Origin of the sequence: Pseudomonas sp. PARCl1 (assembly GCF_947311875.1) — a bacterium.
GTDB classification, from domain to species: Bacteria; Pseudomonadota; Gammaproteobacteria; order Pseudomonadales; family Pseudomonadaceae; genus Aquipseudomonas; species Aquipseudomonas juntendi.
This window is the reverse complement of sequence record NZ_CAMZMX010000029.1, coordinates 1-57671: the sequence shown is the minus strand read 5'-3', so window position 1 is coordinate 57671 and position 57671 is coordinate 1. Positions and strand designations below refer to the sequence as shown.

The 57671-nt window shown below is 65.7% G+C and carries 46 protein-coding genes (1 of these 46 running past the window's edge); 18 read left to right on the top strand and 28 right to left on the bottom strand.

Going from position 1 to position 57671, the window contains the following annotated elements:
• Positions 1-526, top strand: partial view of a VWA domain-containing protein gene (locus tag QME24_RS16145; RefSeq protein ID WP_054904769.1) — the 3' portion only. It extends 53 nt beyond the left edge of the window; only the last 526 of its 579 coding nucleotides appear in the window; the start codon falls outside the window, past its left edge; the stop codon is at positions 524-526.
• Between the two features lie 106 nt (positions 527-632).
• Here QME24_RS16145 and QME24_RS16140 read toward each other — a convergent pair whose 3' ends face one another.
• Positions 633-899 carry a hypothetical protein gene (locus tag QME24_RS16140; RefSeq protein ID WP_009686703.1) on the bottom strand — a complete coding sequence of 89 codons (267 nt, stop codon included), beginning with the start codon at positions 897-899 and terminating at the stop codon, positions 633-635.
• 341 nt (positions 900-1240) lie between these two features.
• On the opposite strand from QME24_RS16140, the gene QME24_RS16135 reads away from it, so the two are divergent.
• Positions 1241-2566, top strand: coding sequence for a sigma-54 dependent transcriptional regulator (locus tag QME24_RS16135; RefSeq protein WP_054913470.1), 1326 nt, complete (start codon positions 1241-1243; stop codon positions 2564-2566).
• Between the two features lie 47 nt (positions 2567-2613).
• Here QME24_RS16135 and QME24_RS16130 read toward each other — a convergent pair whose 3' ends face one another.
• Positions 2614-4614 (bottom strand): U32 family peptidase, encoded by a 2001-nt coding sequence (locus QME24_RS16130; protein ID WP_054904759.1) that lies wholly within the window; start codon positions 4612-4614, stop codon positions 2614-2616.
• A 123-nt stretch (positions 4615-4737) separates the two neighbouring features.
• Positions 4738-5118 (bottom strand): RidA family protein, encoded by a 381-nt coding sequence (locus tag QME24_RS16125; protein WP_054913469.1) that lies wholly within the window; start codon positions 5116-5118, stop codon positions 4738-4740.
• Between the two features lie 136 nt (positions 5119-5254).
• Between QME24_RS16125 and QME24_RS16120 the strand changes: the two genes are divergently transcribed.
• Positions 5255-5947, top strand: coding sequence for a tRNA (adenine(22)-N(1))-methyltransferase TrmK (locus QME24_RS16120; protein ID WP_054904768.1), 693 nt, complete (start codon positions 5255-5257; stop codon positions 5945-5947).
• A gap of 1 nt (position 5948) precedes the next feature.
• Here the strand turns inward: QME24_RS16120 and QME24_RS16115 are convergent, their stop codons facing one another.
• Positions 5949-6209 (bottom strand): DUF2790 domain-containing protein, encoded by a 261-nt coding sequence (locus QME24_RS16115; RefSeq protein WP_054904757.1) that lies wholly within the window; start codon positions 6207-6209, stop codon positions 5949-5951.
• 124 nt (positions 6210-6333) lie between these two features.
• Here QME24_RS16115 and QME24_RS16110 point away from each other — a divergent pair, with 124 nt between their 5' ends.
• Positions 6334-7266, top strand: coding sequence for a LysR family transcriptional regulator (locus tag QME24_RS16110; protein WP_029887230.1), 933 nt, complete (start codon positions 6334-6336; stop codon positions 7264-7266).
• 39 nt (positions 7267-7305) lie between these two features.
• On the opposite strand, the gene QME24_RS16105 is transcribed toward QME24_RS16110, so the two are convergent.
• Both QME24_RS16105 and QME24_RS16100 read right to left on the bottom strand, forming a co-directional pair.
• Positions 7306-8457 (bottom strand): acyl-CoA dehydrogenase family protein, encoded by a 1152-nt coding sequence (locus QME24_RS16105; RefSeq protein WP_192440141.1) that lies wholly within the window; start codon positions 8455-8457, stop codon positions 7306-7308.
• Positions 8458-8473: 16 nt separating this feature from the next.
• Entirely contained in the window at positions 8474-9544 is a 1071-nt protein-coding gene (locus QME24_RS16100) for an enoyl-CoA hydratase/isomerase family protein (RefSeq protein ID WP_192440140.1), read from the bottom strand.
• Between the two features lie 329 nt (positions 9545-9873).
• On the opposite strand from QME24_RS16100, the gene mdcA reads away from it, so the two are divergent.
• The 9 genes from mdcA to madM all read left to right on the top strand — a co-directional run bounded on the left by mdcA (position 9874) and on the right by madM (position 17216).
• On the top strand, positions 9874-11535 hold the full coding sequence (gene mdcA, locus QME24_RS16095; protein WP_280091109.1) for a malonate decarboxylase subunit alpha: 1662 nt from the start codon (positions 9874-9876) through the stop codon (positions 11533-11535).
• Positions 11535-12440, top strand: a complete 906-nt coding sequence (locus tag QME24_RS16090; protein WP_280091110.1) for a triphosphoribosyl-dephospho-CoA synthase — start codon at positions 11535-11537, stop codon at positions 12438-12440. The genes mdcA and QME24_RS16090 overlap by 1 nt, the downstream gene beginning before the upstream one ends.
• 1 nt (position 12441) lies before the next feature.
• Positions 12442-12741: a malonate decarboxylase subunit delta gene (locus tag QME24_RS16085; RefSeq protein ID WP_009686716.1), complete on the top strand. Its 300-nt coding sequence runs from the start codon at positions 12442-12444 to the stop codon at positions 12739-12741.
• Positions 12734-13582: a biotin-independent malonate decarboxylase subunit beta gene (locus tag QME24_RS16080; RefSeq protein ID WP_064314480.1), complete on the top strand. Its 849-nt coding sequence runs from the start codon at positions 12734-12736 to the stop codon at positions 13580-13582. Before QME24_RS16085 ends, QME24_RS16080 begins: the two co-directional genes overlap by 8 nt.
• Positions 13579-14370 carry a biotin-independent malonate decarboxylase subunit gamma gene (gene mdcE / locus QME24_RS16075; RefSeq protein WP_280091111.1) on the top strand — a complete coding sequence of 264 codons (792 nt, stop codon included), beginning with the start codon at positions 13579-13581 and terminating at the stop codon, positions 14368-14370. Before QME24_RS16080 ends, mdcE begins: the two co-directional genes overlap by 4 nt.
• A gap of 1 nt (position 14371) precedes the next feature.
• Entirely contained in the window at positions 14372-14986 is a 615-nt protein-coding gene (locus tag QME24_RS16070; RefSeq protein WP_280091112.1) for a malonate decarboxylase holo-ACP synthase, read from the top strand.
• Positions 14983-15903, top strand: a complete 921-nt coding sequence (gene mdcH / locus QME24_RS16065) for a malonate decarboxylase subunit epsilon (protein WP_192440135.1) — start codon at positions 14983-14985, stop codon at positions 15901-15903. The genes QME24_RS16070 and mdcH overlap by 4 nt, the downstream gene beginning before the upstream one ends.
• A 123-nt stretch (positions 15904-16026) precedes the next feature.
• A complete protein-coding gene (gene madL, locus QME24_RS16060) occupies positions 16027-16449 on the top strand; it encodes a malonate transporter subunit MadL (RefSeq protein WP_009686721.1) in 423 nt (140 codons plus the stop codon).
• 2 nt (positions 16450-16451) lie between these two features.
• Positions 16452-17216, top strand: coding sequence for a malonate transporter subunit MadM (gene madM / locus QME24_RS16055; protein WP_009686722.1), 765 nt, complete (start codon positions 16452-16454; stop codon positions 17214-17216).
• Positions 17217-17245: 29 nt separating this feature from the next.
• Here madM and QME24_RS16050 read toward each other — a convergent pair whose 3' ends face one another.
• The 21 genes from QME24_RS16050 to QME24_RS15945 all read right to left on the bottom strand — a co-directional run bounded on the left by QME24_RS16050 (position 17246) and on the right by QME24_RS15945 (position 49052).
• Entirely contained in the window at positions 17246-18541 is a 1296-nt protein-coding gene (locus QME24_RS16050; protein ID WP_009686723.1) for an MFS transporter, read from the bottom strand.
• A gap of 326 nt (positions 18542-18867) precedes the next feature.
• On the bottom strand, positions 18868-20001 hold the full coding sequence (locus QME24_RS16045) for an HlyD family secretion protein (RefSeq protein ID WP_235767746.1): 1134 nt from the start codon (positions 19999-20001) through the stop codon (positions 18868-18870).
• Positions 19998-21647 carry an MFS transporter gene (locus QME24_RS16040; protein ID WP_280091114.1) on the bottom strand — a complete coding sequence of 550 codons (1650 nt, stop codon included), beginning with the start codon at positions 21645-21647 and terminating at the stop codon, positions 19998-20000. Before QME24_RS16040 ends, QME24_RS16045 begins: the two co-directional genes overlap by 4 nt.
• 213 nt (positions 21648-21860) lie before the next feature.
• Entirely contained in the window at positions 21861-24263 is a 2403-nt protein-coding gene (locus tag QME24_RS16035) for a TonB-dependent receptor (RefSeq protein ID WP_280091115.1), read from the bottom strand.
• Between the two features lie 112 nt (positions 24264-24375).
• Complete coding sequence (locus QME24_RS16030; protein WP_280091116.1) at positions 24376-25341, bottom strand: FecR domain-containing protein; 966 nt, start codon at positions 25339-25341, stop codon at positions 24376-24378.
• Positions 25338-25847: a sigma-70 family RNA polymerase sigma factor gene (locus tag QME24_RS16025; RefSeq protein ID WP_009686728.1), complete on the bottom strand. Its 510-nt coding sequence runs from the start codon at positions 25845-25847 to the stop codon at positions 25338-25340. Before QME24_RS16025 ends, QME24_RS16030 begins: the two co-directional genes overlap by 4 nt.
• 100 nt (positions 25848-25947) lie before the next feature.
• Positions 25948-28464 carry an excinuclease ABC subunit UvrA gene (locus QME24_RS16020; protein WP_232892732.1) on the bottom strand — a complete coding sequence of 839 codons (2517 nt, stop codon included), beginning with the start codon at positions 28462-28464 and terminating at the stop codon, positions 25948-25950.
• Between the two features lie 57 nt (positions 28465-28521).
• A complete protein-coding gene (tssA, locus tag QME24_RS16015) occupies positions 28522-29619 on the bottom strand; it encodes a type VI secretion system protein TssA (RefSeq protein WP_054904743.1) in 1098 nt (365 codons plus the stop codon).
• Between the two features lie 94 nt (positions 29620-29713).
• Positions 29714-30232: a type VI secretion system tube protein Hcp gene (locus QME24_RS16010; protein WP_029887856.1), complete on the bottom strand. Its 519-nt coding sequence runs from the start codon at positions 30230-30232 to the stop codon at positions 29714-29716.
• 144 nt (positions 30233-30376) lie between these two features.
• Positions 30377-32869, bottom strand: coding sequence for a type VI secretion system membrane subunit TssM (gene tssM, locus QME24_RS16005; protein ID WP_054904742.1), 2493 nt, complete (start codon positions 32867-32869; stop codon positions 30377-30379).
• Entirely contained in the window at positions 32866-33774 is a 909-nt protein-coding gene (gene tagF / locus QME24_RS16000) for a type VI secretion system-associated protein TagF (RefSeq protein ID WP_029887854.1), read from the bottom strand. Before tagF ends, tssM begins: the two co-directional genes overlap by 4 nt.
• Complete coding sequence (locus QME24_RS15995; protein ID WP_280091117.1) at positions 33771-37571, bottom strand: type VI secretion protein IcmF/TssM N-terminal domain-containing protein; 3801 nt, start codon at positions 37569-37571, stop codon at positions 33771-33773. Before QME24_RS15995 ends, tagF begins: the two co-directional genes overlap by 4 nt.
• A 30-nt stretch (positions 37572-37601) precedes the next feature.
• Positions 37602-38318, bottom strand: a complete 717-nt coding sequence (gene icmH, locus QME24_RS15990) for a type IVB secretion system protein IcmH/DotU (RefSeq protein WP_054904740.1) — start codon at positions 38316-38318, stop codon at positions 37602-37604.
• Positions 38315-39670, bottom strand: a complete 1356-nt coding sequence (gene tssK / locus QME24_RS24760) for a type VI secretion system baseplate subunit TssK (protein ID WP_341790817.1) — start codon at positions 39668-39670, stop codon at positions 38315-38317. Before tssK ends, icmH begins: the two co-directional genes overlap by 4 nt.
• 70 nt (positions 39671-39740) lie before the next feature.
• The gene (locus tag QME24_RS15975) at positions 39741-40013 is read right to left on the bottom strand and encodes a MoaD/ThiS family protein (RefSeq protein ID WP_009681732.1); all 273 of its coding nucleotides are present in this window, start codon (positions 40011-40013) and stop codon (positions 39741-39743) included.
• Between the two features lie 46 nt (positions 40014-40059).
• Positions 40060-40470 carry a M67 family metallopeptidase gene (locus tag QME24_RS15970; RefSeq protein ID WP_009681733.1) on the bottom strand — a complete coding sequence of 137 codons (411 nt, stop codon included), beginning with the start codon at positions 40468-40470 and terminating at the stop codon, positions 40060-40062.
• A 10-nt stretch (positions 40471-40480) separates the two neighbouring features.
• Positions 40481-41653, bottom strand: coding sequence for a molybdopterin-synthase adenylyltransferase MoeB (gene moeB / locus QME24_RS15965; RefSeq protein WP_125855295.1), 1173 nt, complete (start codon positions 41651-41653; stop codon positions 40481-40483).
• 170 nt (positions 41654-41823) lie between these two features.
• The gene (locus QME24_RS15960; protein WP_280091118.1) at positions 41824-44343 is read right to left on the bottom strand and encodes an aminotransferase class III-fold pyridoxal phosphate-dependent enzyme; all 2520 of its coding nucleotides are present in this window, start codon (positions 44341-44343) and stop codon (positions 41824-41826) included.
• Positions 44343-46712 carry a thiamine pyrophosphate-binding protein gene (locus QME24_RS15955; RefSeq protein ID WP_280091119.1) on the bottom strand — a complete coding sequence of 790 codons (2370 nt, stop codon included), beginning with the start codon at positions 46710-46712 and terminating at the stop codon, positions 44343-44345. The genes QME24_RS15960 and QME24_RS15955 overlap by 1 nt, the downstream gene beginning before the upstream one ends.
• The gene (locus tag QME24_RS15950) at positions 46709-47989 is read right to left on the bottom strand and encodes an MFS transporter (protein WP_280091120.1); all 1281 of its coding nucleotides are present in this window, start codon (positions 47987-47989) and stop codon (positions 46709-46711) included. Before QME24_RS15950 ends, QME24_RS15955 begins: the two co-directional genes overlap by 4 nt.
• Positions 47990-47993: 4 nt before the next feature.
• Positions 47994-49052 (bottom strand): class I SAM-dependent methyltransferase, encoded by a 1059-nt coding sequence (locus QME24_RS15945; protein WP_280091121.1) that lies wholly within the window; start codon positions 49050-49052, stop codon positions 47994-47996.
• Positions 49053-49234: 182 nt separating this feature from the next.
• On the opposite strand from QME24_RS15945, the gene QME24_RS15940 reads away from it, so the two are divergent.
• Entirely contained in the window at positions 49235-50197 is a 963-nt protein-coding gene (locus QME24_RS15940; RefSeq protein WP_009681743.1) for an AraC family transcriptional regulator, read from the top strand.
• Between the two features lie 55 nt (positions 50198-50252).
• Here QME24_RS15940 and QME24_RS15935 read toward each other — a convergent pair whose 3' ends face one another.
• Positions 50253-52241, bottom strand: coding sequence for a TonB-dependent receptor (locus QME24_RS15935; RefSeq protein ID WP_280091122.1), 1989 nt, complete (start codon positions 52239-52241; stop codon positions 50253-50255).
• Positions 52242-52536: 295 nt separating this feature from the next.
• Between QME24_RS15935 and QME24_RS15930 the strand changes: the two genes are divergently transcribed.
• The 4 genes from QME24_RS15930 to QME24_RS15915 all read left to right on the top strand — a co-directional run bounded on the left by QME24_RS15930 (position 52537) and on the right by QME24_RS15915 (position 57395).
• Positions 52537-53712, top strand: coding sequence for a M20 aminoacylase family protein (locus QME24_RS15930; RefSeq protein ID WP_280091123.1), 1176 nt, complete (start codon positions 52537-52539; stop codon positions 53710-53712).
• An 83-nt stretch (positions 53713-53795) separates the two neighbouring features.
• Complete coding sequence (locus tag QME24_RS15925) at positions 53796-55106, top strand: citrate-proton symporter (RefSeq protein ID WP_280091124.1); 1311 nt, start codon at positions 53796-53798, stop codon at positions 55104-55106.
• Positions 55103-56560, top strand: coding sequence for an amidase (locus QME24_RS15920; protein WP_280091125.1), 1458 nt, complete (start codon positions 55103-55105; stop codon positions 56558-56560). Before QME24_RS15925 ends, QME24_RS15920 begins: the two co-directional genes overlap by 4 nt.
• A gap of 64 nt (positions 56561-56624) precedes the next feature.
• A complete protein-coding gene (locus tag QME24_RS15915; RefSeq protein ID WP_054905693.1) occupies positions 56625-57395 on the top strand; it encodes a helix-turn-helix domain-containing protein in 771 nt (256 codons plus the stop codon).
• Positions 57396-57671: the final 276 nt, after the last annotated feature.

Sequence of the window (57671 nt, the reverse complement as noted above, 5' to 3'; positions counted from 1 at the left end):
GCGCCAGGACCTGTGCTGGCAGCAACGCCGGGCCAGGCCTGCCGAACTGTGGTTGGTGATCGTCGATGCTTCGGCTTCAACCCGCCGCCACCAGGCCCTGGCGCAAACCAAGGGGGTGTTGGCAGCACTGTTCGATCAGGCTTATCGCCAGCGTGCTCGCCTGGCGCTGCTCACGGCCAGCGGGCGCACGCCGCAGTGGCAGCGCCATGGCCTCAAGGCGTCGGCGGCCTTGCAGCCATGGCTACAGGCATTGGGGGCTGGCGGGGGCACGCCACTGTTCGCAGCCCTGGAGCAGGCCCGGCATTGGCTGCAGGCACGCCAGCGTGCACACCCGCAAGAAGTGCTGCGCTGCCTGGTGTTTACCGATGGGCGCGTGCAGCACAGCAACACGGTCCAACCCATGCCTTGTGCCACGCTGTTGGTGGACATGGAACTGGCACCGGTACGGCTAGGGCGTGCCCAGCGCCTGGCCGAGCAATTGCAGGCGGATTATCAGCACTTGCACCACTTCAAGCTGGCGTATTGAAGAGGGGCACTGCGGCACAATGTCGCAAGTGACAAAGTTGTCAGGCCTGCACGATGAAAGTTGCACAAGTGCGTGGCGCTGCACGCACTTGTTATAAACGCCGGTATTATTTCGGCATCGACCAAGGTTGCAGGTCGTAACCTTTTTCGCACAATTCGGCGCGCACTTCCTCGATCAGGCTGGCCCACTGCGCGGGGTCGGAGTAGATGCGCGAAGACACCTGCTTGGCGCCAATGCGGGTGTTGGTCCGGTCGATCACTGCCAGGCTGAGTTCACCAGTGCCATTGGGGGCATCCCAGGCTACGCACTGGAAGGGTTCGAAGGCGTGGTCGGCAATCAGCAGTGCTTCGTTGACACGGAGCGGGGCATTCATGGTTCGGTCTCTCTATGGTCCCAAACAGCGAAGTAAGTCCGCGTTGCTTCAAAGTCGCCTCAGGTGCGCGAAGTGCAGCGCGGGGTTATGTGTACTGATGCTCGCTGTGCGGTAGCAAGTCACACATTGCGAATAAATTTTTTGCCAGGGCTATCTCCGTTAGTCCCTGCGCCGCCATGTGATGTCGTTAAAGTGCGAAAATTCCCGTGGGCGTTTGTAAAAAAATGCGTCGGCAGACGGACGGTACTGGGCAGTGTCAACTTCGTTGCTACTGTTAAACGGGCGCCACAACTTGCTGTTTTACTTTAAAAAAAATCAAACAATGGCGCCAAGGATCGGTCATGCAACAGCCTGCCGCGCAACGCCGTTTGCTGATCGTCGACCCCTGCGACGATTGCCACCGCCTATTGCCGGGCCTGCGCAACGCCGGCTGGGATGTCGACAGCTGCATGCTCGCCGCCGCACTGGACCACCCCTGCGATGTGGGCCTGCTGCGCTTGCAGGCCGCGCACCTGCGGCACCCGGACGCGGTCAAGGACATGATCAAGCGCAGCAACACCGAGTGGATCGCCGTGCTGAGCGCCGACCAACTGCGCATGCCAGCCTTCGGTGACTTTGTCTGTGAGTGGTTTTTCGACTTCCACACCTTGCCGTTCGACGTCTCGCGCGTGCAGGTCACCCTGGGCCGGGCGTTCGGCATGGCGCGCCTGCGCGGCAAGGGTGCGGTCAAGGTCGATGAAGCGAACGACGAGTTGCTCGGTGACAGCCGGCCGATTCGCGAACTGCGCAAGCTGCTGGGCAAACTGGCGCCTACCGAATCACCTGTGCTCATCCGCGGTGAAAGCGGCACTGGCAAGGAGCTGGTGGCGCGCACGCTGCACCGCCAGTCGCAGCGCAGTGATCAGCCGTTCATCGCCATCAACTGTGGCGCCATCCCTGAGCATTTGATCCAGTCCGAATTGTTCGGCCACGAGAAAGGCGCTTTTACCGGGGCGCACCAGCGCAAGGTCGGGCGTATCGAAGCGGCCCACGGCGGCACCTTGTTCCTGGACGAAATTGGCGACTTGCCGCTGGAACTGCAGGCCAACCTGCTGCGCTTTCTGCAGGAGAAGCACATCGAGCGGGTAGGCGGCAGCCAGCCAATACCGGTGGATGTGCGGGTGTTGGCGGCGACCCACGTGGACCTGGAACGGGCCATTGAGCAGGGGCGTTTTCGCGAAGACCTGTATTACCGCCTGAACGTATTGCAGGTGGTGACAGCACCGCTGCGCGACCGGCACGGCGACTTGTCCATGCTGGCCAACCATTTTGCCCATTTCTACAGCCTGGAAACCGGGCGCCGGCCGCGCTCCTTCAGTGAACACGCCTTGGCAGCCATGGGCCACCATGACTGGCCGGGGAACGTTCGCGAGCTGGCCAACCGCGTACGCCGCGGGCTGGTGCTGGCCGAAGGGCGGCAGATCGAGGCGCAGGACCTGGGCTTGCAGTTGCACGACCAGGAACAGCAGCCGTTAGGCACCCTGGAAGAATACAAGCACCGCGCCGAGCGCCAGGCCTTGTGCGATGTGCTCAACCGGCACAGTGACAACCTGAGCATGGCTGCCAAGGTGCTGGGGGTTTCGCGGCCGACGTTCTACCGCTTGTTGCACAAGCACCAGATACGCTGAGCGTTACACCACGGCACCTGGGCGAACATCACCCAGGGCCGAACCCCTCAATGCGGCCCGCGCGGGATGGTCTTGAGCAGGTCTTCGGGGCTGATGTGCCCAACCACTTGTGCAACCGCGCTGCCCGGTGTCGGCAGGTCGATGATATGGCTCTTCATCTTGCCGATCACATGCATCTCGCACGGCTTGCAGTCGAATTTCAGCGTCAGTACCTCGTCGCCCTGAATCAGCTGCATGGGCGCGACCTTGGTGCGTACGCCGGTGACACCCTTGGCCTGCTTGGGGCACAGGTTGAAGCTGAAACGCAGGCAGTGCTTGGTGATCATCACCGGCACCTCGCCGTGCTCTTCATGGGCCTCGTAGGCGGCGTCGATCAGTTGCACGCCATGGCGGTGGTAGAAGTCGCGAGCCTTCTGGTTGTACACGTTGGCCAGGAACGACAGGTGCGACTCGGGGTACACCGGCGGCGGCGTGGTCTCGGCCTTGCGCGCGCCGCGTGGGTGGGCCTGTACCCGCGCGGCGGTCAGTGCCTCGATGGCCTCGCGGCGCAGGGCCTTGAGCTGCGAGTTGGGGATGAAGTACGCCTGCGGGGCGTCCAGCTCGATACGGTCGGCGTGGTACATAGTGGTACCCAGCTGGCCGAGCAGGTCGTGCAGTTGCTCCAGTGCCTGCTGGGGCTTGTTGGCGACGCCGAACGGGCCCTCCAGGGCTACCTGCACACTGACCCCTTCCTCGCTGCTCAGGGTCAGCAGCAGGCGTTGCTCGCGCAGCACCGCGTGCCACTCCACGCCCACCCGGCGTTCGGAGGACGTGCGCTGCAGGGCCTGTTGCCAGTTGTGGTCCAGGTTGCGCGACAACGGGTGGTTGGGGCGCAGCTTGTGCAACCCTTCGGGCATTTCATTGGGCTCGACGCGGTAGCGGTAGCGTGCTTGGCCGTCTTCTTCAAACTCGCCACGGGGCTCGGCGATGTTGGCGCGAAAACCCAGCACTTCGCGTTTGACCAGCACATTCAGGCCGTCGCCGTTGGTCAACGGCACGTCGGTCACCACGTGCAGGTCGCGCTTGCCGACCTTTTCCACAACGCCCACCGGCAGGCCGGTGAAGGTTGGCGAGTCGAATGCGCCGATATCGACCTTGCGGTCGGTGACGAAGTAGTCGGTGCTGCCGCGGTGGAAGGTCTTGTCCGGGTCGGGCAGGAAGAAGTGCTCGGTGCGCCCGCTGGAAGCGCGGGCATAGTGCGGGCGGCCTTCCAGGATGGCGTCCAGTTCCTTGCGGTAGTGGGCCGTGATGTTCTTCACATAGCCCATGTCCTTGTAACGCCCTTCGATCTTGAACGAGCGCACGCCGGCATCGACCAGGTCGGCCAGGTTGGCGGTCTGGTTGTTGTCTTTCATCGACAGCAGGTGTTTCTCGAACGCGACCACGCGGCCCTGGTCATCCTTCAGGGTGTAGGGTAGGCGGCAGGCCTGCGAGCAGTCGCCACGGTTGGCGCTGCGCCCGGTTTGCGCGTGGGAGATGTTGCACTGGCCGGAAAATGCCACGCACAGTGCACCATGGATGAAGAACTCGATGGCCGCGTCGGTTTCGGCGGCGATGCTGCGGATTTGCTGCAAATTCAGCTCGCGGGCCAGCACCAGTTGCGAGAAACCGGCCTGGTCGAGGAATTTCGCCCGCTCCAGGGTACGAATGTCGGTCTGGGTGCTGGCGTGCAGCTCGATCGGCGGGATGTCCAGCTCCATCACCCCCAGGTCCTGCACGATCAGTGCATCGACACCGGCGTCATGCAACTGGTGGATCAGCTTGCGCGCCGGCTCCAGCTCGTTGTCGTGGAGGATGGTGTTGATGGTGGTGAACACGCGCGCATGGTACCGATGGGCGAACTCGACCAGTTCGGCAATGTCGCTGACTTCGTTGCAGGCATTGTGGCGCGCGCCGAAGCTTGGGCCGCCGATGTAGATGGCATCAGCGCCGTGCAGGATCGCCTCACGGGCGATGGCCACGTCACGCGCAGGGCTGAGCAGTTCCAGCTGGTTCTTTGGAAGGGACATGTCGTTGTATTTTCGGGCTGTCACGGGTTAGGCGCGCATTGTAGCGGCGAAACGGGCTGGCGGCACCCTTGGGCTGCCCGAAGGTGTGCAGCCAGGGTGCGAGGGGGCGGCAACGACGGCCGGTCAGCGCTTGGCGGCCATCGCCGTCACTTCGACGCGCATGCCGTCGAACGCCAGGGCGGCCACGCCAACGGCGGCACGTACCGGCCAGGGTTTGCTGAAGAAGCGCTGGTACACTTCGTTGAATGCCGCGCGGTCGGCCATGTCGGTCAGGTAGATGGTCAGGTGCAGCACGCGGTCCATACCGCTGCCGGCTTTTTCCAGCGCCACTTTCAAGGCCTGCAGGGTGCACTCGCTTTGCGCGACGATGCCACCCAGCTCCAGGCTGCCGTCGGCACGGGTCGGGATCTGGGTGGTGACCAGCACGCCGTTGTACTCGGCGACGTCGGAAGAAATCGAGTCGGCGTCCGGGTCGGGGGTATAGATGATGTCTGCTTGAGCCATGGTGTGGTTTGCCTTGCAACGGAAGGAAACGGCAAGCCTACGCGAGCGCAACGCACCGGTCGAGCGCACCCCGGCGTTTGTAAAGCGCGGCGTTCACCGGCAGAATCGCGGCCGATTGCCAGACCAGAGGTTTACGTTGAACGAACAGACTTTGTCCCGGCGCCTGGAGCGCGTGGCTGCCTATGTGCCGCAGGGCGCGCGCCTGGCCGACATTGGCTCGGACCACGGCTTCCTGCCGGTGGCGTTGATGCTGCGCGGGGTGATCGAGGCCGGGGTGGCCGGTGAGGTGGCGCAGGTGCCGTTCGCCTCGGCCCAACGCACGGTGAGCCGCAACGGCCTGGAGGCCTCTGTGGCCGTGCGCCTGGCCGATGGCCTGGCAGCCATCGAGCCACAGGACCGTATCACGGTGGTCAGCCTGTGCGGCATGGGCGGCGACACCATGTGCGCCATCCTGCAGGCAGGCCCGCAGCGCCTGGCCGGCGTCACCCGCCTGGTACTGCAGCCCAACGGCGGTGAGCGCGAACTACGCCAGTGGCTGGCCGGCAATGGCTACCGGATCGTCCACGAGGAACTGCTGCGGGAAAACCGCTTCGACTACGAGATCATCGTTGCCGAGCCGGGCAGGGCGGTGTACACCGCTCAACAGCTGTACTTCGGGCCGTTGCTGATGCAGGAAAAAAGCGCGGCGTTCCTGGGTAAATGGCAGCGCATGCTGCGCCAGAAGCAGCACACCCTGGCCAATTTCCAGCGGGCCCGGGGCGCAGTGCCGCAAGCGAAGATAGACGACTTCAACCAGCAGGTAGGCTGGATAACGCAGCTGCTGGCCTGAGTCACTGTTGCGGGCAGTTGCTCATCTCGCGGTAACTGATTTCGTGCTTCTGGTCATGGTGGTCGAGGTACACCATGTGAGCGGTGCCGATCTGGCAGTCGCCGACGTTGCTGGGCGGGGTGATGGAAATCACTTTGGCCACATCCAGGTGCATGCCGTATGCATAGTTGCTACTGGCTGGCTGATCGTTGCCCGTGGCGGCGAGGGATGCGCACGAAGCCATGGCAGCGAAAATGGCGATTATAGCGAGGGAGGGTTTCATGGCTGGCTCCTTTTACAATGTATAACTAATGATGTATTCAAAGGCCTTACACAATAAATGGGCTAAGTTGTGATAGATTCCTGCCTTTAACGTAACAATAACACCCAGTAAGGAGCTCACTTTCATGGACATGCTGCATGCCATGCGTACCTTCGCCCGTGTGGTGGAATGCGGCAGCTTCGCGGCGGCCGCCAACGCCTTGGACATCTCTGCGGCACAGGTTTCGCGCATCGTGGCGGAGCTGGAAAACCAGTTGCAGACCCGCCTGTTGCACCGCACCACCCGGCGCTTGCGCATGAGCGAGGCCGGCGAGCGGTTTCTCGAGCGGGCGCGGCAGATCATGCTGCTGACCGAAGAAGCGGTGGGCGAGGCCCGTGGTGCGCACCTGACGCCGCGTGGGCGGTTACGTCTACACTGTCCCCATGGCCTGGGGCTGTTGCTGATGCCGCTGGTGGCCGGCTACAACGCGTTGTGCCCGGAGGTGGTGATCGAGCTGACCCTCTCACAGCGCAACCCCGACCCGCTGGCCGAAGGGCATGATGTGGTGATTACCGTTGACGGCGCGTTGCCCGATTCGCAGCTGATCGCCGTGCCGCTGGGCAATATCTTCAGTATCCCCTGCGCGGCTCCGGCCTACCTGGAAGCCAATGGCGTACCGGAAAGCCCCGAAGACTTGCACGGCCATCGTTGCCTGCGCATGTCGTACCCCCTGTACGAAGGTGACTGGGTGTTCCCGCAAGGGGTCGACCAGTGTGTGATCGTACCGAAGGACGGTTTCTCCACCAATGTTGCCGATGCCATGCTGGTGGCCAGCGAGTTGGGCATGGGCATAGGCCTGTTGCCGTTCTACACCGCCAGCCAGGCGATCGGGCAGGGGCGGCTGTGCCGCCTGTTGGCGCCGTATCGGCTGCGCGAGAGTGCGCTGTATGCAATTTACCCGTCACGGCACTACCTGGATGCCAAGGTGCGTACCTGGATCGACTACCTCAAGGAGCAGTTGCCAGCGCTGTTCGAAAGGCACGCCGAGCTGGTGGACGACGCCCGCTACTGGCGCTAGGTGGGCAGAGCCTGGCGCCAGGGCTCGGTCGTCGACCTACTAAAGCGTGTAGTGCTTCAGCTCCCGCGCAATCAGCATGCGCTGGATTTCGCTCGAGCCTTCGTAGATCTGGGTGATCCGGGCATCGCGGTAGTAACGCTCTACCGGGTAGTCTTCCAGGTAGCCGTAGCCGCCATGTACCTGGATCGCCATCGAGCACACCCGTTCGGCCATTTCCGAGGCGAACAGCTTGGCCTGGGATGCCTCTGACAGGCACGGCCTGCCGGCGCTGCGCAGGCGCGCAGCATGCAAAATCAGCAGCCGCGCGGCGTTGACCTGCACCTGCATGTCGGCCAACAGGTTGGCGATGCTCTGGTGCTCGTTGATCGGCTTGCCGAATTGCACACGGTCCCGTGAATAACCCAGCGCTGCTTCGAACGCCGCACGGGCGATGCCCAGCGCTTGCGCGGCGATACCGATCCGGCCCCCTTCAAGGTTGGACAAGGCGATGGCCAGGCCCTTGCCGCGCTCGCCCAGCAGGTTGGCGGCCGGTACACGGCAGTTGTCGAACGTGACCGCGCAGGTATCAGAGGCGCGGATGCCCATCTTGTGTTCGCTGCGGTCGACTTTGAAGCCCGGGTTGTCGGTAGGCACCAGAAAGGCCGACAGGCCCTTCTTGCCCAGGTCCGGGTCGGTTACCGCAAACACGATCGCCAGGCCGGCACGCCGGGCATTGCTGACGAACTGCTTGGCGCCATTGATTACCCATTGGCCGTCTACCAACTCTGCGCGGGTCCGCAGGTTATGCGCCTCGGAGCCGGCTTGCGGCTCGGTCAGGCAGAAGCAGCCGATCACTTCACCCGTGGCCAGGCGCGGCAGCCATTGCTGCTGTTGGTCGGCCGTGCCATATGCCAGCAGCGGGCCGCAACCCACGGAGTTGTGAATGCTCATCATCGCCCCGGTGGCGCCACAACCGGCGGAAATTTCCTCTACCGCCAGGGCATAGGCGACGTAGTCGGTGTAGCTGCCGCCAAAATCTTCGGGCACGACCATGCCCAGCAGGCCCAGTTCGCCCATCTTGCGTACCACGTCGTCATCGATCCAGCCGGCCTTTTCCCAGGCCTGGGCGTACGGGGCGATTTCGCCACGGGCAAAATCGCGCGCCATGTCGCGGATCATGATCTGTTCTTCGCTCAGTTCCAGGTCTTGCATCGGTGTACTCCCGGGCTCACAGGCCTTCGAAGAATTGGTCGACCCGCTGGCGTTGCAGTGCAGCCAGGGTGGGTGGGTTCCAGCACGGTTGCTTGTCCTTGTCGATGATCAGGGCGCGTACGCCTTCGATGATATCGCCATGCTGGAACCACTGGCGGTCCAGGTGCAGCTCCATGGCAAAGCACGCCTCCAGGTCCCGTTGGCGGCCCCGGCGCAGCATCTCCAGCGTAACCGCCATGGCCAGCGGTGAGCGGCTTTCCAGCTGATCGGCAGTGGCCATGGCCCAGGCGTGGCTGTCGCCAATGCTGACTGTGCGCAATTGCTCGACGATGGCCGGCAGGTCGGGCAGGGCGAAGAAGTGGTCGATGACCGGGCGCAGCTTTTCCAGCGGGGCATCCTCCAGCACCTGGCTACCTAGCCTGGCCAGCAGGCCCTGCAGGTCCTTGAGCGGGTGGTCGCCGAAACTCAGCTGGTCCAGGCCTTGATCCAGGGCGGCGAGCTGGTCGCTGGCCAGGTACCAGTCGGCCAGGCCGCAGTACAGCGCATCGGCGGCCTGCACCTGTGCGCCGCTCACCCCCAGGTAGATGCCCAGCTCGCCAGGGAGGCGCGACAGAAAATAACTGCCGCCCACGTCGGGGAAATAGCCAATGCCGACTTCGGGCATACCCAGGCGGCTGCGCTCGGTCACCACACGCAGGTCACAGCCCTGAGCCAGGCCCATGCCACCGCCGAGGGTGAAGCCGTCCATCAGCACCAGCACCGGTTTGCGGTAACGGTGGATGGCCAGGTCGAGGGCATACTCCTCGACGAAAAAGGTCTCATGCAGCGTATCGCCGGCCTTGAAGCTGTCGTGCAGCGAGCGGATATCGCCACCGGCGCAAAAACCCTTGGGGCCTGCACCGCGCAGCACCACCGCCCGTACGTGCGGGTCCCGGGCCCACTGTTCCAGGTGGTGGCGCAGGCTACGGACCATGTCCAGGGTAAGGGCATTGAGGCCGGCGGGGCGGTTCAGTGTCAGGTGGCCGACCTGGTTGCGGACCTCGGCCAATACATGGTCGGTGGCCGAGGTGTAAGCGTGCGCAGTCATTGCCTTCTCCCTGCTTTGTTATTGATTTTCCAAGTGAAGTCTGGATTTCGCTGGAGGATCTGGCGATCCTTGCATGCGAATTTGCCTTGTACAATCGACAAATCTGCAGGGGGAATCTGCATTTTTGCGTGCCTGGCAGTGTTGCCACTCTAGCAAGGTTTGAGGTTTACCGGATTGGCTTGGTGGATGGGCGCCGATGTTCTTGGTGTTTTGGTCCACCAGATTCACGATCATTAACCTTAGCGTAACGATCCACCGCCGAGCTTGATTGATGCCCGGCTGGCCCCCGCCCTAAGGTGGCCCCACGACAGCGAACCCGTGGAGTCACCATGACAACAACACAGAATCCACCGCCGCAATGGTCGCGACGGCGTGCCGAAAAGCAACGCCGCCTCGATCAGGTCCGCCACCTTGCCGACGGTGCGGTGCTGCCCAGCGAGCGTATCGTCGAAGCACTGGAGCTGTTGCTGGCCCCCGGCGACCGGGTGGTGCTGGAAGGCAACAACCAGAAGCAGGCCGACTTCCTCTCGCGTTCGCTGGCCAAGGTCGACCCTGGGCGCCTGCACGACCTGCACATGATCATGCCCAGCGTCAGCCGTGCAGAGCACCTGGACTTGTTCGAGCGCGGCATCGCCCGCAAGCTGGATTTTTCCTTCGCGGGGCCACAAAGCCTGCGCATTGGCCAGTTGCTTGAAGACGGCTTGCTCGAAGTCGGCGCGATCCACACTTATATCGAGCTGTACTCGCGGCTGCTGGTCGACCTGATCCCCAACGTGACCTTGGTGGCAGGCTTCATGGCCGACCGTGAGGGCAACCTGTACACCGGGCCCAGCACCGAAGACACCCCAGCGCTGGTGGAGCCGGTCGCGTTCAGCGACGGTATCGTCATCGCCCAGGTCAACCAGCTGGTCGACCGTGTCGATGACCTGCCGCGGGTCGATATCCCGGCATCATGGGTCGATTTCGTGGTGGTTGCCGACCAACCTTTCTACATCGAACCGCTATTCACCCGCGACCCGCGTCATATCAAGCCGGTGCATGTGCTGATGGCGATGATGGCCATTCGCGGCATCTACGAAAAACACCAGGTGCAGTCGTTGAACCATGGCATCGGCTTCAATACCGCTGCCATCGAGCTGATCCTGCCCACCTACGGCGAGTCGCTGGGGCTCAAGGGCAAGATCTGCCGCAACTGGACCCTCAACCCGCACCCTACGCTGATCCCGGCTATCGAAAGCGGTTGGGTGCAAAGCGTGCATTGCTTTGGCACCGAGCTGGGCATGGAGGACTACATCGCCCAGCGGCCCGATGTGTTCTTCACCGGCCGTGACGGTTCACTGCGCTCCAACCGCATGATGTGCCAGCTGGCCGGGCAGTACGCCGTGGACCTGTTCATTGGCGCGACCCTGCAGGTAGACGGCGATGGCCACTCGTCGACAGTCACCCGCGGCCGCCTGGCCGGCTTTGGCGGGGCGCCGAACATGGGCCACGACCCCCGGGGCCGGCGCCATGCAACGCCGGCCTGGCTCGACATGACCGTGCCGAAAACCCTGCTGGAGCGCGGCCGCAAGCTGGTGGTGCAGATGGTCGAAACCTACCAGGAAGGCGGCAAACCGACCTTCGTGGAAACCCTCGATGCGGTGGCCGTGGCGAAAAAGGCCGGCATGCCGCTGGCCCCGGTGATGATCTACGGTGACGACGTTACCCACCTGTTGACCGAAGAGGGCATTGCCTACCTGTACAAGGCCCGCAGCCTGGAAGAGCGCCAGCAGATGATTGCCGCTGTGGCCGGGGTTACCGCCATCGGCCTGCGGCATGACCCGAAAGACACTGCGCGCCTGCGCCAGCAAGGCCTGGTCGCATTGCCCGAAGACCTGGGCATCCGCCGCACCGACGCCAGCCGCGAGCTGCTGGCAGCGCGCAGCGTTGCCGACCTGGTTGAATGGTCCGGCGGCCTGTACAACCCGCCGGCACGGTTCAGGAGCTGGTGATGAAAGCACACGACTTGCGCCTTGAACCTGTTACGGTCCCTGTGGGCGCGGGGTTACCCGCGAAGAGGCCAGCCCACACAACCCGGATTCAACTGCCAGACCACCTGGCCGACTTGGCCGTGGAAGCCCTGATCGACGAAGCCGAACTGTCCCCCAAACCCGGCCTGGTCGACCGCCGCAGCAACGGCGCTCACACCGACATGACCCTGGCCCTGATGCACGCCTCGGCCCTGGCCCTGTGGCCCTGCCTGCGCAACATGGCTGCAGCCGCGCAAACCATTGGCACCATCGGCCAACCCCTGCGCGCCAGCTTGGGCCAGCTCGGCCGTGAAGGCGAAGCCGCGATGCTGGCCGCGACCCATGGGGTCAACACCCACCGCGGCGCTATCTGGGCCCTGGGCCTGCTGGTCGCCGCCAAGGCCCTCTACCCCGATGCCAGCGCCAGCACGGTGGCCGCGCGGGCCGGGCGCATCGCCCTGTTCGACGACCCGGCCATGCCGCAGCAGCACAGCCATGGCCTGCAGGTGCGCCAGCGCTATGGCAGCAGCGGTGCCCGCGAACAGGCGCAACAAGGCTTCCCTGCAGTTATCGGCCACGGCTTGCCACACCTGCAACGCAGCCGCGCCAGCGGTGCCAGTGAGGCCAACGCCCGGCTCGATGCCTTGCTCGCCATCATGGCCGTGCTCAGCGATACCTGTGTGCTGTGGCGCAGCGGCCCTGCCGGGCTGGCCGCCGTGCAGCAGGGCGCCCGCGCGGTACTGGGTGCCGGGGGCAGTGCCACCCTGGCCGGGCGCCGCCACCTGCGTGCGCTGGACCAGCAACTGCTGCAACTGAACGCCTCACCGGGCGGCGCCGCCGACCTACTGGCCGCCTGCCTGTTCCTCGACAAAGCCGGGAGCCTGTGACATGGAAACCCTGACCTTCGATTTCCCCGCCGCCGAACCAGGGCGTGGCCGCACGCTGGTGGGCTGTGTCAGCTCCGGCGACCTTGAAGTACTGATCGAACCCGGCACCGCCGGCCACCTGCAGATCCAGGTGGTGACTTCGGTCGATGGCAGCGCCGCGCGCTGGGCGCAACTGTTCCAGCGCCTGTTCGAGGGCCGCGCCTGGCCGGCCGTGAACATCGACATTCATGACTTCGGCGCCACCCCGGGGGTGGTCCGCCTGCGCCTGGAACAAGGCTTCGAGGAGATCGCCCATGACTGACACCGCACGCTTGCTGCGCAGCCGCAGCTTCGTAGAACTGGGTGCCCGGCAGCGCGCCCGCGCCGTGCTCGACCCGGGCAGTTTCCGCGAGCTGCTCGGCCCCTTCGACCGGCTGATGTCGCCTTGGCTGCCCTTGCAGGGCATCGTGCCGCAGGCTGACGACGGCGTGGTCATCGCCAAAGGCACGCTGAACGGGCGCAATGCGGTGGTCGCCGCTATCGAGGGCGGCTTCCAGGGCGGCAGCATGGGCGAGGTGGGCGGCGCCAAGATTGCCGGGGCGTTGGAGCTGGCCATCGAAGACAACCGCAATGGCATCCCCACGTGTGCAGTGCTGCTGCTCGAAACCGGCGGTGTGCGGTTGCAGGAAGCCAACCTTGGCCTGGCAGCGATTGCCGAAATCCAGGCGGCGATTGTCGAACTGCGGGCCTGGCAGCCGGTGATCGGGCTGATTGCAGGTTCCGTCGGGTGCTTCGGCGGCATGTCGATCGCCGCTGGCTTGTGCAGCCATTTACTGGTCACCCGCGAGGCCCGCCTGGGCCTGAACGGGCCTCAGGTCATCGAACAGGAAGCCGGCATTGCCGAGTATGACGCCAAGGACCGGCCGTTCATCTGGAGCCTGAGCGGCGGCGAACAGCGCCATGCCAGCGGGCTGGTCGATGGCTATGTGGCCGATGACATCCAGGCGCTGCGCGACTGCCTGCTGCAACTGCTCGACTCGCCTGGCGCTGACCGCGCCCGGCAACACGCCTGGTACCTCGAGCGCCTGGCCCGGCTGGGCGCCGAGTGCCCGCAACTGGACGCTGCCGCTGTGCGTGCCCTTTACCAAGGAGAAGCCCAATGAACCGTGCCATGAACTGGTTGCCGGGCCTGGCGGGCGGCCAACCCTTGCCGGGCTACCCGGCGTCGTTGCAGGTTATCGATGGCGAACTGGACAACCGCCTGGCGCGCTTTATCGCCGTGGTCCCCGACCCCGCCAATCCGTTCCCCCGCGCCCGCGGGGGCGAAGTCGGCCTGCTGGAGGGTTGGGGCCTGGCCAAGGCCGTGAGCGACGCGGTCGACGCTGACAGCCAGGGGCACAAGCGCGCAATTGTCGCGGTAATCGATGTGCCCTGCCAGGCCTACGGTCGCCGTGAGGAGGCCTTGGGTATCCATCAGGCCTTGGCTGGCGCTGTGCAGGCTTACGCCCAGGCCCGGCTGGCCGGTCACCCGGTAATCGGGCTGCTGGTCGGCAAGGCCATGTCTGGCGCTTTTCTTGCCCACGGCTACCAGGCCCAGCGCCTGATCGCCCTGGACGATGCCGGGGTAATAGTGCATGCCATGGGCAAGGCGGCAGCCGCGCGGATTACCCTGCGCAGTGTCGAGCAACTGGAAGCGTTGGCCGCCGAGGTGCCGCCCATGGCCTATGACCTGGCCAGCTATGCGTCACTGGGCCTGCTGTGGCGTCGGTTGACGGTGGCCAACGCCGAAGCGCCTGGCAGCGCCGACATTGCCCGGGTGCGTGCCTGCCTTGCCGACGCGGTCCGCGATATTGGCAGCTCGACCGACCTGTCGTCGCGGCTGGCGGGCGAACACCGCAGTGCCTCGCGGCAAGTGCGTGAGCAACTGCGCCGCCAATGGCAGGGGGCCTGAGGTGAACGCGCCACGCCCCCATGACCTGCTGTGGGGCATGCCCACTTCGGCCCTGCCGGCCGACGCGCCGCTGTGGGCACGGGAAGTGTTGGCCGGCGGCCAGCCGGTGGTCGTGCGCCGCGCGGTGTGTGACGCCGGCTGGGTCGCCGTGGGCGTACGTGGCCAAGGGCGGGTGCAGCGCCTGGCAGCGTTGATGCGGGTTGGCGACATTCAACGCCAGCAGGCCCCCGAAGCCTTGCAGCGGCCAACACAGCGCGCCTGGCCAGCATTGCAGGCCCTGGCCTGGGTAGCGCCAATGCTCGATGCCTGCGGCCTGGCCTGGGGGCCGACAGGTGGCGTGGGTTACCAGATTGCAACGGGTATTGACGTGCTGCACGCCGACAGCGACCTGGACATACTGGTACGCACGCCGCAACCGCTGGCGCGTATACAGGCCCGCACGCTGTTGGCGACGCTGGCCGCCGCGCCATGCCGTATCGATGCGCAGCTGGAAACCCCGGGCGGGGCTGTGGCGTTGCGCGAGTGGGCCGGTTTCGCCCAGCGCGTGTTGCTCAAGTCGCCCGTGGGGCCATGCCTGTGCGAAGACCCGTGGGCTGTACGGGAGCGTGCCGCATGAGCACTCTGTTCGCGTTCCCGGGCCAGGGTGCCCAGCAGGTGGGCATGTTGCAGCGCCTGCCCGAAGGCAGCGCGCCGGTGCTGGAGGAGGCCAGCGATGCCCTTGGCCAGGCCGCACTGGCGTTGGACAGCGAGCACGCCCTGCAGTCGACCCGCGCCGTGCAGCTGTGCCTGCTGCTCAGTGGCGTGGCCTGGGCGCGCTGGTTGATGCAGCGCAGCCCAGGGCCGGATTGCGTGGCGGGCTTGTCGGTCGGCGCCTATCCGGCGGCAGTGGTGGCCGGTGCTTTGGGCTTTGCCGACGCTGTGCGCCTGGTTGCCCTGCGCGGCGAACTGATGCAACGGGCCTATCCGCGCGGCTATGGCATGACTGCGCTCAGTGGCCTGGAGCTGGCCAGTGTCGAGCGCTTGCTCGGCGAGGTGGGTGGCGAAGTGTATGTCGCCAACCTCAACAGCGAGCAGCAGATCGTCATTGCCGGCAGCGAAACGGCGATGGCGGCGGTGGCGGCCCGCGCGCGCAGCCTGGGCAGGGGCATCGCGCGCCGGCTGGCAGTCAGCGTGCCATCGCATTGCCCGTTGCTGGCTGGCCCGGCAGCCGAGCTGGGTGCGGCCTTCGCTGCGGTCGAACTGCAGCGGCCACGTATCACTTACCTCAGTGGCAGCAGCGCACGGGTGATAGTCGACCCGCAGCGCCTGCGTGACGATCTGGCCGGCAACATGGCGCGCCGGGTGGACTGGCGGGCGGCGTTGCGCAATGCCTATGAACGCGGCGTGCGCCTGCACCTGGAAATGCCGCCTGGCAGCACGCTCAGCGGCCTGGCCCGGCCGGTGTTCGAACAGGGCAGGGTGCTGGCGGTGGAAGGCACCCGATGGGACAGCCTGGATGCGCTGCTGCGCCAGGAGGTGGCGGACCGGCGATGATGGCGGGCATCGCGCCGGCTGGCACGGGCTACGCCCGCCAATGAAGCCAGTGCGGCGCTTGCGGGTTTACCGATGGCGAAGAACAACAACAAGCAACTTCGACACTACCTGAGGACAACAACAATGATCATCTATGGTGTGGCACTGCTGGCGGTCTGTACGCTGGCTGGGGTTATCGTCGGCGACTTTCTGGGCGTACTGCTGGGCGTCAAATCCAATGTAGGCGGGGTCGGCATCGCCATGATCCTGCTGATCTGCGCACGCCTTTACATGCACCGTCACGGTGGCATGAGCAAGGAGTGCGAGTTCGGTGTGGGGTTCTGGGGGGCCATGTACATTCCGGTCGTGGTGGCCATGGCGGCGCAACAGAACGTGGTCACCGCCCTGCACGGCGGGCCGGTGGCGCTGCTGGCTGCAATAGGTGCGGTGCTGGTGTGCGGTGCGACCATTGCACTGATCAGCCGCAGCCACCGCGGCGAACCGCTCCCCGCGGTCGAGGCGCCACCCCAGGCCAATGGGCATGCTGCCCCTGCAGGAGGGCGCTGAACATGTGGCCGATCATTGATAATGCCTTGGAACATAACGGCCTGATCACTGCCTTCGCGGTGGTGGGCGGCATCATGTGGCTGTCGGTGTTGTTGTCCAGGTACCTGACCTTCGGCCGCGTGCACGGCTCGGCCATCGCCATTGTCATCGGGCTGGTGTTGGCCTGGGTGGGCGGTACCCTCACAGGCGGCCAGAAAGGCCTGGCCGACATGGCGCTGTTTTCCGGCATCGGCCTGATGGGCGGGGCCATGCTGCGCGACTTCGCCATCGTTGCCACGGCGTTCGAGGTGCAGGCCACCGAGGCTCGCCGTGCCGGGATGATCGGCGCGGTGGCGCTGCTGCTCGGCACGGTCTTGCCATTCATTGTCGGGGCGGGCGTGGCGTACGCCTTTGGTTACCGCGACGCGGTGAGCATGACCACCATTGGTGCCGGCGCCGTGACGTACATCGTCGGCCCGGTGACCGGCGCGGCGCTGGGTGCCAGTTCGGACGTGATGGCCCTGTCGATCGCTACCGGTTTGATCAAGGCGATTCTGGTGATGGTATTCACCCCGGTATCGGCCCGTTTGCTGGCGCTGGACAACCCACGCTCGGCAATGGTGTTCGGCGGTTTGGCGGGGACTGTGTCGGGTGTGACCGCCGGGTTGGCGGCGACGGACCGGCGGCTGGTGCCTTATGGGGCACTGACCGCCACGTTCCATACCGGCTTGGGGTGCCTGATGGGGCCGTCGATCCTGTACTTCTGTGTGCGAGGGTTGGTGGGGTAGACAACCGGGCTGCATGGCAGCCCGTTGGCTCAGTGGGCCTGGCTCTGGGCAGCCGGTGCAGGGTCGGCGGGCTCCAGCGGCGGGTGCTCTTGCGCGGCATGCATCAGGTCTTCGGTTACCCGCAGTTCGGCACCGGTGGGCGAGAACGTGGTCGAGGCGGCGAAGGGCGCCGGGTGTTCTGCCGCCGGGCGCTTGCCACGGCGCCACATGAAGAAGCACAGCATCGCCAGGTTGACCACGGCAAACGCCCAGAACAGTCCGGCCTCGCCAAACTCGGTCATCATCGGCGAAATGGCCACCGGTGCCATGGCCGAGCCCAGTGAGTTGATCAGCAGCAAACCCTGGATCATCGGCACCAGCGCATCGGACGGTGCGCGGTCGGCGGCATGGCTGACCGCGACCGGGTACAGGGTGAACACGCCACCGCCCAACAGGAACAGCATGGCCGGCAGCAGGAACGAGTCCGAGGGCAGGAACACCGTGACCAGTGACAGCACAACGCACAAGGCGGCCAGCGCCAGCAGTACGTCCAGGCGGTCTTTGCGGTCCGACCAGCGCCCGACCGGGTACTGCAACAGCATGGCGCCAAGGATGACCCAGGCCATCATGTTGCCGACTTCGCCCACCTCCAGGCCGATGCGTTGCAGGTACAGCGGCAACAGGGCATAGATGCCGGCGATGGCGACGCCCGAGCCGAAGCAACCCACCAGGCCCGAGGGGGCCACGCCCAGCAACTGCCGGGGCTTGAGGGGTTCGACCTGCTCTAGCAAGGGCGATACCCGCGGCAGGATCACGATGGGCAGCACCGACAGCGCGGCGAGCACGCCGGCCAGCATGAACGGCGCGGTATCGCCCAACTGGGTGATCTCCCCCAGGCCGGCCTGGGCGATGACCCCGGCGCCATAGAAGGCGATCATGTACAGCGCCAGCAGGCGGCCGCGGATTTTCGCGTCGCCGGCCAGCAGCAGCCAGCTTTCGATCACCAGGAACACGCCCACGGCGGCCCAGCCGTTGATCAGGCGCAGCACCGACCACCAGGTCACGTCGTAGAACAAGCCCTGCAGCAAGATGGTCACGGCAATCAGCGAGGCGAAGCTGGTATAGGCGCGAATGTGGCCGATGCGCAGGATCAGCCGGTCGTTGAAGATGGCGCCCAGTGTGAGGCCGATGAAGTAGGTCGACGAAACGATGCCAATGGTGGTGGCAGACTCACCGGCAGCGCCCAGGCGCAGGGTGGTGAGGGAAGACATGAAGCCGTTGCCCAGGGCGATGATGAACAGCCCGAGCAGGGGCGCCAGCGCCATGGCCAGCAAACGCGGAGACATAGGTACCTCTGGTTGGATGAGCGGAATGAGCGCCTTTTCGGACGCGCACACCGGCTCGACCCCGCAAGGGGCGAGTAGCTGCACGGATGCGACCTGGGCAAGACTCAACCGCTGGGCCGTAGGGGATGGGGCCGGGCGGGGAGGGTTGAGCCTATTTCACATGGTGGGCATGTGTTCAGGCACGGACTCTGTCATTGCTGCTGGTTGCCACCGTTGACGGCGACGGGCGAAAAGGAAGCGCGATTCTACGGGGTTGCGAGGGTTTGCCCAAGGGGCCTGGCCCTGCGACGAGACGCCGCAGGCAGCCAGGCAACTGCGCCCGGCAGCTAACGCTGCACCCGGGTATCGATACTGACCACCACCGACATCCCCGGCCGCAACTGCCGGGCGGGTGGCTGGCCGGCATCCACGGTGATCCGTACCGGTATCCGCTGGGCGATCTTGACGAAGTTGCCGGTGGCATTGTCGGCCTGCAGCAAGGCGAACTCCGAACCGGTGGCCGGCGAAATCTGCTGCACGTGCCCGTACAGCTTCAGGTGGTTCAGCGCGTCCACGGTAAAGCTCACGGGTTGGCCGATGCGCACATTGGCCATCTGGGTTTCCTTCATGTTGGCGATGACCCACAGGGTGTCGGGCACCAGCGCCATCAACTGTGCACCTGAATTGACATAAGCACCCAGGCGCGTGCCGATCTGCCCCAGTTGGCCGTCACGCGGGGCGGTAACCCGGGTGTTGTCGAGGTCGATGCGCGCCAGCTCCACGGCGGCCTTGGCGTTTTCCACGGCCGCTTCGAGCGCAGCCCGGTTGACCACCACGGTCTCCCGGTCCTGGCGGGCGATTTCCAGCGCGGCCTTGGCCTGGGCCAGGCTGGCGACGGCAGCTGCCTCGTTGGCGCGCGTCACGTCCAGTTCACTGCGGGAAACCGAGCCGTCGCTGACCAGCGCCTGATTGCGGCGCAGGTCGGCCTTGGCTTTGGCCGCCTGGGCCTGGGCATCGCCAATGGCGGCCTGGCGCTGGGCAATGGTGGCTTCGGCGCTCTTGCGCTGTTGCAGGTTGTTGGCCAGGGCTGCCTGTTGCTGCTGCAACTGGGCGAGGGCCTGGGCCAGGCGCTGCTTGTAGATACGGTCGTCCAGTTGCACCAGCAGGTCGCCGGCCTTGACGAACTGGAAGTCGTGCACGGGCACGTCGACGATGTAACCACTGAGCTGGGGGCCGATGAGGGTGACCTGCCCGCGCACCAAGGCGTTTTCGGTGCTTTCGATGGCACTGCTGAAGGGCGGCAGGCGCCAGGCATACAGCACCAGCAGAACACCTGCCAGGGCCACCGCGGCAAAGCAGATCGAGGACAGCAAGCGCACCCGCCGCGTGCGTACCGGGCTACCCGGTTCGCTGGGGGGCGTTGCGCCTTCCGGGGTTTCAGCGATGGCGGTGGTGGTCGTGGTACGGGTGTCGTCGGTCATCGGGTGGGCACACCAGAGGTGGAGTCGGTGGTGGTGGCCTGGCGTTTCGAGTACCAGAGCCAGGTGCTACGGATGCAGATCCAGATCATGGTCAGTATGGCGATGCTGCCGATCAGTACGAACACATCGTTGTAGGCCATGACATTGGCTTCGCGGCTGGCGGCCGTGGCCAGCAGGCGCATGCCGGCTTCGGTGCGCAGGGCCGGGTCGGCGAGGATGCCATTGTAGGCTGCTGCACCGCTTTGTACGCGGGCATTGACCAGTGGTTCCAAATAACTCAGGTGGTCCATCAGGTGGCTGGAATGGAACTTCTCCCGCCAGGTCTGGAAGGTGCCGAGCAGTGCCGCGCCAATCAGGCCGCCAACGTTGTTGCAGATGCCGAACAGCACCGAAAAGCTCACCAGGTTACGGGGGTTGGCGCGCACATGGCTGATACCCAGGGCCATCGACGGCCCCAGGAAGAAGGTACTGCCAAAGGCCAGCAGAAACTGGCTGAAGTACATTTGTGCCGGGCGCGTGAGGTTGCTGGAACCGCTGTCGATGAATGCACCGACGGCCATGGCCAGCAAGGAGACGAACAGCGGGATGATCAGGTGGTTGGGATTTATGGTCAGGGCACTGCTGGCCAGGCCCGCCACGGCACCCAGCAGCATGATCCAGTACAGGCTGCGCATCTGCTCGCTGCTCATGTTCAAGGCCTGCAGGAAGCCTACCGCCCCAGTGGATTGCTCCGAGGTGACCATGCGGATCAGCACCACGCACAGGGCCAGACGGATGATGGCGCCACTGCCAAGCCAGCGGGTCATCAGCAACGGGTTGCGGCGGTTGTGTTCGATGGCCAGGCCGCTGAGCATCAGCGCAATCGATGCCGCCAGCGCCACGCCGAGCCACGGGGCCTCCAGCCACCAGTCGATGCGCCCCAGCGACAGCACGGCACAAAGCAGGGCGGTACCGCTGGCCATCAGGGTGAAGGTCAGGAAGTCCAGTGGCTCGAAGGTTTTGAAGCGGTCACCGGGCGGCAGCTTGAGCAGCAGGACACAGCCCAGTGCCGCCAGGGCCAGGCCGAGTTCGAACAGGTACAGCCCGCGCCATTCGGCTATTTGCAGCAAGTCTTCGGAAAAGATCCGCGCCAGGGGTAATGCCAGCTGCGAAGCGCCCAGGCCCAGTACCATGGCCTTCAACCGCCATTGGGCGGGGAAGGCCTGGATCATGTAGTACAGCCCCAGCGAGCTGAGCGCCGCCCCCACCATGCCGTGGGCCGCGCGCACGGCGATGGCCGAGTTGAGGTCGTTGACCAGCAGGTGGGCGAAGGTGACCAGGACGTATAGGACCAGGAACACCTCGGTGAAGGCGCGCAAGCCGAATTGTTGGCGGAATTTAACCAACAGCAGGTTCATGGACACGTTGGTCATCACGTAGGCCGCTGGCAGCCACGCCATTTCCGCCGTGGTTGCACCTAGCGCGCCTTGCAGGAACATCAGGTTGGCGGTGACCAGCGCGTTGCCCAAGCCACCGGTAATGGCTACCAGCAGGCCGACCACGCCATACGCCAGGCGTTTGGCTGGCGAATGCAAAGGCGTGGAGGGGGAGCCTGGCAGGGTGGGCTTTTCGTGGGGTAGCCACGCGTGTGGGGCGTATTTGTCCATGGGGCAGACTGTACTTGAGCGGCGCTTGGTGCTGCTAGGTGCAGGCTTTGGTTTTGAGCATATTGTGCGTTGCCGGTAGCACCGTATTCGCGGGTGGCACAGAACCCGACGCGGTGGCTGGCAGCGGCTGCGCCGGTGTTCGCGGGCACGCCCGCTCCCGCAAGGGAGCGGGTTTACCCGCTAAAGGGCCGGGGCTGCTGGCTGACGGGGGCGTCAGAAGTCTACGCTGGCGGACAAGCGCAGCACCCGTGGTGTGCCTTGGGTCAGGTAGTTGTTGGTGGTCGAGGCCGACGCCCAATAGGCCTTGTTGGCGACGTTCTCCAGGTTGGCCCGCAAGGTCACCCATTGCTCATCCAGCTTGAAACGATAACGTGCGCCGAGGTCGACCCGGGTCCAGGCCGGGATGTTCAGGCTGTTGCTGGCATTGACGTACTGGCCGCCGGTACGCAACACCCGCGCATTCAATGCTGCGCCGGCGATGCCTGGAACGTCCCAGTCCGCGCCCAGGTTGTACTGGAAGCGCGGCACGCCCGGCGCACGGTTGCCGTCGTTGGCGCCATTGGCAGTGTTCTTGAGCTCGGTGTGCATGAACACTGCACCGGTCAGCAGGCGCAAGCCGTGCACCGGCTCGCCGAACACATTCAATTCCACCCCTTTGTTGACCTGCTCGCCGTCCATGCTGAAGGTGTCGCGCTCGGCACCGGCGCTGCGGAACGTGGTGCTGTAGGGCTGCTCGATGCGGTACAGGCCAAGCGTTGCACCAAAGCTGTCCCAGTCCAGCTTGACCCCGGCCTCGACCTGCTTGCTGCGCCTGGGCGGGAACACTTCATTGGCATTGGTCACGCTCGACGGGGCAGTGGGGCCTTGTGCCAGGCCCTCGATGCGGTTGGCGTAGAACGACACATGCTCCCACGGCTTGAGCACCAGGCCATAGACCGGCGTGGTCACCGACTCGTCATAGTTGGCGTTGCGCTCACCGCTAGCGGTAGACCAGCCGTCGACACCGATCGATTGCCGGCGCACGCCCAGGGTCAGCAGCACACGGTCATCCACAAAACCAAGGGTGTCGGACAGCGCCACGCTCTTGACCCGGTTCTTGCCCACGATACGCGGGTCGTGCAGGTCACTGCCCGTGTACGTATTGGTCGGGCGCAGCACCTTGACCGGGTGGTACAGGTCGGTGGCATAGCGGTTGGCAGCGGCAACTGCGGCGTAAGCCGAACGTTGTTCGCCCCACATGCCCGAAAGCCCGACGTTGAGCCGATGGCTGACCGGCCCCGTGGCGAACTGGCCATTGATGCCGGCCATGGCGCTCTTGTTGTCCTCATCGTGTGGTGAATAGAGGTAGCCACCCCGCGCAGTGCCGTTGGGATCGCTGACGTACAACGAGGAGTATTCGCCGTTTTCGCGAGTGTGCTTGGCCCCGGCACCGGCATAAAGCACCCAGTTGTCGTTGAGGTCGTATTCGGCGTTGAGCATGCCGTAGGTGTCTTCCAGCTGTGACCAGGTCCACGGTTGGGCGTAGTTGTCGCGCGCCGAGGGGGCATGGGGCACTTTGCTGCCGGTTGGGTAGATCACCGCCCGGCCCTGGTTGATGCGTTCTTTCTGGTAACCCAAGTCGGTGGACAGGCGCAGGCGTTCGCCCCGGTAGTCCAGGGCTACAGCTACCAAGGTGGCGTGCTGCGCTTCGTCGTGCACACCCGTTCCGCCGTCATGCTGGGCCAGGTTGATACGGGCGCCGAAGCGGTTGTCTTCACCAAACCGTTGGCCCAGGTCCAGGTGGCCGCCGACATTGGCGCCGGTGGCATAATCGAGGCTGACGTGGCGGGTTGGCGTGTCTGCGGCACGCTTGGGAACCAGGTTGACCGCACCGCCAATACCGCTGCCCTGGGGGGCGACGCCGTTCAGAAAGGCGTTCGGGCCCTTGAACACCTCGACGCGCTCGAGTGCTTCAGTGGTGATGATCTGCCGCGGTAGCACGCCGTACAGGCCGTTGTAGCTGATGTCGTCAGTGCTCAGTGGCAGCCCGCGGATGGTGAACACCTGCGAGAAATTGCCAAAGCCTGCCGACTGGCGCACTGCCGCGTCATTGAGCAACACATCACCCAGGGTACGCGCCTGTTGATCGGCAATGGTCTTGGCGGTGTAGCTGGTGACGCTGAACGGTACATCGCTGGTCGGCTGTTCACCAAGCACACCCAGGCGTGCGCTACGCGCCACCTGGCCGCCTTGCCAGGTATCGCCGCTGGCGGCCAGGTTGCTGTTGATGGTGGTGGCGCCCAGCTCCAGGGCACTGCCCAGGTCCACTGCCGGCGCCAGGGTGTAGCCCCCGCTGCCGGTGCTGATCAGGCTGTAGCCACTGCCGGCCAGCAGGCGAGCAAAACCCTCCGGCACACTGAAACTGCCCTGCAGGCCCTGGCTTTGCCTGCCCTGAAGCAGCGCCGGGTCGAATGACAAGGGCACCCCGGCATTGGCGGCGAAGCGTGCCAGCACATCGGCCAGCGGGCCAGCGGCCAGGTGATAGTCGCGGGGGGTGGCGTCGGCGGCGATCGCCGCTGGTGCCAGGGCGGCCATGGCGATAGCAAGGCTCAGTGCCTTGAAAGGCAAATGGGGCATTGGGCGAGGGTCCTGTAGGTGCAGAAAAGGGAGGTTCTGCACTGATCACCGGACGACGCCGGAAAAGGTATCAAAAAGCCTGTCGTTGATTCCCGTGTGGGCTGAGCCCGGGTCAGCTCAGGGGCTCGACCGTCACCCAATAGCGAGTCAGGCCCTGGACAGTTACCGGCAAGGTGTCGGCCAGCAGCCGCAGGCTGGCATCGGTATCGGTCACCGGAAAGGCGCCAGACACTTTCAGGCCGCGCACCGCCGGGTGGCAGCGCAGCACGCCCGGGCGGTAGCGGCCCAGCTCCTGCAACAGGTCGGCCAAACGCATGTCGCGCGCCAGCAGCATGCCGTGTTCCCAGGCCAGGTCGCCGTTTTCCAGCGGGGTGGCGGGTAGTACCCGGTCGGCATCGAACGCGGTGCGCTCGCCCGCCTTGAGCTGCACGCTGGCGGCGGCGTGCAGCGGGCGGTTGGCGACGGTGCCCTGCAACACCGCTACCCGGGTCAGTGCGCCGTCGATACGTACGCTGAAGCGCGAGCCCAGCGCCCGCGCATGGCCCTGCGGGGTGGTCACCACCAGCGGGCGCGGCGGGGTTGCCGGGTCGTTGGCGCTGGTCACGAGCACTTCACCTGCCAGCAAGGCGATACGGCGTTGCCGGGCATCGAAGCGGATATCGATGGCGGTGTGGGTGTTCAACAGTACGTGGCTGCCGTCGGCCAGTGTCAGTGAGCGTTGTTCGCCAACCGCCGTGCGGGCATCGGCGGCCCATTGCTGCCAGGGTGCCTCGCGCCAGGCCATCCAGGCTGCTGGTGCCGCCAGCAGCCACATCCCCACACGCTGCAGGGCCTGGCGGCGGCTGACCGCACCCTGGCGGCTGAGCCGGCGCAAGGTTTCCCCGGTAACCGGCGCAGGCAGGCGGCGAAACTCACCGAGGATGGCCTCGGCGCGCTGCCAGGCCAGGGCATGCTGGCTACTGCGCTGGCACCAGGCCTGGACGGCGCGATGGTCATCGTCGGTGGCTGCGCCCGACTGCAGCTGCACCAGCCAGTCGGCGGCCTCGCCGAGGATCAGTGGGTCGATAGGTGGCCTCATTCGTCCATGCTCAGGCAGGCGAGGAAGGCGGTGCGCATGTCGCGCTTGATGGTCACCAGCGAAACCTGCAGTTGTTCGGCGATTTGCGCGTAGGTCAGCCCGTCCAGTTGCGACAGCAGGAATACGTGGCGAACCCGCGCCGGCAACTCGCGCAGCATGGCATCGATGCGGTACAGCGTTTCGAGGATCATCCAGCGGGTCTCGGCCGACGGCACTTCGGGTTCGGGCAGATGCGCGATGGCCTGCAGATACGCCCGTTCGACATCCTGGCGACGCCAGCGGTCTATCACCAGGCCCTTGGCAATGTGCGTCAGCAATGCCCGAGGCTCACCGCCGAAATAGCTGTTGCCCTGACGGCTGAGCAGGCGCAGAAAGGTGTCATGGGCCAGATCGGCCGCATCGCAGGCATTACCCAGCCTGCGCCCCAGCCAGCCCTGCAGCCAGCCGTGGTGCTCGGTGTACAGCGTCTGAACCTGCAGGTTGAGGGTGGGGTCGGCGGGCGGCATGGGGCGCGGGTTTCCGGGAAATAGGTGCAATTAGGAATTGATCGCATTCTATGCCCCGGGTTGCAGAACTGGCAATGTACAAAAGTGCCGGTACAGGCCCTTACAATGCCTTGGCCAGAAACGCCGCCGTGCGGCTTTCCTTGCAGTTGGCCACCACTTGCGGCGTTCCGCTGACCACCACCTTGCCCCCGGCAGCCCCGGCACCTGGCCCAATATCGATCACCCAGTCACTCTGCGCCACCACCCGCATGTCATGTTCCACCACCACCACGCTGTGCCCAGCCTCGACCAAGCGGTTCAGTTGCACCAGCAGCCGGTCGATGTCTTGCGGGTGCAGGCCATTGGTCGGCTCATCCAGCACGTACAGGGTCGCGCCCCGGGCCATGCGTTGCAGTTCGGTCGCCAGCTTGATGCGTTGCGCCTCACCCCCGGACAGCTCGGTGGCTGGCTGGCCCAGGCGCAGGTAACCCAGGCCGATGTCTTGCAGCACCTGCAGGCACCGCCGTGCCGGCGGCTGTTCGGCAAACACCTGCAGGGCCTGGTCGACGGTCAGTTGCAGCACTTGCGCAATGTTCATGCCTTGCCAGCTGACCGCCAGGGTTTCGGGGTTGTAGCGCGCACCGTGGCAGGTCGGGCAGGGTGCGTACACGCTGGGCATGAACAGCAACTCGACGCTGACGAAACCCTCGCCTTCGCAATTGGCGCAGCGGCCCTTGGCCACGTTGAAGGAAAAGCGCCCGGCGTCAAAGCCCTGCGCCTTGGCTTGTTCGGTGGCGGCAAACAGCTTGCGTACATGGTCGAACAACCCGGTGTAGGTCGCCAGGTTGGAGCGCGGCGTGCGCCCGATCGGCTTCTGGTCTACCTGCACCAGGCGCTTGATAGCCTCGAGCCCGGCGCTGACATGGCCGCTGCTGGTCTGTTGCGGTTCGTCTTCCAGGCTCTGCTCCTCAGGCTCGTCGCCTTGCCCGGCATGGCCCAGGTGCGCGCCCACCAGCTCCAGCAGGGCCTGGCTGACCAGGCTCGACTTGCCCGAACCGGAAATACCCGTTACCGCCGTAAAGCAGCCCAGCGCAAATGCCGCGCTGAGGTTGTCGAGGTTGTTGCGGCTGATGCATTCCAGCTTCAGCCAGCCACGGGGCTGGCGTGGCGCACGTGGGGCCTGGGCCTGGGCGCCGAACAGGTAGGCGCGGGTGCAGGACTGCTCGACCTTGGCCAGCCCCGCCGGGGGCCCGCTGTACAGGATGCTACCCCCGTGCTCGCCGGCGGCGGGGCCTACATCCACCAGCCAGTCGGCCCGGCGCATGGTGTCCAGATCGTGCTCCACCACATACACCGAGTTGCCCGCCTGCTTCAGCCGTTGCAGTGCCTGGAACAGCGCTTCACTGTCGGCCGGGTGCAGCCCGGCTGAGGGTTCGTCGAGTACGTAGATCACGCCGAAAAGCTGCGAATTCAGCTGGGTGGCCAGGCGCAGGCGTTGCAGTTCGCCAGATGACAAGGTGGGCGTGCTGCGCTCCAGGGCCAGGTAGCCCAGGCCCAGTTCGAGCAGGGTGTCGATGCGCTCCAGCAGCTCATGGGCGATGCGCTGCGCGGCCAGGCGCTTTTCCAGGGTCAGCTGGCTTTGCTGTGGCTCCAGGTAGCCCGCTGCCGCGACCTTGCGCAGCACCTCGGCCAGCGCTTGCAGCGGCAACTGCGACAGCTCGGCGATGTCCAGCCCGGCAAAGGTCACGCCCAACGCTTCACGCTTCAGGCGTTTGCCGTGGCACAGCGGGCAGGCGCTGGGGCGCATGTACCGGGCGACGCGCTTGCGCATCTGTGCACTTTGCGAATGCATGAAGGTATGCATGACATAGCGCCGGGCACCCGTGAAAGTGCCCTGGTAGCTGGGCTCCAGCTTGCGCTTGAGGGCCTGGCGGGTTTGCGCCGGGGTCAGGCCGGCATAGACCGGTGCGGTGGGCGTTTCTTCAGTGAACAGGATCCAGTCGCGCTGGGCCTGGGGCAGGTCGCGCCAGGGTATGTCCACGTCATACCCCAACGTGACCAGGATGTCGCGCAGGTTCTGCCCTTGCCAGGCCATTGGCCAGGCCGCGATCGCGCGTTCGCGGATGGTCAGTGACGGGTCGGGCACCATGGTCGCCTCGCTCACCTCGTAGACGCGGCCCAGGCCGTGGCACTGCGGGCAGGCACCCTGCGGGGTGTTCGGCGAAAAGTCCTCGGCGTACAGCATGGCCTGGCCTGCCGGGTACTGCCCCGCGCGTGAATAGAGCATGCGGATGGAGCTGGACAATGTGGTCACGCTGCCTACCGAAGAACGGGCGCTTGGTGTGCCCCGTTGCTGTTGCAAGGCAACTGCCGGGGGCAGGCCTTCGATGGCATCCACATCCGGCACACCCACCTGGTCGATCAGGCGCCGCGCGTAGGGTGCCACCGATTCGAAATAGCGGCGCTGGGCTTCGGCGTACAGGGTGGAGAACGCCAGGGAGGATTTCCCCGAGCCGGACACCCCGGTGAACACCACCAGCGCATCGCGCGGAATATCCACGTCGATGTTTTTCAGGTTGTGCTCGCGGGCACCACGGACACGAACGAAACCGGTGGGGGGAGTGGAACGTGGCGGCATGGCGCTTTCCTTGGCGGTACGGGAAGCTCACGGTAGCAGCATAGTCGCTGACGTGGGTCAGGGTTTCGGTTCGCGGGTGCCAAGTACGTCGCGAATGTTGTCCACCACATTGCTGTCTTTGATCACATCGCTCAGCCAGCCTTCCAGCGGCATGTTGCCCCACTTGATGGCACGTTCTATCAGATACGGCACCGGGCTTTGCGGTTCAGTCTGTTTGAAAAACTGAGCGATGCCGGCCAGCATGCTGAAGGCTTCGTCCCGGGTCAGCGGGGTGGTACGCATGGGCGCAGGGGCAGTGGGCTGGGCGGGAGTGTTCATGGCTTCACCTGCCTGTTCGACGGGGGCGACGCTGGCTTCGGGTTCGTCGACCACGGGGGCTGGCGGCTGCAGCTCGACACCACGGTCTTTCAGCAGTTTTTCAGCCAGCTGGCTGGCCCGGGTCAGCATGTCGGCGAGGCTGGCAAAGCTCGGTGCCTCGTGGCCGAACAGTTGCTCCGCAGTGGCCTGCAGGCGTTTGCAGGCTTGCAGACTGTCGTTGATTTGCAGCGCCTTGTTGCGCAGGTATTCGGTGTCGGACAGCGCCACCGAGCGCTGGAATATCTCGGCGTTGATCTTGCCTTCGTTCAATGCAGTCTGCATGGCCTTGGTGTCGCGCAGGGCCAGGTTTTCCACAAGACGTGATTCGTCGTAACGCAACACGCCAAAATTCTGCCCTTGGGTGATGGGCAAGCCACCGGCGATGTCGGTGAGTGTGCTCTTGAGCCAGGACAACCGGGCCGCTCGCTCGTCAAGGCCCTCTTCGAGAGTTGGGTACAAGTTTTCCCAGAACGCCTGCAGCAACTGTTCAGTCAGTACCAGGCCGAAGGTGATGCCTTCGAAGTGCGCGCGCTGGGCCAGGCCTTCGCTGAGCCAGGCTGCCAGCATCAGGTCCTTGCTGTGTTGGGCGAGGCCCTGGGCAGACAAGTTGATCACCTGCTCCCAGTCGGCGGTTTTCAAATCGGTTTGCCAGTCGCCCTGGGTCAGGTAGTCCGGGTCGGCCCGGCGCGCCTCCTTGATCTGGTCGAACAACGCAGAGAAGCTCAAGTCTTCGCCACTGCCACCTTCGATGGGTGCGACCAGTGCGGCCAGCGAAAGGTCATTGAGAATGTCAGGCATAAAGCACTCAGGTTCTGGCTAGTGAACAGCGTGCCAGGCTGGCTGGCACGCTGTGAAGGATGGGCCGCTGAAGCGGCCCTGGGCATGCAGGTAATCAGGCGAAGACTTTGTTCGCGGTGCGGTCCCAGCCACCGACGATGTTGCCGCCGGCCTGGCCGTCGGTACGGTTCTGCTGGGTGTAGGTGGTTTTGATGCGGGCGAAGTTGAAGGTGATTTCTTCGATCGGCAGGTCGCTGACCGCCTTGTCTTCACCGGCCTGGTTGCCACCGGCAACGAACCTGACCGACGACACCACGACTTCTTCCATGTCGATGGTCAGGTAGGTGACCTTGTCACCACCGGCGCGGTTGACGTTGAGCTTCAGCTTGGCAATGTGTTTGCCGGTGCAGCAGTGCTCGAACAGTTTGGCCGATGCCTTGTCGACCGATTTGCGGATCTTGAAGTCGCTCAGGGCAACACGCTCGGACGACGCGCCGCCCGAGGAGCTGGCAGTCGCCGAGGTCGCCTGGGTGGCGCCGTACTCGTAGCCCAGCACTTCGATCCAGTCCTTGTGCTTTTCGTCCAGTACTTCGCCTGGGATGCCGTCGATTTGGATATACGCGTCAAATGCCATTGTGAAACTCTCCATTAACAACTGGTAAAGGGTTGCTCATGCGACCCTTGGTTTTTCACCTCGCCGAACAGGCCGGCAGAGGTAGCGTGCCGCCACCCGGTGCTCCTCCTGTGAGCCCGGGTGGCCGGTTGGTGCGGCGCGCGCTCAGTTGAGCCCGCGCACTTCGATTTCTACCCGGCGGTTGGGCTCCAGGCATTTGATCAACTGGGCCCGTGCCTGTTGCATGTCACAGTTGACCAACGGTTTACGGCTGCCTTCGCCCTGGGCCACCACCAGTTCGGCCGGGACGCCCTTGCCGACCAGATAAGTCCGAATGGTTTGCGCCCGTTGTTGCGATACCTGCAGGTTGCTCTGGCTGTCACCGAGCTGGTCGGCGTGGCCGGAGATGACGATCTTGCCGATATTGGGCGTGTTCAACAGTTTGCTGGCGATGGCACTGAGTTGGTTCTGGCCCTCGCTTTTCAGGCTCTGGAAATCTGCCCGGCCAAAGGCGAACAAGGTGTCCGATTCCAGCGTGATGGTCTCGATCGCGCGTAGCGACTGGGCACGCAGGCTGTCGATGTAGTTGCGCGAGCTAGAAATCAGGAAGGCGTTGTCGAGAATGCGCGGCACATCCGTTTCGCGGATCTGGTCGGCATAGAAGGTGATCTGCCGGCTGGCGTACAGGTAGTCCTGGTCGCCCTTGCCCTGGTTGGCCTCGGACAGGCTGTGGCCGGTGTGCCGGGCAATGGCCGGGTACCAGTAGTCGGGCAGGTGCGCCTTGAGAAACGCCGGGTCGGCCTTCTCCCGCTGGGCGGGCGAAAGCATCACGTAGGTGTCCAGTGTCGCCTTGCCGAAATCGGCGATCGACTGGGCGCGGTTGTCATGTGGCAGGGCTTCGGCCTCCACACTGTCCACGCCGCTCACCGGTTGCAATTCGCGGGTATTGCGTTGGTAGACCTTGAGCGTGGTCAGCAGGTAGAGCGTGCGGGTGAGGTTGTCTGCGGTGGGCTTGAGCATCACCTGCTGCAGGGTGGTGAAGTAACGGTCGCGCAGCAGCGGCTCAACCTGATGGCCCTGGTACAGGCCCAGACGCAGGCTGAACGGTACACCCTGCTCACGGTGCTGCCGGTAGTAATGGGCGGCCCAGAAGCGCAGGCGGTCCAGGCTGCGCCAGGCGGCGTACTGGCCATCGGCAGCCTGGTCCTGGCGCTTGGCCTCGGCCAGCTCGCTCGCGATGCTGCCCAGCACCGCACGGTTGTTCAGGTACGACCAGCCCCACAGGCTGCACAGCACCAACCCGGCGAGGCTGGCACAGGCCACCCAGGCGGCCTTGCGCCGGCGCTCGCGGTGGTTGCTGGTGTACAGGGCCACCAGGTGCTGGTCGGGGATGATGACCTTGCGGAACAGGCTGTTGATGAACAGCGGCGCAGGCTGGCTGCCTGCGCTGACCGCCCCCTCGCCGTGTTCCAGGGCAAAACGCTCGGCAACATGCTGGCCATGGCTGCCCCACAGCGCTTCATCGGCCTGCAAGGCGGCAGTGAAGTAGAAGCCACGCAGCATTTCGGCATTCTGGTAGGGGTTGGCCCGCAGCAGGCTGTCGACGAACGCCTGCAGCCGTGGCTTGATTGCGGCCAGCTCCAGCGGGAAGCGGTAAGCGGCGTCGTTTTGCCGCGTTACCTGAATGTCCTGCTGCACCAGTTGCTGGCTGGCAACCTGCTGCCAGTACCGGGTCAGGTCGTCCATCGCCTGGCCAAAACGCTGGCCCCAGTCCGCCTGTTCGTAGCCTTTGTGCGCGAAGGTCTTGCCCATCACTTCGCCGCGCGCGGCCTCATCCAGCTGGCGATAGAAGGGGGTGAAGCCGGGTATCAGGTCGCACTTGGTGAATACCAGGTAGATCGGCAGGCGCACTTCCAGCAAGGCGCAGCTTTCCTGGATGCGTTCGCGCAAACGCTTGGCCACCCGCTGCTGGTCTTCGGCCGAGCCGTGCACAACGTCGGCGATGCTGACACTGACGATCAGACCGTTGAGCGGGCGGCGTTGCCGGTGCTGGCGCAGCAACTGCAGGAAGCCACGCCACTTGCCGGCCTCTTCCGGGCTGTTCATGTAGCGCCCGGCAGTGTCCAGCAGCACCGCTTCAGAGCTGAAGAACCAGTCACAGTTGCGCGTGCCACCCAACCCTGCGACGCGTGCACCTTCGCGCTCGGCGTAAGGGAAGTTGAGGCCGGACTGCAGGATCATGGTGCTCTTGCCAGCGGCGGGCTGGCCGATCACGAGGTACCAGGGCAGCGCGTACAGGGCGTCTTTGGCAGAGGTGCCGCGTGGCGTGTTCTTGTGCAGGCGCTCGATGCCCTGCAGCAGGCGCTCGCGCAACAGGCTGACCTCCTCGCGGTCGGCCGGCGTGGCATTGAGTACAGCCTGGTCGGCGTCGTCGCGCAGCAAGCCTTCGAGGTTGTGATGCTGGCCGGCGCCACGGTACAGCAGCAGGACGTAGCCCGCCGACAGCAGCAGGAAAGCCCCGATGCCAGCCAACAGGCTGTGCAGCGAAGCGAAGCCCAACGCGCTGCCGATCGCCCATACCAGGAAGATCACCAGGAAAAACGCCACCCCCAGCAGATAGGGTTGGTAACGCAGGCAGTAGTACTTGATCTTGTTCATACAGGCGTCGCATCCAGCGCATCGACGAATTGCTCGATAACGCGTTCAAGGGGTAGATCGAAGTCGTGTTGGCCGCGGGCCGATGCCGCAGGGCCCAGTAGCGCCAGATGCTGCTGGGCTTCGGCACAGCCGCAGAGCAGGCGATAGGCACTGCTGGCGTGGCGTGACGGGAAGCAGAACAGGCGCGGGTGCATGAAATCGTCTGCCAGCAGGCTCACGGCTGGCGTATCTGGCTGCCCGTTCATGTGGCACAGCCAAGTCAGCCACAGATCGGCTGTAGGGTTTTTCAAACCGCGCTCAGCGGGGAGGGGCAACTCAATGCCACCCTCGAAGTCACTGTGCAGCGCCGGCCGGCATGCGCGCAGCCGTGTCAAAGCGGCGGCGCTGTCGAAACCTGGCCAGGAGCCGTGCAGTGCACGCGCGATATCGGTGAAGCTGAAGTCACGCAGGAACTTGGCGTGCACCCGGCGGAACAGGTCCAGGTCCTGGGCTTGCAGTGGGCGCAAGGCCTTGACCCGTTCGAACAGGCGGGTGCCGTCGGCACCTTGCACGGCCTGGTGCAGCAAAGGCTTTATCTGTGCGCAGAACAGCTCGCCCAAGGTGAATGGGTTGCCCAGGGCCATGCCTTCCTTGCCCTTGAGCAGTTGGTAGATGAAGAACGGATAGCGCCGGTTACTGGCGTCACGCGAGCTCAACAGCCCGCCCAGCAGCCAGTTGCCATTGCGTGCGCGGTATGTGAAGAAGCACATCGGCAACCCATCGAACAGTGCCTGCCAGTCTTCGCGGTGGCGCATGGCCGCCAGCGAGGTCTGCAGCCAACTGTCGAATTCGCAGACTTCCTCCGCCGCGCCATGCAGGCTGACGAAGTCTGCGCTCGATGGCAGTTTGCCGAAGCAGCCGATCATTGGGCACTCCTGTCGTTGAGTGCGCTTAGGGCCTTGACCTGGCTCAGGTCGGTGAGTTTTACCCCACCGAAGTTGCGCACCACCAGGCTCACACGGCCATTGGCGGTGTTCCAGCTGAAGCGCTGCTGGATGCCGTCGAGGTCGTCGACGCGGGCGCTTTCGTTCATGCGCAGCAGGCCCCAACGCCCGGGGAAGTCGAACACCGTTACCCGTGCGCCACTGAGCGTTACCACATCCAGGCGAGCGCCCGGGGCATTGCTGGTGCCTGGCCAGGCGAAGCGGCTCCAGCTGCTGCGGCCGTTGCGGTAGTGCTGTTCCTGCCCATCGAGGGTGAACACGATGTCGGTGAAGTTGGCCGAGGGCTCCAGCATGATTTCAAAGCCGTTGTCGCGGTCTGACAGGCTGGCGATCACCTGGCCTACCGAACTGGCCCGGTCGATGCTGTTGAGCATGCCAGGGTTGACCAACGCCGGTGCCTTGCCATCACCTACGCCCAGACCTTCGCCGCCGGCGAGGTTGCCGATTTCGTTGCGTTTGAAGGCCGGCAGCAGCCCCGAGTCCGGGTCTACGAAACGTTGCAGGTCTTTGACCGAGGCTTCGTTGCGGCTACCACCGGCAATCGGGTAGCGGTGCGCCATGACCTGCTGCCAGGGCTTGGCGATCTGCTGCGCCCAGGCTTTGGCGATCTGCTGGCCGGCCGGGTCACGCAAGGTCGCCCAGGCGTACTGGATCGGCAGGTTGAACAAGCCTTGCAGCGAACGCGACAGGCTGTCCTGGCTGGTGTCGACGCTGGTTTCCACGTAATTGCGTACCGTGGTGACCTCGCTTGGCTGGCCTTCCAGGGTTTCGCTGATCAGCTGCTTGCTGCTTTTGCCGACATCCTGCGACCGCTGGATGTTGTTCATGCGGACCTTGAGCTTGCGCAGCGCCGCCAGGTAGCGGTCCATGATGGTGCTGTCGGCGCCTTCGGCGTTGTTCTGGGCGAATACCCGGGCAACCGGTTCGAAGCGCTTGGCGAGGCTGCCGTCGTCCACCGCCGGCAGGGCCGGGGCTACGTTGGCAGGCAGGCTGTCGTTGGCGTCGAACAGCCCGGTAACCTTGCTCCAGAAACCGTCATCACGACCAGTGCCGGCCGACGGTACTTCGCGTTTGACCGGCAGGTCCCACTGGGTATTGTCGTTCACAGCCTGCAGCAGGTTCTTTACGGGAGAGTGCTGAACGTCGCTCAAAAGCCCCAACTGCTGGGTCGCCGATGCCAGGTCGGCGAAGTGGCGCACGCCCACGCTACTGACCATCTTGTACCAGGCTTGGGTGTAATCGCGCTTGTAGCGGCTCATGAATTCGCGCACGAAGTTGGCCTTCTGCACCAGGGCATCGCCGCCGTCGCCGTCCAGTACCCAGTCGGACTCGTTGCGCAAGTTGCTCGATACCAGCTTGATCAGTTCAGGCTTGACGAACGTATCCCAGCCTTGGCGGGTATAGATCGCAGGTACCCCGGCCGACCCGTACAGCAGTGCGCGCCCAGGTTGAGGCACAAGGTCGTTGAGGCTCAGTGCCGGGAATTGGCGGCTGGATTCGAGTTGCAGGCGCAGGTATTCGCGATCGACCAGCGAACTGGAAATCATGAACGACTTGAGGTTCTGCCGGGTTTCGTTGATCAGTTGGTCGTTGCGTGGCAGTGAAGGCGCCTGGCCCTGCTCCAGCAACTGCACATACAAAGGAGTGTTTGCGCCGATCACGTCGGCGCTGGCGGGGGTGCCTTCGCCGGCCGCCGCGGCCCAGGCCTGTGGCAGGCTTGCGGCAATGAAGGCCGGGTCTGGGTGGGCGTCGGGTGCCGTCAGCAGCAGGTACAGTTTGAGCGTGTTGTAGGCATCGATGATCGAGGCGACTTGCTGCTCGTCAAGGCGCCCCAGCATCTCTTCGGACAACGACAGACCACCGGTGGTCGCGGACAGCTCGGCGGCATCGCTGGCTGTGGCCAGGTTGACCTTGGCCGCATGGGCGCCTGCGCGGGTGTTGGCCAGCGCGGCCTGCGCTTTGGCTGCAACCGCTGGGGCCAATGGCTTGGCGTTGCGTTTTTTCGGCGGGGCCGGGGTGAACTCCAGTGACTGGTTGATACCCGCGGCGAAGGTATTGAACGCGCGCATTTGCACTTGCAGGCTACGGGCGATCGGTTCCAGGGCCTGGCTGCGCAATTGCGCCAGATACGCGCTGCGGGTCACCTGGTCAACCGCCTCACCGTGGTACAGGCCGGCGCTGAGGCGCAGCGGCACGCCTTGTGTGCGATGCGACTCGACAGTGGCCATCTGCTCGCGCAGCACTTGCAGGCCTTTGCCCGCGGCCAACTGCTGCTGGCTGTCTTCGGCCTGGCCTATCTGGGCCAGCTGCAGGCGCAGATTGTCCAGCCATTGGCGGTTGTTGACGAACGACACTGCCTGCCAGCTGACAAGCAGCACGCCGGCGGCAACGGCCAGGCCCAGCAGCAGCGGGCTGAGCCCCGCTTGGCGGCCTTGGCGCGAGTGATACAGGCTCAGGTCACGGTCGGGGAAAATGACCCGGCGGAAGGTGTCGGTAATGAAGTAGCTGCGGTTGCCCGCTGCCGTGCCAGCCTGTTCGGCCTGGCCATCCTCGGCCGCCTGCAAGGCGAATTCGTCGGCGATGGCGTCTTCGTACACGTGCCCCAGTTGTTGCCCGGTCTGCAGGGCGCTGGTGAAGTACAGGCCGCGCAGCATCAGTGGGGCGCCGCTGCGCTGGCCGTGGGTGAAGTGCCCGAGGAACTGCTCGAGCACACCGCCCAGCGCGGCGAAGTATTGCGGGAAGTTCAGCAGCGTGCTGTCGGCTGCAGCGCCCAAGGCGATCACTTGTGCGTCGACGTGCTGGCGAATGTGGCTGTGCAGGTTGCCCAGGCGCGCCTGCAGCACCGCCTGCAGGCCTTGGTTGCGGATTTCCGACAACGCGAAGGTCATGCCCAGCGGTTGCTGGCGTTGGTGCAGGTCCAGGCCATCAAAAGCCTGGCTGAAGCCCGGCAACTGGTCGGTCTTGCTGAGCATCAGGTAGAGCGGTGGGTTGGTGTCGAGGCACTGGGCGTATTCTTCCACCCGGGCTACCAGCTGCGCTGCCAGGGCATCACGCTCTTCGCTGTTGGCGGCCAGCAGTTCGGGCAGGCTGACCACCAGCACCAGGCCATTGATCGCTGCCTTGCCGCGCTGCTTGCGCAGCATGCGCAGGAACGCCGAAAACTCGCTTGCCGACTGGTCGTCACGCAGGTAACGGCCGGCGGTGTCGATCATCACCGCGTCGGGGCTGAAATACCAGTCGCAGTGCTGGGTGCCACTTTCGCTGTCGTTGGCGGTGGCGATACTGGCTGACAGGCCGGAGTGGGTCAGCAGCGAAGTCTTGCCTGCCGCCGACATGCCGACCACCAGGTACCAGGGCAGGTCGGACAGCGCCGACTTGCCACCGCCGCCGGCGGAGCGGTCGGTGCGCAGCATGCTGATGGCATGCTTGAGGCGCTCGCGCAGTACCTGCTGGTCACGGAACTCGCCGGTGGCATTCCACGAGCGGTCGACTTCGATCTGCAGCAGGTTCTCCAGGTTGTGCTCGGCACGAATACGCTGGTACTGGCGCAGCACGACGGCCAGCAGGAAGCAGGCGCTGATGATGGCCAGGGCTTCGGGCAGGTGCTGCTGCAGCCACGGCAGCAGCGGCGACACCAGCCAACAGACCAACAGGCTCCCCAGCCACAGCAGTAGCAGCAGAACCCAGAAACTTTTCAAGAGGCGCAGTAATGTTTTCATGTCTTCCTGACTCGGCTACCTGAGGTGCACTCAGGCACTGAACAGCTGGCGGATTTGTTCGGAGAGGGCGGCGACGTCCTTGTCCAGCAACCAGTCAAGGGTCAGGTACACGGCGACGCAAACCAGCGCGATCAGCGCCAGGTACACCCACAGCGGCACTTCGTGGCGCAGCATCTGCGACACCTGGTCCGGCAGTGCCCAGTCCGGTGACAAGGCCTTGGGTGCCTTGCGGTAGCGGGCGATGTCCTGGCCGAGGGTGTTGGCCAGGTAACGCAGCTGGTCTTTCTGGCCAAGGCTGAACTTGCCCTCGAAGCCAAGCGCCAGGCACAGGTGATAAACCTCGAGCACATCGAGGTTCTGTTTGACATCGCCCCGCAGAGCCTCGACCTTTTCGAAAAAGCCTTCACCCGCCAGGTGCACGCCGAAATAGCGGAACTGCAAGGGTTGCAGCTCGAAGTGCTGGCGCAACGCGTTGTCGCCAGCGCGCAACACGCTTTCATCCAGGAAGGCGCAAAGCGCGTACTGGGTGTCCTTGACCTGTTCGGCGCTGTAGTTGGCGGCACGGGCGTCACGTTCAAGGTTGGCGAAGAAGCGTTCGACACTTCCTTCGAAGGCCTGCACCGAAGTGACCTGGCGGCCACGGCGCACGATCAGCGCCATGCTGATGAAGTCTTGCACCAGGTCCTTGAGCGACGGTTTGGCAGGGGTGGGCACGGTAGCGCCCTGTTGCAGTACGGCTTCGGTCATTTGAGCACCGCCATCAGTTCAAGCTTGAGGTTGGTAAAGGCGCTGGGCGCGTAGAAGCAGATGGTCTGGGCGTTCATCATTCGCTCATACACCTGGCCATGCGGCTCGATGGCGAAGTACTGATTGTCCAGGCGCACCGGGATCGCGTTGGGGAGCCGCGCGGCGTGGTTGAGGGTAACGCCGGGCATGGCACTGTTGACCACCACCTCGATGTCTTCGGGCGAGCCGATCTTGAAGGCCCGCGGCACCAGTTCCAGCAAGCTGGCACCGGGCATGTCGGCATGGACCGACACGTAGAAGTCGGCCTCGACCAGGCGCGGGTCGTGCAACTGCCCTTGCCAATACGACGGTTTGGTCTGGGTGAGGTTGATGACGATGCACTGGTTGGGCACGACGTTGTCCAGCATCACCCTGATCATCTCGTCCAGCTTGACCAGCGATGCGGCTGGGTCGTGGTGGTCGTACTCGGGGATGTCGGCCAGTTGAGTGTCGAGGGTGAAGGTCAGCAGGCCACCGGCAAGGTCGGCAAGGAACAGGTACAGGCGCTCTGGGTGCAGGCGTGGGTGGGCCAGCAGGTGGGCCAGTTGCGGGTGCGCCCGGTTGACGGTGTTCAGCAGCCAGAACAAGGTGACATCGCTGGAGCCGAACTCGGCGATCTGGTCGGCGCGTTCGCGGCGCCGGCCAGACAGTGCCTTGCTTTTGGCCTGCAAGGCGCCGAGCAGGCGCTTGCCAATGCCGGCCAGGCTGTCGGGCAAGCCGAGGGCGTGCCAGAAGTGGCGCCAGGGCTGGCTGTCGAGGGTTTCCAGCTCGAAGGCCGTGCCTTCCAGGGAAACGAACGGCGGGCGGGCAAGGGCGTCGTCCTGCCCCGGCAGCAGCCGTTCGGCGTCTTCCGGTGCGGTTGCGCCAGCCAGGTACTGGCCGATACTCAGCAGGCCGCCGCGCAGCGGGTCCAGGCTTACCTGGGTGAACTGCCCGCCGCGCAGTTGGCCGACGGCAGCAGCCAGGCTGGCCTGCCAGGCGAGGGCGGCGTTGAGGGCGGCCAGGTAATCCACGCCCAGTGCTTGCGGGCGCCCGCTGGCACGGCCGTGCACCGACATCAGGCCGCAGGCCGCTTGCTGTATGAACTCGCTGGTGCTCTCCAGGGGCAGACCTGGCGGTGCAACGAACCGCATGTGAACGGGGTGCAGATCAGGGTGGGCCAACTGCAGCGCGGCCCCTTCGGCCAGGCCGTCGAGGGCACGCAGGCCAAGGCACTGGCCGTGGTGTTGCAGGGCGCGGCTCAGGCCCTGCCAGCCGGGCAGGGAGGGGCCGCTGCGCCAGCCGAGGCTGGCGTCATCTAGCATACGGGACATGGCGGATCTCGCGGACAGGTTACGGGCGAGCAGGCTTCGCGGGCGGGCCCGCGAAGCAATGAACGGTGGGTCAGCCGCCGGCCACGGCGGGCAGTACGGTCAGCTGGTCACCGGGGCGGATAGGCGTGGCCAGGCCGTCGGCGAAGCGGATGTCGTCGTCGTTGACGTAGATGTTGACGAAACGGTGCACCTGGTCGTCTTTCACCAAGCGGGCCTTGATGCCGGGGTAGCGGCTGTCCAGGTGCTCGATGATGTGGCGCACGGTATCGCCCTGGGCCTGGACCTGCTTCTGGCCGTCGGTGAGTGGGCGCAGCAGGGTGGGGACGATCACGGAAACCGACATGCTTTTCTCCTTTTGGTACATGTTGTGCCGGGGGTGCCGGCAAGGGTCAGGGCTGGACGCACAGGGGCTCTTCGAACACCCGTCCGTCGATGATGCGAAAGCTGCGCGCGGCGTGCCGCGCCTCGCCCCAGGTCGAGACGATCAGGTAATGCACCTGGGGGTCGCTGGCCAGGGCGATATCCTCGCGGCTTGGCCAGGCTTCGCTGGCGGTGTGCGAGTGGTAGATCACCCGGCAGTCTTCGTCGCGCTGATCCAGCTCACGCCAGACCTGCAACTGCTCGCGCGGATCGAAGCTGAACCAGGTGGGGCTGGCGGCCTGGTTGCGCATCGGCACCACCCTGTGTGCAAGCGGCTCGCCGCTGGCGGCGGCAATCAGCCCACAGGCCTCGATGGGATGCGCGGCCTGGGCCAGGTGCCTTACCTGTTCCAGGGCCTGAGCGGTGATGCGCAGAACCATGCGGGCGCCCTCAATAGCTCGGCAGGGCCGGTTCCACTTCGCGCACCCACGCCAGCACGCCGCCTTGCAGGTCACGCACCCTGCCGTGGCCGAGCCGTTGCAGGTCGCCGGCCACGGCTCTGGAGCGCATGCCCGACTTGCAGGTGATCACCAGGTCGGTGTCGTGGCCGTAGCGCTCGACGATCTGCGTCGCCACCTGCGCAGACTTGGGCATGAGCACCGCGCCGTCGATGCGCACGATGTCCCATTCGGTCGGCTCGCGCACGTCGATGATCACCGGCGCGCGTCCGGCATCCTGCAGCGACTTGAGCTGCACCGCGCTGATCTGCGGCACGGGCGCTGCATCACTGGCAGCGGGTCGGTCCAGCCCGCACAACGCCTGGTAGTCGCCCAGGGCGGTGACCGGCTGGCGCTGCGGCAAACGGCGCAAGGGCAGCTCGCGGTAGCTCATCTGCAACGCGTCGTAGACCATCAGGCGGCCCAGCAGTGGCTCGCCGATGCCGGTCAGCAGCTTGATCGCTTCGGTAGCCATGATCGAGGCGATGGCCGCGCACAGCACTCCCAGCACGCCACCTTCGGCGCAGGAGGGAGCCAGCTCCGGCGGCGGTGGCTCCGGGTAGAGGTCGCGGTAGTTCAGGCCGCGACCGCCCGGGGCATTCTCCCAGAACACCGACGCCTGGCCTTCGAAGCGGAAGATCGAGCCCCATACGTAGGGCTTGTCGGCCAGGATGCAGGCGTCGTTGACCAGGTAGCGGGTGGCGAAGTTGTCGGTGCCGTCGAGGATCAGGTCGTAGCCGCTGAACAGCTCCACGGCCATGTCCGCCTCCAGGCGTTCGGTATGGGTGTGCACCTTGACCAGGGGGTTGAGGCGGGCGATGGCCTGGCGAGCGCTCTCGGCCTTGAGCTCGCCGAGGGTGTCGACGCTGTGAATCACCTGGCGTTGCAGGTTGGACTCGTCGACCCGGTCGAAGTCGATCACGCCCAGGGTGCCGATGCCGGCTGCGGCGAGGTAGAGCAGGGTCGGCGAGCCCAGCCCGCCGGCGCCGATCACCAGCACCCTGGCGTTCTTCAGGCGGCGCTGGCCGAGTACGCCGATGTCGGGAATCAACAGGTGACGGCTGTAGCGGTTCACTTCTTCGCGGCTGAGCTCGGCTGCGGGCTCGACCAGAGGCGGTAAGGTCATATCGCTTTCTTCCATTCAGTAGATACGAACTGGAACCATTTTCAATTGTGTGGGCCGCCGGTTCAATCCGCCGAGCGGCCCGATTCGTATGGCAAAGCGCGGTAAAACTATGGGTTTTGTCGGCGGGGCGGTGGCAGGGCGCAAAGGGGCTGCGTGGCAGCCCCCGTGGCTCAGGACTGGAACGTGGCCAAGTCCTCGCAGACGCTGGCGAAGGCGCTCAGAAAGCGTTCGGCTTCGTCGCGCGTGAGCACCAGCGGCGGCTGGATACGCATCACCCGGTTGTTGTTGGCGGTAACGAAGGTGAGCACGCCATGTTCCTCGGACAGCTTGGTCATGAAGCGCAGCACGAACATGTCTTCCAGGTTCTGCTCCAATGCCTGGGCGGCGGCCTCCAGGTGCGCGCGGGCAGCGCCCGACAGCATGCGGTAGGTGGCCATGGCCTGGCCCGGTATGCGCCCTGCCAGTTCCTTGACCAACGCCTGCACGCCGCCGCGCATGTCCTGGTGAAACTCGATCGCCAGCATCAGCCCGCGGCCGCGCACCGCCACCAGGAATGAGTAGCGGTCCACCAGGCGCTGCAAGCCGGCCTGCAGAAACGCCCCCACTTCGGCGGCATTGGCACACAGGCCGTCCTGCTCCAGCACATCCAGCGCCGCCAGGGCCGCGGCGGCAGCGAAGTTACCGCCACCGAAGGTCGAGGTGTGCAGGGCGAAGCTGTCGATATCGCCATAGGCACGTTCCCACACGGCGTCGCGGGACAACGTGGCACCGATTGGCACCAGGCCGCCGGACAGCGACTTGGAAAGCACCATGATGTCTGGCGCGGTATTGTCCCACTCACAGGCGAACAGCTTGCCCGTGCGGCCCAGGCCGGTCTGGATCTCGTCCAGTATCCACAGGCAGTCGAACTCATCGCACAGCGCACGAACCCCAGCCAGGTAGCCAGGCGGTGGCAGGATCACGCCGCCTTCGCCCTGGATCGGCTCGACGATGAAGGCAGCCACGTCGCCGTGCTCCAGGCGCCTGCGCAACGCGTGCAGGTCGCCGAAGGGCAGGCTGTCGCAGCGCGGCAGCAGGGGCTCGAAGGGGGTGCGGTGCTTGGCCCGGCCGGTCACCGACAGTGCGCCCAGGGTCTTGCCGTGGTAGCCGTTGTCGCAGTAGACCACGCTGCGCTTGTCGCTGGCGGCCAGGGCCAGTTTCAGTGCCGCCTCTACCGCCTCGGTTCCGGAGTTGCTGAAGAACACCCGGTTCAGCCCACCGGGTGCCAGTGCCGCCAGGCGCTGGGCCAGCAGGCTGGCGTGCAATGGCGCCGAGAGGTACTGGATGAAGGTGGGAAATTGCGCTTGCAGGTAGCCTTGCAAGGCCTGGCTGATGGCCGGGTGATTGTGGCCGGTGTTGAGGCAGCCGTAGCCGGCGACGAAGTCGAGAAAGCGCCGGCCGTCCAGGTCGGTGAGCCAGCAGCCCTGGCCCTGGCTGAACACCCGCTCGATGTGGTTGAACCGGTAGAACTCCCGCAGCACCGGGTTGATGTGCTCGGCGAAGCTGTTGAGCACTTCGCGGCGCAAGGCCAGGGGCTCGTCGGTCGCGTCGCTGGCGCGTAGCGCACGGCGCGGGTGGTGGTGGCGGTGCAGGCGGTCGAAGGCCTCGCTGGCGAGCACTTCGCCGTCATGGCTCATGGGCGAAGGGCTGAAGCCGTGACGCTCGGCGATGCGGCCGATCTCCAGCACCTTGTGCACCGGCAACTCACGGCCCAGGGAGAATGGCTCGGCGCGGCCCTCCAGCGCCAGGATCATGGTTTCGGCCAGGCAGCCATTGAGGCTGCGCTTGGGCTCCAGGCCCAGGCTGCGCAGCCCCAGGTGCACGGCGGGGCTGGCGGAGACCAGGCCGGCGTCCACCAGCAGGATGTCGCGGCGCTGGTGGGGCACGTCCATCACGTCCTTGGGCAAGGCGGCATCCAGCACCACCGAGCCTGGCAGCAGCCGGCGTGGGTCGATCAGGCCGCCGCTGGAGGTGGCGGCTACATAGAAGCGCACCTGGGCGTAACAGTCTTCAAGGTTGTCGTGCAGGGTGACCTGGGCGTGGTACTGGCTGGGCAGGTATTCCAGGTGCGCCTGGGCCTGCTGGGCGTTGCCCCGGTGCACCAGGCGCAGCCGGCAGCCCTGTTCGGCCAGCAACCGCGCCACGGCCAGGGCGATCGACCCGGGGTAGCCGAGTACCGCCACTTCGGCGTCCGCTGCGGCGATGCCCAGCAGGCGCAGGCTGTCCATCAGGTTGGCGTAGGCGGCGAAGGCGGTCAGCGAGTTGCCGGTGGTAACCGCCACCTCGGCCTGCTGCATGGTCGCCACGCCGCGGTTGCCGACGATCGCGGTAAAGCCGCCCAGGCCCACCAGTTCGGCGCCTTCGGCCTTGAGCGCGGCCACGCCCTGCAGCACCCGTTCGGCAATCGCGCGCGGCTGGCGCAGCATCTGCTCGGCGGTCAGCGGCATGAACTGCAGCATTCCCGAGCACTCGGCGCCACAGGCGCTGACGATGCGCCCGAAATCGATGAACGGCACCAGGTTGCGCTGCTGCCAGCGCTCGGCCTGGTAACCCCAGGCCTGTTCTTCCAGGGTGCGGTCGAGCATGTCCACCAGCTTGACCTGATGCAGCAGGCCAGTGGAGGTGGGGTGGGCAATGAATCCGAATTTCATCAGCAGTTTTCCATGTTCAGGCGGCTCCAGGCGGTTTCCGAGACCAGGCTCAAGCCATCGCCCTCGGAGTTGTGGCCCAGCCATACGTCGAAGAAGTTCAGGCGCCCCGGCGCAGTCAGCGCCTGGCGCAGGGTGTCGGGGCAGAACTGCAGCAGGCGGGCGCGGCAGACACGCAGCGGGCCGAACGCGCGCTCTTCCCACAGCGGCCCCTCGGCCAGCGGCACGTTGACCTGGCTGGCGCCGTGGCAGGCATAGCGTTTGTCCAGGTAGGTCTGGATCATCGACAGCACGCCGTTGGCCAGGTACATCACCGTGACGTTGCGCTGGCCGGCATCGGCGCTGCTGGCCAGGCTCATCGCCAGGCGCTGCTCGATGTCCGGCACCAGGGCGCGGGCACCGTCGCCGATGAACGCCAGCACATGGCGCTCGTCGTTCAGGGCTATGTAGGGCAGCGACATCAGTGCATCGCCCATCAGCGCCCGGCCGTACCAACCGGAGAAGCCGGCGTCGGTACGGGGCAGGTTACGCAGGGCCGACAGGCTGCAACGGCCCACGTCGTAGACACCGGTGTAGCGGTAGCCATCGCGCTCGATCAGCTCGCCAAGCAACTGGCCGAAGCGATGAAAGAAGTAGTTCGGCGTCATCGGCAGGGTTTCGATCTGGTCGCTGGGCAGCACCTCGCGGGTACGCTGCAGCCTTTGCAGCCGCTCGCGGCGGGTGCGCAGCAGCGCGGCCGGTACGGCCAGGCGCGGCTCCAGGTAGTCGAGCACCCTGTTCAGGGCCAGCGGCACTGGCAGCTCGCAAAACGGCGCGATATGGCCGGGCTGGTGGTTGACCTGGGCAATGTGGAACAGCCTGGGCAGGCGACCTTCCGAGTAGGGCGTCGCGGACTGGTCGATCTTGCTTTTGACGAACATCAGCCAGGGTTTGCCCGGCTCGTTGTCGGTGCCTTCGAGAAACGCGTGCACGCGGCGGCTGAATCCGTACATCGACAGCGGCCCGAGGTAATTGGGCACCGGCTCCTGGTCCTGATAGGCGCATACGCTACCGGGTGCGACAATGCTGTCGGCCAGCGCGATGCCAGCGCGGCGCGCCAGTTCGACCACCCGCTGGCGCTCGTCGGCAGCCAGCCGCCCGCATTGCCAGAGCAGGCGCGAAGGCGTGTGGTTGATCACCTCCAGCAACTGCTCCAGCGCCGCCAACTCCGGTGCCGTAAGCGCCTGCTGCGTGGCGGCGGCGGGCATGGGCGGGGGCGGGCCTTCCAGCTGCGCGCGGGATTCGAGCACCGCCTGGGTGGCAAACAGGAAGGTCGGCGCCGGGCGTTGGTCAAGGGCAGCGAAGGCCTGTTCGACACAGGCCGCGGCTTCATCCGGGCGGCGCACGAAGCGCTGCCACAGGCCGCGGGCGGCGATGACCTGATGGCCATCGTTGTCGGCGTCCAGGGTGCCCTGGAAGGCGAACCAGACCGATTCCGGCGAGTCGGCGCACACCACCAGGCCCGGCGCACCGGCGCGCTTGAGGTTGGCCAGGGTGCCGCGCATCTCGTCAAGCATGCCCGAGGTCATCACGATCACGTAGGCCCGTTGGTACAGCTGCCAGCCGGCCAGGGCGCTGACGGCCAGGGCGTGCTCGTTGCAGGCGCTGTGGAAACCGCAGGCGGTTGGCCGCAGCAGCTCGCCCAGCGAGTCGAGCAGGCCGGCGACCATGGAGCCGGTGAAGAAATGGCAATCCCAGGCCTGGCCCCAGCGTTGGGTCATGCGCTGCTGGATGTCGCGGGCCAGGCTCACCGGCTCAGCCGATTGCAGGGTGGTGCGTGCCAGCAAGCGGTTGCAGTAGGCGTGCTCGAGGTGGTCGACGAACAGGCGCAGCAGGTCGGCGCGGCGCAGCGCCCGGTCTTCGTGGGGCACGCGCAGCAGGCGGTTGCCGCCCAGGCGGGTCAGCCAGTGCTGCAGGTGCTGCGCATGGCACAGCAGCACGGCGCTGCTGGGCGAGCGGCGGGCTTCGGGCTGGGTGTCGAGCAGGGCGCCCAAGGGGTCGTGCTCGGGTTGCGCTTGCAGGTCACGGGTGTCCAGCAGCACGTGGTCGCAGGGGCAGGCGGTAGCCAGCGCCGCCTGGGCCTGGGCAAGGTCGTCGAAGGCCAGCAGTTGCAGGGCCAGCGCACCTGGCTTGGCCTGTTGGCGCAGGTAGGCTTCGGCCTGGCCGGCGACCTGGCGGTACAGGCTCTGCAACTGGGCGTCGGGCCAGTGCTGGCTGGCGTGCGGGGTCTCATGCCCCAGCCAGTGGTTGAGCCGGTCGAGCACGGCGCTGACGTCGGCCCGTAGCGCCGGATCGCGGCTGATCAGGCAGATGCCGTAGCGGTGTGGCTTCATGGTTTGCCCTCAAGGGTGATGGAAGCGGTGCCTGGGGCGGCGTCGCCGGGGGTGCGCAACAGGGCGTCGGTGCTGCGCGCGATGCTGTGGCGCACCCGCCACGCCAGTACCAGCGCCAGCGCCAGGCCAGCGCCCAGGCTGGCCAACAGGCCGCCATAGCCCAGGCGGTCGAGCAGCAGGCCGGCGAGCACCGGTGCAGCCAGACGGGTGACCACGAACAGGCTCGACTGCAGGCCATAGTCGCTGGCGCTGCGTTGCTGGCGGCTGAAGAACAGGGTCAGGCCGAACATCAGCGCCGACACCGCCCCCATGGCCAAGGCCAGCAGTAATGCACCGGCGATCAGCCAGGGCTGGCCCAGCCGCAGCCACACCGCCAGGCCCAGCACCCCCAAGGCCAGCAGCGCCGCCAGCAAGTACAGGACAATCGCCCGTGCCGTGCCCAGCAGCGGAATCAGGCGCCCGCCCACCAGGCTGGCAAATGCGCCCAGCGTGCCCCCGGCAATGCCCACCAGCCAGGCCACCTGCTCCAAGGCCATGCCCTGGTCGAGCAGCAGGGGTTTAAGGTACAGCCAGGCCGCCCCGATGAACGGGAAGGCGCTGAGCAGCAACCAGGTCCACTGGCGTGCCGCCGGCTGGCCGAAAAAGCCGGCCCAATCGGCCACCAGGCCCGGTGCCATGGCTGCCGGTGTGGGCACGCTCGGCAGGCGCCTGGCGACGAGCAGCAGCGCCAGCACCCCCAGTGCCAATGCCGCGCCCATGATCACGAACGGCGCCTGCCAGCCCAGGCGCGACTGCACCAGCAACATCGCGCCGCCGCCCACGATCGCACCCACGAACAAGGCCGCGGCGCGGATGCTGCCGGCACGCACCTGTTCGTGGCGCGGCAGCCATTGCACCGCCAGGGCATTGAGTGGGATGTCCATCCAGGTGGCGACGATGCTGATGGCGAAGGTCATGGCGAACAGCGCCAGGCGCTGTTCGATGAGGTTGTCGCGGGCGATCAGCGCGTACAGCACGATCAGCACGCCACTGAGCAACGCCAGCCAGCGCGGCAACGGCGAGCGCCCCAGGCGCACCCGCTGCACCGGCACGGCCATGAGGAACTTGAATACCGCCGGCAGCCCGGCCAGCTGGAACAGACCGATCTCGGTCCCGCTCCAGCCGTATTGGCGCATGACCAGCGGCAGGCCGAACATCAGGTAGATGCTCGGCACAGCCAAGGCCAGGTTGAGCCAGCCGAACAGCAGTTGCAGGGCGATGACAGGGGGGCGGGTCATGGTGTCACTCCTTGGCCTTGCGGGCGATGACTGCCGTTACCGGCGTTAGTGGGTAGCGCACGCCATCGACCTGCTCTACACCACGCCAGCCGCTGTCGCGCAGCAGCTGCGCCAGCTCGCCCTCGGCCAGTACGTGGCGGCCTTGCAGGCGCATGTGCAGGTAGTAGGGCAGCACCTGGGCCGCGACCTGACGAGCCTGGGGCACTTCAGCCTGGCAGCACACCAGCAGGCCACCGGGCGCGAGCGCCGCGTGCAGGCGCTGCAAGGTGGCCGGCAGGTCGTCGACGAAGTGCAGCACCGACGAGCACCAGATCAGGTCGTAGCCGCTGCCGATGTCGTCGCTGTTCAGGTCTGCGCCGCGCGCGCTCAGCCGGGCGCCCAGGCCGGCGGCGGCGATATTGTCGGCGGCCACCTGTGCCGTCTCGGGGTATTCGAGGACCACGCCGCTGAGCGCCGGCAGTTGCCGGGCCAGGGCGATGGCCACCAGGCCCGGCCCGCCACCGAGGTCGAGCAGGCGTTGCAGGCGTGGGTACTCCGGCAGGCTGGCCAGCAAGGCACAGGCGCTGTCGCAGGTGACCGCTCGTTGTTCCTGGGCGATCTGCAAGCGCGCGGCATTGGCCCACCCCTGGTCGAGCTGGGCGGTACTCGGCGCCTGGCGCGGCACGCCCGTGCGCAGGTAGCCGTCCAGTTGTGCGCCGGTTTCCCGCAGCACGCGGTGGCGGAACATCAAGGCATCGCCGCAGTACTGGACCGCGTCGCTGCGCAGGTGGCGGTCGGCCAGCGGGCGATTGCGGTAGCGCGCCGGGCGCTGAGCATGGCGTTCGAGCAGGTCCAGGCTCCACAGCAGTTCGAGGAAGTAGTCGGTGCTCTCTGCATGCCAGTCCAGGGCCTGCGCCACCTGGGCGGGGGCGATGTATTGCTGCAGGTGATCGAACAGGCCGTGTGCCAGCGCCAGTTGCAAGGCGTCGGCCGCCAGCCCTCCCAGTTGCAGGTCCCAACAGGCTTGCAAGGGGTGGGTGGCGGTGGGGTGCGGGTCGCGGGGGCGGGGTGCAAGTCGGGTCACGGTAACTTCCTGTAGTTGTCGCGTGTGTGGCCGTTGCGGGCCCACGGATAAGGAACGAAACGGGGCATGGCCGAATCAGCTCAAAGGGTGGTATATATTAAATAAGAATCATTCACATAAAATATGCGAGCCGGAGCCGTTTCTATGCGGTGCGACGGCCGCAGATCCTCAGGGATGTCTTCATGAACACGAGCAACGCCACCTGCCGCCTGGGCCTGGACCAGCCCCGGCACCGTTCGCTGAGCGCCGACGGGCGCCTGCGCCTGCAACTGGACGAAGCCTACGGGCAGTGCCACACCGACCTGCTGCAACTGGAGCAAGGCCTGTCGCTGGGGCGCCTGCATTACCACCCCACACGCCCGCTGGTGGAGGAGACCTGCGGGCCGCATGACGGCCACGTGATGGTGGTGACGGTGGGGCTGCAGGGAAAATCCGGCTTCATCGGCCAGGACGGCAGCAGCCTGGCGTTCGAGGCGGGGCACACCACCATCACCGCCTTCCGTGCCACGCCTGGCGAGCGCCGTTACCAGGCCAATGAAACCGCTTCGCAACTGCGCGTGGTGATCGACCACGCGACGCTGTGCAAGTACGTGGGCGAGGCACGCGCCACTGAAGTGCTGGGCAGCGGCCGGTTGCACCGCCTGGATTTCCGGCCCAGCTCCCAGGCCGCCCAAGCCCATGCCGCCGCGCTGGTGCGCTACCTGCAACCGGGCGGTCTGGACCCGGCCCACCGGCTGGACCTGCATATCCATACCCTCAGCCTGCTGGCCGAGCAGTTCAACCTGCTGGCGCCGCCGCCCAGCACCGCTGCGGCCTTGAGTACCAGCGACGTGCAGCGTATCGAGCGGGCGCGCAACCTGTTGTGCGAGCAACTGGACAAGCCGTTGACCGTGGATTACCTGGCCACGGCGGTGGGCATGAACGAACACAAGCTCAAGGAGGGGTTCCGTTACCTGTTCGACACCACACCGGCACGCATGCTGCTGGAGTTGCGCATGCGCAAGGCCATGACCTTGCTGGAGGCCGGGCAACAGGTGGCGCAGGCGGCGTGGCAGGTGGGGTACAAATACCCGAACAACTTCACCGTGGCGTTCACCCGCTATTTTGGCCGGTCACCGAAGTCGATCTTCGGGCGCAAGCGCTGAGCCCGGTCAGGGCGCCGCTGCAGGCCATGGCGAGGGTCGCAGCGGCGCGCCACCGCTACAGCTCGAAGCTGACCCTCATCCCCACCTCGCGTGGCGGGCTGTACACGGTCACAGCGCCATTGAGCAATCCCTGGGCGTCGTAGCGCTTGTCCAGCAGGTTGTCGACGTAGGTGCTGACGGTGTACTGCCCGAAGCGGTAGCCAGCGCTCAGGTCCACCAGGCCGTAGCCGGGGCGCCGATAGGTATTGGCAGCGTCCAGATACACCTTGCCCACCGCACTCAGCGCGCCCTGTACGTACCAGCCGGCATCGGCGTCGTAACGCAGGCCCAGGTGGCCGGTGAAGTCCGGGGCGAACGGGTTGCGGTTATCCTCGTAGTCGTTGCTCCCCTCGCGGAACCGCTCGAAGCGTGTGCGGTTCAGCCCCAGCGCCGCAGTGAGGGTCCAGCGTTCGCCCAGCAGGTATTCCAGGTCCAGGTCCAGGCCGGTGGAGGTCGCCGCCGCCGCATTGGTGATGTACACCAGCCCCTGCTGCACCAGTTGCTGCACCTGCATGTCACGCACCTGCATGCGGTACAGCGCCGCCGAGTAGCGCAGGCGCTGGTCCGCGGTCAGGCCCTTCAGGCCCACCTCAAGGCTGCGCACCTGCTCCGGGTCGTACGCCGGGTTGCCGGCGCTGCTGGCGAAGGCATTGAAGCCGCCCGCACGCATGCCCTGGCTGTAGCTGACGTAGGCCTGGGCATCGTCGCTCAGCGCATACTGCAATGCCACCTTGGGGGTGAAGTGCTGCCAGCTGTCGGACTGGTTGCGGTTGCCTGCCGGGTCGATCCAGGCACGTGCGTACTCATAGCGGCCACCCAAGGTCAACGACCAGGCCCCGGCCAGCGGCTGCAGCCATTGGCCGAAAAGCGCGGCGGTATTGCCACCCAGGCCGGCCTGGGTACGGCTGAGCCCCATCGGCAGTTTCTGCTGGTAATCCAGGTCGTGGTCTTCACGGTCGGCGTACGCGCCCAGCAGCCAGCGGCCTTGCCCGTGGCTGCCACTTAGGCGCAGTTCCTGGCTCAGGGTTTCGAGGTGGTAGTCGCGGGCCAGGTGCATGAGGTCGCTTGGCTGGAAGTCGGTGTCCTGGCGTAGACGGTCGTCGAACACGCTGCGTGCGGTGATCGAGCGCAGTTCCAGGTCGCCGCCCAGTTGCCGGCGCAGGTCCAGCGACCAGGTGTCGCCGCTGGAATGGTTACGCCCGGCCAGCCCGGAATTCACTGCCCGGTCGGGGCCCGTGCGGCTGCCCCATTGGGCGGCCTGGTCGCGGTATTTCAGGGTGCTGTAGCGCAGGGTCGCGTCGGTGAGCGCATCCGGCGTCCAGCGCAGGGTCAGGCGGCCGCTCTGGCGCTCGCGGTCGTCGGTTTTGCCACCGGCGAAGTCGTCGTCCAGGTAGCCGTCCTGGCTTGTCCATTGGCCAGCGGCACCTGCATACAGGGTGCCTTCTATCAGCGCGGTGCTCAGGTCGGCGCTGACCAGGCGCTTGTCACGGCTGCCCAGCCCGGTTTCCACCCGGGCGTAGTCGGCGTCGCCCGGCTGGCGCGTGAACACGCTGAGCACGCCGGCCTCGGCGTTGCGACCGTACAGTGCCGATTGCGGACCGCGCAGGATCTCCACGCGCTCGACGCCCACCAGGTCATTGTCGAAGCCTTGGCCGCGCAACACCGGCACGCCGTCGACCAGCATCAGCAGCGAGTTGGAGAAGGCCGTGGCATTGGAGGTCAGGCCGCGCACCACCGGCAGTTGCGTACCCGACTGGCCAAAGGGCTGGAAGGTGAACCCCGGGGTGCGCCGCACCAGTTGTTCCAGCGAGTCCACCGGTGTGCTCTGCAGGGTCCGGGCGTCGATCACCGAGAGGCTGGCAGGCAACTGGTCGCGGGCTTGTTCAAGCTTGTCGCTGGCCACCACCGTGTCTTCCAGCACCAGCCGTTCGCTCGCGCTCGTCGGCGTCATACCGCCTGCGACCACCAGCCCTGTGAAAACCCCCACCAGCGTTGTTCTGGCCATGCCCGTTCCTCGATGTTGGCAACGCGCACCCCGCACGGGCACGCAACGGCCGGCATTGTAGCGCCTGACCGAGAATCATTCGCGTCTGTAACCTATGCGCCAGCGACGGTTTCCTATGCGTGGCCGCGGATGGAGCACCACCAGCACCAGGCTTTTGTTCCGCAGCATGAAACCAGTTTCGGTTGTGTGCCACGGCAGGCCAGGTTTAGCTGGCAGCCAGCACGACCTGCCTCACCCGTCGTGACCTCAAGGCGAACAACAAGAACGGGAAACCACCCGCACAAGGAGACTGCACATGTCCCGACATCAGCACATCCTGGCCTGGCTGAACGATGTGGCCAGCGACTTGCACGCGATCCGCCATGATATTCACGCCCACCCGGAACTGGGCTTCGAAGAAAACCGCACCTCAGCGCTGGTCGCCCGCCACCTGGAACAATGGGGCTACGAGGTGCACACCGGCATCGGCAAGACCGGCGTGGTGGGCGTGCTGCGCAATGGCAGCAGCCAGCGCCGCCTGGGCTTGCGTGCCGACATGGACGCGTTGCCCATTCATGAGACCACCGGTGCCGCCTACAGCAGCCAGCACCAGGGCTGCATGCACGCCTGCGGCCACGATGGGCATACCACCATGCTGCTCGGTGCCGCCCGTTACCTGGCCGCCACCCGGCAGTTCGACGGCACACTGACGCTGATATTCCAGCCGGCGGAAGAGGGGCAGGGTGGTGCCGAGGCGATGCTGGCCGATGGCTTGCTGACGCGTTTTCCCTGCGATGCATTGTTCGGCATGCACAACATGCCAGGGTTGCCCGCGGGGCAGCTGGGCTTGCGGGAAGGGCCGATGATGGCTTCGCAAGATCTGCTCACCGTGACCCTGGACGGCGTGGGGGGCCACGGCTCCATGCCGCACCTGACGGTCGACCCGCTGGTTGCCGCCGCCAGTGTGGTGCTGGCATTGCAAACCGTGGTGGCGCGCAATATCGATGCCCAGGAGGCAGCGGTGGTGACGGTGGGGGCCCTGCAGGCCGGCGAAGCGGCCAACGTGATCCCGCAACAGGCACTGCTGCGCCTGAGCCTGCGGGCGCTGGATGCTGAAGTACGGGCGCAGACCCTGCAGCGGGTGCGGGCGATCATCACCCACCAGGCTGAAAGCTTCGGCTGCCGCGCCAGCATCGAGCACCGCCCGGCGTACCCCGTGCTGGTCAACCACCCGGCAGAAAACGCCTTCGCCACCCAGGTAGCCGTGGAGTTGCTGGGCGCCGACGCGGTGGATGCCAACACCCGCAAGCTGATGGGCAGCGAGGATTTTGCCTGGATGCTGCAACGCTGCCCGGGTGCCTACCTGTTCATCGGCAACGGCGTCGCGGGGCCCATGGTGCACAACCCCGGCTACGACTTCAACGACGACATCCTGCTGACCGGCGCTGCCTACTGGGGCGCGCTGGCAGAGCGCTGGCTAGCACCGGCCTGATCCTGCCGTTTTACCGACTGCCGCTGGAACCCGGGTGCGACCGTGCCCGGGCGATCACCCAAACACCGTGTGGAGTGCTCCCTATGCAGACTTCGAGTAATGGCGTGTCACGCACCCGCCAAGTGGTGGCTGCCGTCATCGGCAACGCCCTGGAGTGGTATGACTTTATCGTGTACGGCTTTCTGGCCAGCATCATTGCCCGGCAGTTCTTCCCCTCCGACGATGAATACGCCTCGCTGCTGATGGCCCTGGCCACCTTCGGTGTCGGCTTTTTCATGCGCCCGGTGGGCGGTGTGCTGCTGGGCATGTACGCCGACCGCAAGGGTCGCAAGGCGGCGATGCAACTGATCATTCGCCTGATGACCGTGTCGATCGCCATGATCGCCTTTGCCCCCGACTACTTGGCCATTGGCATGGCCGCGCCGCTGTTGATCGTGGTGGCGCGCATGCTACAGGGCTTTGCCACGGGCGGTGAGTACGCCAGCGCCACGGCATTCCTGGTGGAGAGTGCCCCTGCCCACCACAAGGGCCTGTACGGCTCCTGGCAACTGGTGGGGCAATGCCTGGCGGTGTTCGGCGGTGCGGCAATGGTGGCACTGGTTACCCACCTGTGCTCGCCTGCGGCGCTGGACAGCTGGGGCTGGCGTATCCCGTTCGTGCTGGGCCTGCTGATCGGCCCGGTAGGGCTGTGGATTCGCAAGCACATGGAAGAGCCCGAGGCGTTCATCGAGGCCCGCCGCCAGGCCAAGGGCCGTTCGCCCAGCCTGCTGCAGGTGCTGCGTGAACACCGGCGCAGCCTGCTGGTGGCCATGGGCCTGGCTTCTGGCGCCACAGTGTCGTTCTATGTGGTGCTGGTGAACATGCCGACGTTTGCCCACAAAAGCCTGGGCCTGCCGTTGGACGAGGTGCTGCTGGTGCAGATGCTCGCGGTGGGCCTGATGACGGTGGTCATTCCACTGGCCGGGGCACTGTCGGACCGTTTTGGGCGGCGGCCGGTGCTGATGGCCTTCACCCTGGCATTCTTCGTGATGGTCTACCCGCTGTATGTCTGGGTCGCCGCTGCGCCATCCCTGGAGCGCCTGCTGGTCATGCAATTGCTGCTGTGCACGGCCATCGGCGGCTTCTTCGGCCCGGCGCCGACTGCCCTGGCCGAGCAGTTCCCGGTCGAGGTGCGCTCCACCGGCGTGTCGGTGGCCTATAACGTGGCCGTCATGGTATTCGGTGGCTTTGCCCCATTGATCGTGACCTGGCTGACCCAGGCGCTGGGAACCCCGGTGGCGCCATCGTTCTATGTACTTTTTGCCTACCTGCTGACCTTGTTGGCTACCTACTGCCTGAAAGACGCACCCCGGGCGGGCAACCGGGCTGCCTTCAACCTTGGAGTGAAACCGTGAAGCCGCTTGTCATCGACCCCATTGTCGCCCTCGGCGCCGAAGCCTTGTCCCAGGCCATACACGCCCGCCAGCTGTCGTGTCGCGAGGTGATGCAGGCCTACCTCGTGCACATCGAGCGCTGCAACCCACGGGTCAATGCGCTGGTCTCGTTGCGCCCGGCCGCGGCACTGCTGGCCGAGGCCGACCAACGGGACCGCGAACTTGCCAGCGGCCATTCACGCGGCTGGATGCATGGCATGCCCCAGGCCATCAAGGACCTGGCGGCCACGGCCGGGCTGCGGACCACACTGGGTTCGCCGCTGTTCGCCGACCAGGTTCCCCAGCACGACGCGATCAGTGTGGCGCGGGTGCGGGCCAGTGGCGCCGTGATCGTGGGCAAAAGCAACGTGCCCGAGTTCGGCCTGGGGTCGCAGAGCTACAACACCTTGTTCGGCACCACCACCAATGCCTACGACCCGACACGGGTGGCAGGGGGCAGCAGCGGTGGCGCGGCGGCGGCACTGGCCATGCGCCTGCTGCCGGTGGCCGACGGCAGCGACATGATGGGCTCGTTGCGCAACCCGGCGGCGTTCAACAACGTGTTCGGCCTGCGCCCATCGCAGGGGCGGGTGCCCCACGGCCCTGCGCCGGAATTGTTCGTGCAGCAGTTGGCCACCGAGGGGCCGATGGGCCGCAGCGTGACCGATGTGGCCCGGCTGTTATCGGTTCAGGCCGGGGCAGATGCACGGGCACCGCTGGCGCTGAGCGAAGGCCGGCGCGATTTCGCTGCCGGCTTGCAGCGCGATCTGCGCGGCGTACGGGTGGGCTGGCTGGGGGACTACAACGGCTACCTGCCGATGGATGACGGGGTGATGAGCCTGTGCGAATCGGCGTTGGCCGACTTTGCCGAGCTGGGCTGCCGGGTCGAGGCCTGCCAACCGGCATTCGACCTGGCTCGCTTGTGGCAGTGCTGGCTCACGCACCGCCACTTCCTGGTGCATGGCAACCTCAGCGCAGCCTATGCCGACCCGGCCCGGCGCACACTGCTCAAGCCCGAAGCACAGTGGGAGGTGGAAGGCGGCTTGCAGTTGAGTGCTGCAGCGCTGTACCAGGCTTCGCTGGACCGCAGTGACTGGTACCGCGCCATGGCTGAGCTGTTCGAGCATTACGATTTCCTGCTGCTGCCATCGGCCCAGGTGTTCCCTTTCGATGCGGGCCTGCCATGGCCGCAGCGGGTAGGCGGGCGGCCCATGGACACCTACCACCGCTGGATGGAAGTGGTGATCGGGCCGACCCTGGCCGGCTTGCCGAGCATGAGCGTGCCGATCGGTTTCAACCCTGGCGGCTTGCCCATGGGCTTGCAGATCATTGGCCCGGCCCAGGCAGACCATGCCGTGTTGCAGTTGGCCTATGCCCATGAACAACTCACCGGCTGGGTGCAGCGTTGCCCGCCGCCCAGCCTGCAGGCGCCATGAGGTGCTGGCCAGGCGCGCTTTTTGCTGGCTATGCTGACCCTCTGGCAACCAGGAGGTCATCCCCATGGGCATCACGGCAGAAGGTGGCGGCGTGCGTTCGGTGGAGCGGGCACTGGCCATCGTCGACCTGCTGGGCGAGCACCAGGCACTGGGCCTTGAAGAACTGCATTACCTGACCACACTGCCCAAGGCCACGGTGTCGCGCATGCTTGCTACCTTGCAGGTGCAGGGCTGGGTTTATCGCGGCCTCAGCGACCGGCGCTATCGGCTGTGCTCGCGGCGCTTGTACGGTGACCGCCAGTTGCGCTTCAAGCGGCGCCTGGTGGAACGCGCCGCGCCGATGCTGCTGGAGTTGAGCGAACGTACCGGGTTGGTGGTGGACCTGTCGTGTTTCGATGGTCAGCGGCTGGAGGTCATGGAAAGCGCCATTCCGCAGATCTTGCGCAAGCGTTACCCGCATACCTGCCAGATTGTCGGCCATCATGCCAGCCTGTTCCATTCGGCGATGGGCCGTGCCTGCCTGGGTGAGCTGGGGCTGGAGGAGGTGCAACGCCTGGCGGCCGATGCGCGGCTGCGGGACGATGCGTTGCTGCGCGATATCGAGAAAGAGGCACACAAAGGTTTCGGCCAGCGCACCGAGGGCCACTGGGAGTACCCGGTACGCCTGCCGCACCTGATTCGCGCCATTGCCTTGCCAGTGCATGCCGAAGGCCGCCTGGCCGGGAGCATCGCCTTGCACTGGCCGTTGGACCAGGCGCCGGTCGAGCGGGTACTGAGCCTGCACCTGAGCAGCCTGGCGAGCACGGTTGGCGAGGTGCAGCGGGCGTTGGCCTGAGGCTGGCGGTCATGCTTTCGCACCCTATGGCCGCTCTTGGTGCCTGATGCTGCTTACTTGAGGGTGATGCCACACTGATCGGGGCTGCTGCGCAGCCCATCGCAGGCAAGCCAGCTCCCACAGGGATTGCATCAGGGCTGACAGGTGTTTGCCACAAGGTATGCAGCGCCTGTTAGAGCGAGCGCCGCCCGCGCGGCGCATCGCGAGCTGCGCTCGCTCCTTGTATGTTGTGACTGGCCTGGCGGGAGAAGTTATTCTCGTCAGGCTGAAGAAGCA

What these genes read in the sequence shown, in the direction of transcription:
- QME24_RS16140 (WP_009686703.1), bottom strand. Translation starts at nt 899, where the DNA reads ATGAATGCCCCGCTCCGTGTCAACGAAGCACTGCTGATTGCCGACCAC.
- QME24_RS16135 (WP_054913470.1), top strand. Translation starts at nt 1,241, where the DNA reads ATGCAACAGCCTGCCGCGCAACGCCGTTTGCTGATCGTCGACCCCTGC.
- QME24_RS16130 (WP_054904759.1), bottom strand. Translation starts at nt 4,614, where the DNA reads ATGTCCCTTCCAAAGAACCAGCTGGAACTGCTCAGCCCTGCGCGTGAC.
- QME24_RS16125 (WP_054913469.1), bottom strand. Translation starts at nt 5,118, where the DNA reads ATGGCTCAAGCAGACATCATCTATACCCCCGACCCGGACGCCGACTCG.
- QME24_RS16115 (WP_054904757.1), bottom strand. Translation starts at nt 6,209, where the DNA reads ATGAAACCCTCCCTCGCTATAATCGCCATTTTCGCTGCCATGGCTTCG.
- QME24_RS16110 (WP_029887230.1), top strand. Translation starts at nt 6,334, where the DNA reads ATGGACATGCTGCATGCCATGCGTACCTTCGCCCGTGTGGTGGAATGC.
- QME24_RS16105 (WP_192440141.1), bottom strand. Translation starts at nt 8,457, where the DNA reads ATGCAAGACCTGGAACTGAGCGAAGAACAGATCATGATCCGCGACATG.
- QME24_RS16100 (WP_192440140.1), bottom strand. Translation starts at nt 9,544, where the DNA reads ATGACTGCGCACGCTTACACCTCGGCCACCGACCATGTATTGGCCGAG.
- mdcA (WP_280091109.1), top strand. Translation starts at nt 9,874, where the DNA reads ATGACAACAACACAGAATCCACCGCCGCAATGGTCGCGACGGCGTGCC.
- QME24_RS16090 (WP_280091110.1), top strand. Translation starts at nt 11,535, where the DNA reads ATGAAAGCACACGACTTGCGCCTTGAACCTGTTACGGTCCCTGTGGGC.
- QME24_RS16085 (WP_009686716.1), top strand. Translation starts at nt 12,442, where the DNA reads ATGGAAACCCTGACCTTCGATTTCCCCGCCGCCGAACCAGGGCGTGGC.
- QME24_RS16080 (WP_064314480.1), top strand. Translation starts at nt 12,734, where the DNA reads ATGACTGACACCGCACGCTTGCTGCGCAGCCGCAGCTTCGTAGAACTG.
- mdcE (WP_280091111.1), top strand. Translation starts at nt 13,579, where the DNA reads ATGAACCGTGCCATGAACTGGTTGCCGGGCCTGGCGGGCGGCCAACCC.
- mdcH (WP_192440135.1), top strand. Translation starts at nt 14,983, where the DNA reads ATGAGCACTCTGTTCGCGTTCCCGGGCCAGGGTGCCCAGCAGGTGGGC.
- madL (WP_009686721.1), top strand. Translation starts at nt 16,027, where the DNA reads ATGATCATCTATGGTGTGGCACTGCTGGCGGTCTGTACGCTGGCTGGG.
- madM (WP_009686722.1), top strand. Translation starts at nt 16,452, where the DNA reads ATGTGGCCGATCATTGATAATGCCTTGGAACATAACGGCCTGATCACT.
- QME24_RS16050 (WP_009686723.1), bottom strand. Translation starts at nt 18,541, where the DNA reads ATGTCTCCGCGTTTGCTGGCCATGGCGCTGGCGCCCCTGCTCGGGCTG.
- QME24_RS16045 (WP_235767746.1), bottom strand. Translation starts at nt 20,001, where the DNA reads ATGACCGACGACACCCGTACCACGACCACCACCGCCATCGCTGAAACC.
- QME24_RS16040 (WP_280091114.1), bottom strand. Translation starts at nt 21,647, where the DNA reads ATGGACAAATACGCCCCACACGCGTGGCTACCCCACGAAAAGCCCACC.
- QME24_RS16035 (WP_280091115.1), bottom strand. Translation starts at nt 24,263, where the DNA reads ATGCCCCATTTGCCTTTCAAGGCACTGAGCCTTGCTATCGCCATGGCC.
- QME24_RS16030 (WP_280091116.1), bottom strand. Translation starts at nt 25,341, where the DNA reads ATGAGGCCACCTATCGACCCACTGATCCTCGGCGAGGCCGCCGACTGG.
- QME24_RS16025 (WP_009686728.1), bottom strand. Translation starts at nt 25,847, where the DNA reads ATGCCGCCCGCCGACCCCACCCTCAACCTGCAGGTTCAGACGCTGTAC.
- QME24_RS16020 (WP_232892732.1), bottom strand. Translation starts at nt 28,464, where the DNA reads ATGCCGCCACGTTCCACTCCCCCCACCGGTTTCGTTCGTGTCCGTGGT.
- tssA (WP_054904743.1), bottom strand. Translation starts at nt 29,619, where the DNA reads ATGCCTGACATTCTCAATGACCTTTCGCTGGCCGCACTGGTCGCACCC.
- QME24_RS16010 (WP_029887856.1), bottom strand. Translation starts at nt 30,232, where the DNA reads ATGGCATTTGACGCGTATATCCAAATCGACGGCATCCCAGGCGAAGTA.
- tssM (WP_054904742.1), bottom strand. Translation starts at nt 32,869, where the DNA reads ATGAACAAGATCAAGTACTACTGCCTGCGTTACCAACCCTATCTGCTG.
- tagF (WP_029887854.1), bottom strand. Translation starts at nt 33,774, where the DNA reads ATGATCGGCTGCTTCGGCAAACTGCCATCGAGCGCAGACTTCGTCAGC.
- QME24_RS15995 (WP_280091117.1), bottom strand. Translation starts at nt 37,571, where the DNA reads ATGAAAACATTACTGCGCCTCTTGAAAAGTTTCTGGGTTCTGCTGCTA.
- icmH (WP_054904740.1), bottom strand. Translation starts at nt 38,318, where the DNA reads ATGACCGAAGCCGTACTGCAACAGGGCGCTACCGTGCCCACCCCTGCC.
- tssK (WP_341790817.1), bottom strand. Translation starts at nt 39,670, where the DNA reads ATGTCCCGTATGCTAGATGACGCCAGCCTCGGCTGGCGCAGCGGCCCC.
- QME24_RS15975 (WP_009681732.1), bottom strand. Translation starts at nt 40,013, where the DNA reads ATGTCGGTTTCCGTGATCGTCCCCACCCTGCTGCGCCCACTCACCGAC.
- QME24_RS15970 (WP_009681733.1), bottom strand. Translation starts at nt 40,470, where the DNA reads ATGGTTCTGCGCATCACCGCTCAGGCCCTGGAACAGGTAAGGCACCTG.
- moeB (WP_125855295.1), bottom strand. Translation starts at nt 41,653, where the DNA reads ATGACCTTACCGCCTCTGGTCGAGCCCGCAGCCGAGCTCAGCCGCGAA.
- QME24_RS15960 (WP_280091118.1), bottom strand. Translation starts at nt 44,343, where the DNA reads ATGAAATTCGGATTCATTGCCCACCCCACCTCCACTGGCCTGCTGCAT.
- QME24_RS15955 (WP_280091119.1), bottom strand. Translation starts at nt 46,712, where the DNA reads ATGAAGCCACACCGCTACGGCATCTGCCTGATCAGCCGCGATCCGGCG.
- QME24_RS15950 (WP_280091120.1), bottom strand. Translation starts at nt 47,989, where the DNA reads ATGACCCGCCCCCCTGTCATCGCCCTGCAACTGCTGTTCGGCTGGCTC.
- QME24_RS15940 (WP_009681743.1), top strand. Translation starts at nt 49,235, where the DNA reads ATGAACACGAGCAACGCCACCTGCCGCCTGGGCCTGGACCAGCCCCGG.
- QME24_RS15935 (WP_280091122.1), bottom strand. Translation starts at nt 52,241, where the DNA reads ATGGCCAGAACAACGCTGGTGGGGGTTTTCACAGGGCTGGTGGTCGCA.
- QME24_RS15930 (WP_280091123.1), top strand. Translation starts at nt 52,537, where the DNA reads ATGTCCCGACATCAGCACATCCTGGCCTGGCTGAACGATGTGGCCAGC.
- QME24_RS15925 (WP_280091124.1), top strand. Translation starts at nt 53,796, where the DNA reads ATGCAGACTTCGAGTAATGGCGTGTCACGCACCCGCCAAGTGGTGGCT.
- QME24_RS15915 (WP_054905693.1), top strand. Translation starts at nt 56,625, where the DNA reads ATGGGCATCACGGCAGAAGGTGGCGGCGTGCGTTCGGTGGAGCGGGCA.